Annotated in this window: 51 protein-coding genes and 1 pseudogene (2 of these 52 cut by a window edge); 19 read left to right on the top strand and 33 right to left on the bottom strand. The window is 34.8% G+C overall.

Annotated features, from left to right (window positions below; translation table 11 throughout):
• The 3 genes in view from T368_RS0100565 to T368_RS0100555 are tightly spaced (each overlapping or abutting the next) and all read left to right on the top strand, a layout consistent with a single transcriptional unit that may run on beyond the window.
• Positions 1-504: the 3' portion of an AMP-binding protein gene (locus tag T368_RS0100565; protein WP_004088067.1), read on the top strand. Its footprint begins 969 nt before the window's first position; 504 of the gene's 1,473 nt are visible here — the last part of the coding sequence; the start codon falls outside the window, past its left edge; its stop codon occupies positions 502-504.
• Positions 494-1,750, top strand: a complete 1,257-nt coding sequence (locus tag T368_RS0100560; RefSeq protein ID WP_004088065.1) for a LuxE/PaaK family acyltransferase — start codon at positions 494-496, stop codon at positions 1,748-1,750. The genes T368_RS0100565 and T368_RS0100560 overlap by 11 nt, the downstream gene beginning before the upstream one ends.
• On the top strand, positions 1,707-2,972 hold the full coding sequence (locus T368_RS0100555) for an acyl-CoA reductase (RefSeq protein WP_004088063.1): 1,266 nt from the start codon (positions 1,707-1,709) through the stop codon (positions 2,970-2,972). Before T368_RS0100560 ends, T368_RS0100555 begins: the two co-directional genes overlap by 44 nt.
• 713 nt (positions 2,973-3,685) lie before the next feature.
• Here T368_RS0100555 and T368_RS0100550 read toward each other — a convergent pair.
• The 7 genes from T368_RS0100550 to ureA all read right to left on the bottom strand — a co-directional run bounded on the left by T368_RS0100550 (position 3,686) and on the right by ureA (position 9,679).
• Entirely contained in the window at positions 3,686-4,444 is a 759-nt protein-coding gene (locus T368_RS0100550; protein ID WP_004088062.1) for an urease accessory protein UreD, read from the bottom strand.
• Positions 4,441-5,046, bottom strand: a complete 606-nt coding sequence (gene ureG, locus T368_RS0100545; RefSeq protein WP_004088061.1) for an urease accessory protein UreG — start codon at positions 5,044-5,046, stop codon at positions 4,441-4,443. The genes T368_RS0100550 and ureG overlap by 4 nt, the downstream gene beginning before the upstream one ends.
• 15 nt (positions 5,047-5,061) lie before the next feature.
• Positions 5,062-5,724: an urease accessory protein UreF gene (locus tag T368_RS0100540; RefSeq protein ID WP_004088060.1), complete on the bottom strand. Its 663-nt coding sequence runs from the start codon at positions 5,722-5,724 to the stop codon at positions 5,062-5,064.
• Between the two features lie 91 nt (positions 5,725-5,815).
• A complete protein-coding gene (locus T368_RS0100535) occupies positions 5,816-6,361 on the bottom strand; it encodes an urease accessory protein UreE (protein ID WP_230455657.1) in 546 nt (181 codons plus the stop codon).
• Entirely contained in the window at positions 6,328-6,840 is a 513-nt protein-coding gene (locus tag T368_RS0100530; RefSeq protein WP_004088058.1) for an AmiS/UreI family transporter, read from the bottom strand. Before T368_RS0100530 ends, T368_RS0100535 begins: the two co-directional genes overlap by 34 nt.
• A gap of 14 nt (positions 6,841-6,854) precedes the next feature.
• Positions 6,855-8,564: an urease subunit beta gene (gene ureB, locus T368_RS0100525; protein ID WP_004088057.1), complete on the bottom strand. Its 1,710-nt coding sequence runs from the start codon at positions 8,562-8,564 to the stop codon at positions 6,855-6,857.
• 437 nt (positions 8,565-9,001) lie between these two features.
• Complete coding sequence (gene ureA / locus T368_RS0100520; protein WP_004088055.1) at positions 9,002-9,679, bottom strand: urease subunit alpha; 678 nt, start codon at positions 9,677-9,679, stop codon at positions 9,002-9,004.
• Positions 9,680-9,944: 265 nt separating this feature from the next.
• On the opposite strand from ureA, the gene exbB reads away from it, so the two are divergent.
• The 5 genes from exbB to T368_RS0100495 all read left to right on the top strand — a co-directional run bounded on the left by exbB (position 9,945) and on the right by T368_RS0100495 (position 15,704).
• The gene (gene exbB / locus T368_RS0100515; protein WP_027338229.1) at positions 9,945-10,379 is read left to right on the top strand and encodes a TonB-system energizer ExbB; all 435 of its coding nucleotides are present in this window, start codon (positions 9,945-9,947) and stop codon (positions 10,377-10,379) included.
• Positions 10,380-10,390: 11 nt separating this feature from the next.
• Positions 10,391-10,783, top strand: coding sequence for a TonB system transport protein ExbD (exbD, locus tag T368_RS0100510; protein WP_004088051.1), 393 nt, complete (start codon positions 10,391-10,393; stop codon positions 10,781-10,783).
• Positions 10,749-11,492 (top strand): energy transducer TonB, encoded by a 744-nt coding sequence (locus T368_RS0100505; RefSeq protein WP_004088049.1) that lies wholly within the window; start codon positions 10,749-10,751, stop codon positions 11,490-11,492. Before exbD ends, T368_RS0100505 begins: the two co-directional genes overlap by 35 nt.
• Positions 11,493-11,679: 187 nt before the next feature.
• Positions 11,680-15,195: a bifunctional proline dehydrogenase/L-glutamate gamma-semialdehyde dehydrogenase gene (locus tag T368_RS0100500; protein WP_027338228.1), complete on the top strand. Its 3,516-nt coding sequence runs from the start codon at positions 11,680-11,682 to the stop codon at positions 15,193-15,195.
• Between the two features lie 35 nt (positions 15,196-15,230).
• Entirely contained in the window at positions 15,231-15,704 is a 474-nt protein-coding gene (locus tag T368_RS0100495; protein WP_027338227.1) for a peroxiredoxin, read from the top strand.
• Positions 15,705-15,962: 258 nt separating this feature from the next.
• Here T368_RS0100495 and aroQ read toward each other — a convergent pair whose 3' ends face one another.
• Positions 15,963-16,463 carry a type II 3-dehydroquinate dehydratase gene (gene aroQ / locus T368_RS0100490; RefSeq protein WP_004088046.1) on the bottom strand — a complete coding sequence of 167 codons (501 nt, stop codon included), beginning with the start codon at positions 16,461-16,463 and terminating at the stop codon, positions 15,963-15,965.
• Positions 16,464-16,607: 144 nt separating this feature from the next.
• On the opposite strand from aroQ, the gene T368_RS0100485 reads away from it, so the two are divergent.
• Positions 16,608-18,131, top strand: a complete 1,524-nt coding sequence (locus T368_RS0100485; RefSeq protein ID WP_027338226.1) for a zinc-binding metallopeptidase family protein — start codon at positions 16,608-16,610, stop codon at positions 18,129-18,131.
• Positions 18,132-18,147: 16 nt separating this feature from the next.
• Positions 18,148-19,746, top strand: a complete 1,599-nt coding sequence (locus tag T368_RS0100480; RefSeq protein WP_004088044.1) for a phospholipase D family protein — start codon at positions 18,148-18,150, stop codon at positions 19,744-19,746.
• Between the two features lie 58 nt (positions 19,747-19,804).
• Here the strand turns inward: T368_RS0100480 and T368_RS12850 are convergent, their stop codons facing one another.
• The 5 genes from T368_RS12850 to ppa all read right to left on the bottom strand — a co-directional run bounded on the left by T368_RS12850 (position 19,805) and on the right by ppa (position 25,009).
• Positions 19,805-22,342, bottom strand: coding sequence for an AAA family ATPase (locus T368_RS12850; RefSeq protein WP_004088042.1), 2,538 nt, complete (start codon positions 22,340-22,342; stop codon positions 19,805-19,807).
• Complete coding sequence (locus T368_RS0100465; protein ID WP_004088040.1) at positions 22,339-22,884, bottom strand: hypothetical protein; 546 nt, start codon at positions 22,882-22,884, stop codon at positions 22,339-22,341. Before T368_RS0100465 ends, T368_RS12850 begins: the two co-directional genes overlap by 4 nt.
• A gap of 429 nt (positions 22,885-23,313) precedes the next feature.
• The gene (locus tag T368_RS0100460; protein ID WP_268902591.1) at positions 23,314-23,919 is read right to left on the bottom strand and encodes an NAD(P)H-dependent oxidoreductase; all 606 of its coding nucleotides are present in this window, start codon (positions 23,917-23,919) and stop codon (positions 23,314-23,316) included.
• A 5-nt stretch (positions 23,920-23,924) separates the two neighbouring features.
• Positions 23,925-24,275 (bottom strand): NAD-dependent epimerase/dehydratase family protein, encoded by a 351-nt coding sequence (locus tag T368_RS15845; RefSeq protein WP_004088037.1) that lies wholly within the window; start codon positions 24,273-24,275, stop codon positions 23,925-23,927.
• Positions 24,276-24,487: 212 nt separating this feature from the next.
• Positions 24,488-25,009 (bottom strand): inorganic diphosphatase, encoded by a 522-nt coding sequence (ppa, locus tag T368_RS0100450; RefSeq protein WP_004088036.1) that lies wholly within the window; start codon positions 25,007-25,009, stop codon positions 24,488-24,490.
• Between the two features lie 151 nt (positions 25,010-25,160).
• Here ppa and T368_RS0100445 point away from each other — a divergent pair, with 151 nt between their 5' ends.
• Together T368_RS0100445 and T368_RS0100440 are read left to right on the top strand one after the other, a co-directional pair.
• The gene (locus T368_RS0100445; RefSeq protein WP_004088035.1) at positions 25,161-25,634 is read left to right on the top strand and encodes a hypothetical protein; all 474 of its coding nucleotides are present in this window, start codon (positions 25,161-25,163) and stop codon (positions 25,632-25,634) included.
• A 59-nt stretch (positions 25,635-25,693) separates the two neighbouring features.
• Positions 25,694-27,073, top strand: a complete 1,380-nt coding sequence (locus tag T368_RS0100440) for an FAD-linked oxidase C-terminal domain-containing protein (protein WP_004088034.1) — start codon at positions 25,694-25,696, stop codon at positions 27,071-27,073.
• 167 nt (positions 27,074-27,240) lie between these two features.
• Here T368_RS0100440 and kdsA read toward each other — a convergent pair whose 3' ends face one another.
• The 5 genes from kdsA to T368_RS12845 form a co-directional block, all read right to left on the bottom strand.
• Positions 27,241-28,068 (bottom strand): 3-deoxy-8-phosphooctulonate synthase, encoded by an 828-nt coding sequence (gene kdsA / locus T368_RS0100435; protein ID WP_004088033.1) that lies wholly within the window; start codon positions 28,066-28,068, stop codon positions 27,241-27,243.
• A gap of 70 nt (positions 28,069-28,138) precedes the next feature.
• Positions 28,139-29,197 carry an ATP-binding protein gene (locus T368_RS0100430; protein WP_004088031.1) on the bottom strand — a complete coding sequence of 353 codons (1,059 nt, stop codon included), beginning with the start codon at positions 29,195-29,197 and terminating at the stop codon, positions 28,139-28,141.
• Between the two features lie 19 nt (positions 29,198-29,216).
• Positions 29,217-29,978: a TSUP family transporter gene (locus tag T368_RS0100425; RefSeq protein ID WP_004088030.1), complete on the bottom strand. Its 762-nt coding sequence runs from the start codon at positions 29,976-29,978 to the stop codon at positions 29,217-29,219.
• 70 nt (positions 29,979-30,048) lie between these two features.
• Positions 30,049-30,219 carry a hypothetical protein gene (locus T368_RS15155; RefSeq protein WP_155116658.1) on the bottom strand — a complete coding sequence of 57 codons (171 nt, stop codon included), beginning with the start codon at positions 30,217-30,219 and terminating at the stop codon, positions 30,049-30,051.
• Positions 30,220-31,802: 1,583 nt separating this feature from the next.
• A complete protein-coding gene (locus T368_RS12845) occupies positions 31,803-32,000 on the bottom strand; it encodes a hypothetical protein (protein WP_004088029.1) in 198 nt (65 codons plus the stop codon).
• 168 nt (positions 32,001-32,168) lie between these two features.
• On the opposite strand from T368_RS12845, the gene T368_RS0100405 reads away from it, so the two are divergent.
• A complete protein-coding gene (locus T368_RS0100405) occupies positions 32,169-32,420 on the top strand; it encodes a S4 domain-containing protein (RefSeq protein WP_004088028.1) in 252 nt (83 codons plus the stop codon).
• 323 nt (positions 32,421-32,743) lie between these two features.
• Here T368_RS0100405 and T368_RS0100395 read toward each other — a convergent pair whose 3' ends face one another.
• From T368_RS0100395 to galE, 3 genes are all read right to left on the bottom strand, one after another.
• The gene (locus T368_RS0100395) at positions 32,744-34,186 is read right to left on the bottom strand and encodes a leucyl aminopeptidase (RefSeq protein WP_004088027.1); all 1,443 of its coding nucleotides are present in this window, start codon (positions 34,184-34,186) and stop codon (positions 32,744-32,746) included.
• Entirely contained in the window at positions 34,186-34,887 is a 702-nt protein-coding gene (locus T368_RS0100390) for a DedA family protein (protein WP_004088026.1), read from the bottom strand. The genes T368_RS0100395 and T368_RS0100390 overlap by 1 nt, the downstream gene beginning before the upstream one ends.
• Before the next feature lie 290 nt (positions 34,888-35,177).
• On the bottom strand, positions 35,178-36,215 hold the full coding sequence (gene galE / locus T368_RS0100385; protein WP_004088025.1) for a UDP-glucose 4-epimerase GalE: 1,038 nt from the start codon (positions 36,213-36,215) through the stop codon (positions 35,178-35,180).
• Between the two features lie 81 nt (positions 36,216-36,296).
• Between galE and T368_RS0100380 the strand changes: the two genes are divergently transcribed.
• A complete protein-coding gene (locus T368_RS0100380; protein WP_004088023.1) occupies positions 36,297-36,767 on the top strand; it encodes an acyl-CoA thioesterase in 471 nt (156 codons plus the stop codon).
• A gap of 310 nt (positions 36,768-37,077) precedes the next feature.
• Here the strand turns inward: T368_RS0100380 and T368_RS0100375 are convergent, their stop codons facing one another.
• Positions 37,078-38,103: an HP0729 family protein gene (locus tag T368_RS0100375; RefSeq protein WP_329528583.1), complete on the bottom strand. Its 1,026-nt coding sequence runs from the start codon at positions 38,101-38,103 to the stop codon at positions 37,078-37,080.
• Positions 38,104-39,317: 1,214 nt separating this feature from the next.
• On the opposite strand from T368_RS0100375, the gene T368_RS12840 reads away from it, so the two are divergent.
• A complete protein-coding gene (locus T368_RS12840; RefSeq protein ID WP_004083856.1) occupies positions 39,318-39,629 on the top strand; it encodes an outer membrane beta-barrel protein in 312 nt (103 codons plus the stop codon).
• A 360-nt stretch (positions 39,630-39,989) separates the two neighbouring features.
• Here T368_RS12840 and typA read toward each other — a convergent pair whose 3' ends face one another.
• From typA to T368_RS0100325, 8 genes and pseudogenes are all read right to left on the bottom strand, one after another.
• Positions 39,990-41,792 carry a translational GTPase TypA gene (typA, locus tag T368_RS0100365; RefSeq protein ID WP_004083861.1) on the bottom strand — a complete coding sequence of 601 codons (1,803 nt, stop codon included), beginning with the start codon at positions 41,790-41,792 and terminating at the stop codon, positions 39,990-39,992.
• A gap of 307 nt (positions 41,793-42,099) precedes the next feature.
• Positions 42,100-42,543: a toxin-antitoxin system YwqK family antitoxin gene (locus T368_RS0100360; RefSeq protein WP_004083863.1), complete on the bottom strand. Its 444-nt coding sequence runs from the start codon at positions 42,541-42,543 to the stop codon at positions 42,100-42,102.
• A 341-nt stretch (positions 42,544-42,884) separates the two neighbouring features.
• Positions 42,885-43,499: pseudogene (locus T368_RS0100355) on the bottom strand (trimeric intracellular cation channel family protein); the annotation flags it as partial.
• An 18-nt stretch (positions 43,500-43,517) separates the two neighbouring features.
• A complete protein-coding gene (locus tag T368_RS0100350) occupies positions 43,518-45,104 on the bottom strand; it encodes a methyl-accepting chemotaxis protein (RefSeq protein WP_004083867.1) in 1,587 nt (528 codons plus the stop codon).
• 21 nt (positions 45,105-45,125) lie between these two features.
• Positions 45,126-45,599: a lipopolysaccharide transport periplasmic protein LptA gene (gene lptA, locus T368_RS0100345; RefSeq protein WP_004083869.1), complete on the bottom strand. Its 474-nt coding sequence runs from the start codon at positions 45,597-45,599 to the stop codon at positions 45,126-45,128.
• A 9-nt stretch (positions 45,600-45,608) separates the two neighbouring features.
• Positions 45,609-46,208 (bottom strand): hypothetical protein, encoded by a 600-nt coding sequence (locus tag T368_RS0100340; RefSeq protein WP_004083871.1) that lies wholly within the window; start codon positions 46,206-46,208, stop codon positions 45,609-45,611.
• A 53-nt stretch (positions 46,209-46,261) separates the two neighbouring features.
• Positions 46,262-47,644, bottom strand: a complete 1,383-nt coding sequence (locus T368_RS16425) for an S-adenosylmethionine:tRNA ribosyltransferase-isomerase (RefSeq protein WP_004083873.1) — start codon at positions 47,642-47,644, stop codon at positions 46,262-46,264.
• A 327-nt stretch (positions 47,645-47,971) separates the two neighbouring features.
• Positions 47,972-48,310 (bottom strand): hypothetical protein, encoded by a 339-nt coding sequence (locus tag T368_RS0100325; RefSeq protein WP_004083875.1) that lies wholly within the window; start codon positions 48,308-48,310, stop codon positions 47,972-47,974.
• A gap of 57 nt (positions 48,311-48,367) precedes the next feature.
• On the opposite strand from T368_RS0100325, the gene uvrB reads away from it, so the two are divergent.
• Positions 48,368-50,350 carry an excinuclease ABC subunit UvrB gene (gene uvrB / locus T368_RS0100320; protein WP_004083876.1) on the top strand — a complete coding sequence of 661 codons (1,983 nt, stop codon included), beginning with the start codon at positions 48,368-48,370 and terminating at the stop codon, positions 50,348-50,350.
• Between the two features lie 268 nt (positions 50,351-50,618).
• Positions 50,619-51,689, top strand: a complete 1,071-nt coding sequence (locus T368_RS0100315; protein WP_004083877.1) for an LptF/LptG family permease — start codon at positions 50,619-50,621, stop codon at positions 51,687-51,689.
• Positions 51,690-51,843: 154 nt separating this feature from the next.
• Here the strand turns inward: T368_RS0100315 and mraY are convergent, their stop codons facing one another.
• Complete coding sequence (gene mraY, locus T368_RS0100310) at positions 51,844-52,902, bottom strand: phospho-N-acetylmuramoyl-pentapeptide-transferase (RefSeq protein ID WP_004083878.1); 1,059 nt, start codon at positions 52,900-52,902, stop codon at positions 51,844-51,846.
• 214 nt (positions 52,903-53,116) lie between these two features.
• On the opposite strand from mraY, the gene T368_RS0100305 reads away from it, so the two are divergent.
• On the top strand, positions 53,117-54,178 hold the full coding sequence (locus T368_RS0100305) for a glycosyltransferase family 2 protein (protein WP_004083879.1): 1,062 nt from the start codon (positions 53,117-53,119) through the stop codon (positions 54,176-54,178).
• A 260-nt stretch (positions 54,179-54,438) separates the two neighbouring features.
• Here T368_RS0100305 and T368_RS0100300 read toward each other — a convergent pair whose 3' ends face one another.
• Both T368_RS0100300 and T368_RS0100295 read right to left on the bottom strand, forming a co-directional pair.
• Positions 54,439-56,085 (bottom strand): Kae1-like domain-containing protein, encoded by a 1,647-nt coding sequence (locus T368_RS0100300; RefSeq protein WP_230455585.1) that lies wholly within the window; start codon positions 56,083-56,085, stop codon positions 54,439-54,441.
• Positions 56,051-56,878, bottom strand: coding sequence for a UvrD-helicase domain-containing protein (locus tag T368_RS0100295; RefSeq protein ID WP_004083887.1), 828 nt, complete (start codon positions 56,876-56,878; stop codon positions 56,051-56,053). The genes T368_RS0100300 and T368_RS0100295 overlap by 35 nt, the downstream gene beginning before the upstream one ends.
• A 194-nt stretch (positions 56,879-57,072) precedes the next feature.
• On the opposite strand from T368_RS0100295, the gene T368_RS0100290 reads away from it, so the two are divergent.
• A protein-coding gene (locus T368_RS0100290) for a hypothetical protein (protein ID WP_004083889.1) crosses the window boundary here: on the top strand, positions 57,073-57,671 show its beginning. The gene runs 643 nt beyond the window's last position; the window shows 599 of its 1,242 coding nt (coding positions 1-599); its start codon is at positions 57,073-57,075; its stop codon lies beyond the right edge, outside the window.

Here is a 57,671-nt window from a genome sequence, read left to right as displayed (position 1 = left end):
GAGTTTTATTTGCTAGATTCTAAAGGCAATCGTATAGAGCAAGACAACACGCAAGGAGAGCTTATCTATAAGGGGAAAAATGTAGCTTTAGGTTATAGTGAAAATCGTTTCAGTTTAGCTAAAAAAGATGAGTTTGGTGGTGTGCTACACACAGGCGATATAGCACAAAGAGATAGTGAAGGCTACTACTACATAGTGGGGAGAAAGAATCGCTTTATAAAAATGTTTGGCAGAAGGATAAACCTTGATGATATAGATTCCATTATAGAAAGTGAGTTTCAAGGGCTAGAGGCAAAATCTAGCGGAGTAGATGATATGCTGTATATTTTTATCACGCAAGACAAGCACAAAGAAGTTAAAAAGCTACTTTGTGATAGGCTAAAAATAGCCCCCACAGCACTAAAGGTTAAATACATAGAATCTTTGCCAAGAAGTAGTTCTGGCAAGATACTCTACTCTGTGCTAGATGACATTGTGAAAAAAGAGTGTGGCGATGGAAAATAGTGTTATTGATTATGAAAGCATTTTTAAGCTAGATCCTTATAGCCTTTGCAAAGAAGAGAAAGAGAGTTTATTAACACAAAATATAAGAGAGCTTTGCAAGTTTCATTATAAACATTGTAATGAGTATAAAAGAATATTAGACGCACTTGGTGTTGGGAGTCTAGAATCTAATTGTCATACTGAGCCTTTAGGCGAAGTATCTAATGTAGAATCTCAACAAGATTTTTCGCCTATGGCTCACACGAAACAAGTTCTTGCCCACACCTGCAAAAATGACAAGATTCTAGAATCTACAAACTCCCTTGAAAGTGCTAAAAAGATAACGCAGAATCTAGATTCTTATTATAATGCACCATTTTTGCCCGTGCGACTATTCAAGCATTACACATTAAAAAGCATAAAAGAAAGTGAAATCATAAAAACAATGACTTCTTCTGGCACAAGTGGGCAGAGCGTATCGCAAATATTTTTAGACAAGCAAACTTCACTTAATCAAACAAAAGCACTATCAAGGATTATGCAAAGCTTTATAGGCAATAACCGAATGCCTATGATTATTATTGATAGCTCTCACTTGTTGCAAAATAGAGCTATGTTTTCTGCTAGGGGTGCTGGAGTGCTTGGATTTTCTATGTTTGCTAGGGAAAAAATCTATGCACTTGATAAGGATATGAATCTTAATGTTGCTTTGATAAGGGATTTTATAGAGAAACATAAGGGCAAAAAGATTCTGTTATTTGGCTTTACATTTATTGTGTGGCAGCATTTTTATAATGAGTTAAAAAGGTTAAATCTCTTTTTAGATTTAAAAGATTCTATTCTTATTCACGGCGGTGGTTGGAAAAAGCTTATTTCTCAAGCAGTGTCAAAAGAGCGTTTTAAAAGTGAGCTAGAAAGTGTGTGCGGTGTGAGAAAGATACACAACTACTATGGTATGGTAGAGCAAACCGGCTCTATTTATATGGAATGTGAGTGTGGAGTTTTACACACGCCTATTTTTGCAGATATTATTGTAAGAAGAGCTAGAGATTTTAGCATAGCAGATATGGGCGAAGAGGGGATTTTAGAGCTTGTATCCCTTTTGCCGCATTCATATCCGGGGCATATTATTTTAAGCGAAGATGTAGGCACAATACTTGGTGAAGACGACTGCCCTTGCGGCAGAAAGGGTAAATATTTTTCAATCAATGGGAGAATACAAAATGCTGAAATTAGAGGATGTAGCGACACCTATGAGCAAAAATAGCCTAGATTCTAACACTTCTTTGCAATGCTTGTTTCCCATCTTAGATGAGGCGGAATTTTATAAGCAATTAGATGAGCTAAAAAAGCTTCCTGCATTAAAAATTTTTGATAAGAGAGTGTGCGAATTTTTACATAAACTTTCACTTCTTATAATGAGCGATAGTGAAGCAAAAAATTATGCTGATATAATCTCATTTGGCTTTTTTATCCGCAAAGCAAATATAGAAAAACTTAAAAAAGATTATGAGGATTCTTTGCATAATAGAATGGGTAGGGGTCTAAGCTTTCATATAGCACCATCAAATGTGCCTATAAACTTTGTGTATTCTTTAGTGGCTGGGATACTCTCTGGTAATGCAAGTGTGATACGGGTATCTAGCAAATTTTTCAAACAAACAGAGATTTTATGCAGACTTTTAGAGAATCTAAGAAGTCAATATGAGATGACACAATATATAAGAATCATACAATATTCACATTCAAAAGAGATAACAGATAAACTATCATCTTTAGCTGATGTAAGAGTGATTTGGGGTGGGGATACAACGATAAATAACATACGGCAAAGCCCCATAGCACCTCGTTGCGTAGAGTTATGTTTTGCAGATAGATATTCTATAAGTGTGATAGATTCTAAATCGCTACTTAAGCTAAATAAAAGTGAATTACAAACACTGGCAGGGCATTTTTATAATGATACATATTTGTATGACCAAAATGCTTGCTCTTCCCCTAGACTTATCTTTTGGCTTAATAAGGATTATGCTAATGAAGCAAGGAATAGATTCTGGCATTATGTGTGGCTTAATATAAAAGATAGATATGAGCTTGAGAGCATTGTAGCCATAGATAAACTTATAACGCAATGTGATGTCGCCCTAAATGTAGATAATGTAAAAATAGAGCCTACACACGACAACCTTATCAGTAGAATCTATGTGCCATTGCTAGATGAAAGAGTGGAAAACTATACTTGTGCGTGTGGGAGCTTTATAGAATCTAGTGGAGATTGTATAAAAGAAGTTTTGCGTATCGTTTCTAAGCGATTTCAAACTTTGACTTATTTTGGGCTAGATTCTCAAATGATACTTGAAGAGATTGCTACGCTTGGGATTTTGGGGATTGATAGAATTGTGCCTATTGGCAAAAGTAGTGATTTTTCACTGGTATGGGACGGATATGATATTATCAACACGATGAGTAGGGTTATTGATGTGAGATAATGGGGTCTTTGGTATTTGAAATTATTTGCAAGAAAAATATATTTTATAATGATAAAAGATTGAGGCTATTATGTATTCCCCTTCGCATAGACAAGTTGACTAGTGACAATGTGTTTAATAGAACTAACGATGTGATAGTAATTTAAAAAAACAATAATACCAACTCATAACAATTTAATGCAGGTTGGCAATGAGGTTTACTAGATGCTAGCGACAAATTAAACTTTTCAAACTTAGATTATGATTTTTGCGGTATAGTAGGAAACAATAAGTGATGAGAGATAGACGATAGTGTATTATATACTAATATTAAATATTAAGAATAAAAACATCAAACACCAATAATCTAACACTAAACAATAATAAAGCCTAAGACTGGACAAGGTATTAAGTAGTAATGCAATCATTATGAAAAACACTAACTTTTAAGAGTGAGCACCTATTTGTTAATTATTTTTTTGCATTTTAAGCGTATTTTCGAATATTTTTATTATATTTTTATGTGTTTGTTGATTATATTTATAGATAGTTGTAATATTTAATTATATGTTTTTTATATTTAGGTTTTTTAGTATTTATAAAGTGAAAATGTAATATACAAACACCATACAAAAATCACACAAAAAGCTTATGTTTTACGCTGTTACTTGAATATAATTGAAAGGGTTAAAATATTGGCAATATGTGTGCAATTTGGGAATAGGTTTAGGCATTCATTCATAAAATTTCTTTTGCAGCTCTAGCAAATCTTCACTCTCATTTGCAAGGGCTTTTATGATAATCATATCATTATGTAAGCTTAGGGCAGTGTAAGTTTTAGAATCTTCTATAATGCTTTGTAGTTTCTCTACATTTATATTCTTATCATAGATTACAAAATGAAGATAATGCGTAAAAGTATGAAAAGCACAAATGCTTCTAAGATTTATAGAATCTGGCTTTAGGTTCATATTATCATAAAATATCAATGCGTTATTTTGATAGATAAAAAGCCTTTGATGAAAGTGCTTGAAAGCAAATATTTCATCTCTTGCTATGCGTCCCGCACAAAAAATCTCGCCATAATATAGCTTAGAATCTTCTTGTAAATATATTGTCGTTGTGTTTTTAAAGCTTGAGTTTGCAAAGGGAATGCAGGGAAGTGGCGTATATATGAGCAAAGCATCATTTGCAAGGTTTAGTGTCGTATTACGCATAGCAAGGCTATCTTGCGTGTTATGGATTTTCTCATAGCTTTGTGAGGTGATTTTCACTCTTGCTTGCGTGTCAATGTCAAAATTTATAGTCTGCATGTCTCCTGCCATAAGCCCTGCGGATACATTTAAAAGCATGATATTTGCCATATCATTTTCATAGAATGGGGCGATAATCTTTAAGGGCGGTGTGAAAAACATAGATTCTATAATTGTCTTTCCACTTGCCCCCTTTTTTACATGGCAGTAAAGTTTGCTTGTCTGTGCGTAGCTACTCACGCTAAATCCTCTAAAAGTGCGTATTTTTTAATCCACTTTATCACCTCATCTAATCCAACTTTAGCTTTAATATTTGTAAAGACAAAGGGCTTATCCCCTCGCATTTTTTTAGAATCTCTATCCATTACACTAAGATCTGCTCCAACATATTCTGCTAAATCAATCTTATTTATAATGAGTAAATCAGATCTTGTAATGCCCGGACCACCCTTTCTTGGTATCTTATCCCCACCTGATACATCAATCACAAAGATAGTAAAATCAGCAAGTTCTGGGCTAAAAGTAGCCGATAGATTATCCCCACCACTCTCAATAAATAGAATCTCTAAATCCTTAAATCTAGATTCCATTTCATCTACCGCACAAAGATTCATAGATGCATCTTCTCTAATTGCAGTATGGGGACAGCCGCCTGTCTCTACGCCGATTATCCTTTCTTCTGGCAGGACAGAGTTTTTACACATAAAGTTTGCGTCTTCTTTTGTGTAAATATCATTTGTTATAACCGCAAGTGAATAATCCTTACTCATAAGCCTTGTAAGACTTTCAATCAAAGCGGTTTTACCACTGCCCACCGGACCACAGATTCCAATCTTTACCATATTTATCCTTTTAAATTATGACATATAAAGTCTTGAGTGCAAACTCTCATGTAGCATACCCTGCATATCATTATGCACGAAAGCATTGCAAAACTCATCTTCACTTAATTCTAGAATCTTTTCATAAATAGTGTTAAAATCTGCGTGAAGTCTTGCAAGTATTGCCTGTCCATCATATTGAGATAAGGGGATAAGCTTCACGCAATTTGTAAGGGTATTTGAGATTTGTGCGTAAGCGTAATGCTGTATTGACTTCTTGCAACTAATAGCCATTGCTTTACAAAATACCGCATAAGCGCTTTGATGTGTAGAATATATGGAATCTTTTATATATGCTTTAAAAAATGGGGGTAAATCTAGCTTCATAGATTCTAAAGTTTTAATGAAAATTAAGCCAATTTTTTGCATACCTTCCCTTGTTTCTCTTGCTGGGATTGAGGCATTCATTAAAGATTCTATATTGAGTATAGATTCTAAAGTTTTGCTTTCATAGATTAGCTTTATAGCGAGTAAATCTGTATAAAGCATTTGTGTGTAAAGCAGAGTGTGTAAATAATTATAGGCTTCATCTTTATTTGTGATTAAGCCCTTTTGCACATAGGTCTCTAGCCCAAAAGACTGCGTATAACTACCGATAGGAAATGCCGAGTCATTAATCTGTAAAAGTAAAAAATCCATGTTTTAATATCCTTCTACCTTATTAGATTCTGTTTAGAATCTTTTATAAAATCTTATGCTTAATTTTGCTTAAAAGATTCTAAACAATAGCCTATCTACTATTCACTATCACTTTAAAATCATTTGCAATTTTAAGACTTGGTTCTGGGGCTATGAGACTTGCTTGTAGTCTATCTTTAGAATCTAGTATGCCCTCTTCTTCTTTATAGAATATGTTGTATCTATCAAGCAATCTTTGCAGTGGTAACTCAAAAGGTGTGCGAAAATGAAACGCATTCTCTCCAAGGAATAAAGGCAAATGATAGTTACCTATCTCATAGCAAAGTCTAGCTATCTCTAGCTCTGTTTTTGCGTATATATTTAGAATATGTGTCGGCAAAATAGAAATTGCGATTATACTTTTTTCATCTCTAAAGACAATATCGCCATGATTTAGCCCGATACTTAGGGGCTTCTCAAACTTTAGGGCAATATCAATTCCGGTTTGTGAAGTGTATCTTGCGATTCTTTTTCTTGTGTTAAACCACTCAATATTTATAGAATCTACTTGTATATCAGTCTCTTTAATATCTCTTAGATTCCCTAAAATCTTTGTAACAATCACTACATGCTCCAAATACCCATGAAAAATAGCCAAGCAGGTATCCACGCTGTAACAATGCCCTCAAAAATAGCAAGATAAGGCACAAACTTTAACTCAATCTTTAAAACACACTCAATAAAGCCAGTGAGCCACAAGACTCCCCATGCAAGCCAAATGGCAGTAAATGAGATATGCACGACATCATCTTTATAACTCAAATATGCCGCTGGAATGGAGTTTATCGCGACAAATAGGCTATACCAGCCAAACGCTCTTGTATCAAGATTAAAAAGATTATTAGCAGCGACAAATAAATAAGTAAAGCCAAATAATAAGCCGGTCGCTGCTGCATAAAAATCACTTTTATCATTATTAAAATCACCATGTATAATGGCTATAACATTAATAATAACAGAGAGTAAGCCTACAAAGATATTCATAATAGAAGCACTCTTGCTATCGATATTGCTAAGCCTACAGATTCCATTATTAATAAGCACAATGGCTACATAAAGCAATACAATTTCTAGCATTTACACACCTTTTACTAAAAGAGAGTGTAAAGCTGCCCTAAGGACACTTTACTAATGGGTTTTGAAGTGATTTTTACTCCATTTACCTTTACTTCATAGGTTTCAGAATCTACTTCTATTTTTTCTACCACATCATTATATTTCATATCTTTTTTTGTGATATTTCTACAATTTTTTACGGGTAGAATATTTCTTTCTATCCCATATTTTTCTTTAATATTAGAATCAAATGCTACTTTTGATACAAAGGTAAATCCACAATCATATCTCGCACTCCCCACACTACCAAACATATCTGCATAGACTATTGGTTGTGGTGTTGGGATTGAAGCGTTGCTATCACCTATTTTTGCTGCGACAATCATGCCATTTTTAAGAATCATTTCAGGTTTCACACCAAACATACTAGGCTTCCAAATCACTAAATCAGCGATTTTACCTATCTCAACAGAGCCGACATAATCTGCAATGCCATGTGCTATCGCTGGATTTATGGTATATTTTGCGATATAGCGTTTGATTCTAAAGTTATCATTATCGCCCCTTTCTTCTTTTAATGCCCCAAACTCTCTTTTACACTTATCAGCTGTCTGCCAAGTCCTAATAATGACTTCGCCAACTCTACCCATAGCTTGTGAATCAGAGCTTGTGATAGAAAAGATTCCCATGTCATGTAGGGTATCTTCCGCAGCGATTGTCTCAGGGCGGATTCTAGAATCTGCGAAAGCCACATCTTCTTTAATATTTTTATCTAAATGATGGCACACCATAAGCATGTCTAAATGCTCATCAGCAGTATTTGTCGTAAAGGGAATCGTAGGATTTGTTGAAGCGGGTAATACATGGAGTTCCCCTGCTGCTTTGATAATATCAGGGGCATGTCCGCCACCTGCACCTTCTGTGTGAAAAGTGTGTATCGTTCTGCCATTAATTGCTTGCAAAGTGTCTTCCATGCAACCAGCCTCATTGAGTGTGTCAGTATGGATAGCGATTTGGACATCATATTTATCTGCAATATTTAGCGCATGATTAATCGCTGCGGGTGTTGAACCCCAATCTTCATGCACCTTTAAGCCCAAAGCCCCAGATTCTATCTGCTTACTCAAAGCATTTTCATTCGAGCTATTACCCTTACCAAAAAAGCCAAAATTCATAGCATAATGCTGTGTCGCCCTAATCATCTCACGCATGTGCCAACTCCCCGGCGTGCAAGTCGTCGCACTAGTCCCAGCCGCAGGACCAGTCCCACCACCAATCATAGTGGTAACGCCGCTATATAAAGCCGTTGGAATCTGTGTAGGTGAAATATAGTGGATATGCGTATCAATGCCACCAGCAGTAACGATTAGTCCCTCACCAGCTATTACTTCTGTATTTGTGCCAACAATAAGTTTATCACATACACCATCTTGTGTGTCTTTATTCCCCGCTTTTCCAATGCCAAAAATCTTTCCATTTTTTATGCCTATATCTGCTTTATAGATTCCAGTGTAATCTATAATAACTGCATTTGTGATTACAGAATCTAGCTCATTTTCACTATTGCTTACAGATTGTGCCATACCATCTCTTATAGTCTTGCCACCGCCAAACTTAATCTCTTCTCCATATATCGCATAATCTTTTTCAATCTCTGCGAATAATTCTGTATCGCTTAGTCTTATCTTATCACCTGTTGTTGGTCCATACATTGAGACATACTCTTGTCTATTTATCTTTGTCATGTTTTTCCTTTCTTATGGTTTAATTTTAAAGTCTTATTAGAATCTTTAGCTTTATTGTTGCGTTAAAGTCTCTATTAGTATTGAAACTTCCCTTTATGTGAAATACAGATTCTAACATTTACATTTCACAAAATGAAGTTTTTTACCTTAGTTTGCTATGTTGTAGCTTTTATGCCGAAACCCTCTTTATAAAACAAATATTTCGCACTTCACACTCAATATGACAAATGAGACTTTTTATTTTAACTTGTCGTATTGGTTTGTCATGTTGAAGCACTCCGATGCCGAAACATCTCTTTCTATAAAAAGACTTTTCATAAACCAATACAACATAACAAAACTTTTAACACCTGCATATTCAATAACAAAATAAAGTCTTGCCACTTCACTTAATACAACAAAACCCTATTATTGTTTAAAAGAATAATCACCCTAACTCAATCTATAAAACCCTTATTTCTCGCATTATCTAAGGCTTGTTGCTTATTGACTTCACTTATTTGCCCATTGACTAAGTCATTAAATCCATATAATCTTTCATTCCCACCAAAGCTAATGAGATTTACACTCTTAGTCTCTCCGGGCTCAAATCTCACGGAAGTCCCAGACGCAATATCAAGCCTTTTGCCATAAGCCATCTCTCTATCAAACACTAAGAGTTTATTTGTCTCAAAAAAGTGAAAATGTGAGCCTACTTGTATAGGTCTATCGCCCTTATTTGTAACCTTAATGCTGATAGAATCTTTATTTGCATTCAACACAATCTCTTCATCTTTTAGGATAAACTCACCCGGTTTTAGTTTGCCGCTATCTTCAATAGGATTATGAATCGTAACAAGCTTTGTGCCATCAGGGAAACTCACCTCAACTTGCACATCATGTATCATATTTGCCACACCTTCCATCACATCATCTGCTTTTAAAAGCGTCCTTCCTAACTGCATGAGTTCAGCGACACTTTTTTTGCCCTCTCTAGCGTGTTCCATAATCTCCATGGAAATATAGGCAATAGATTCTACATAATTTAGCTTTATGCCTTTATCTTTGCGACTCTTTGCCAAAGTCCCAGCATAATGCAACATCATCTTATCTAACTCTCTTGGGGTTAATCTCATGAATATTCCTTTATGAAATGTAAAAATAAGTATTTACACTATAAGTATAAACAAAATAGTAACATGCTTTATAGTTTGTTATTTTTGCGGTGAAATATCTCACTTGTAGATTTTTAACCACTATTTGTTTCACAATATTCTTATGAAAATAACAAAGCTTATCAAAAATTAATATTTTAATATTACTAAAAGTAAAAATTAATCTTATTATGCTATTATTGCAAATCATATAAAATTGAATATGGAGTTTATTTTGCAAGGTATTATGGAGTTTTTGAAAATCTATCTTGATCCGCTTGTATTTAGTATTTTGGGTTTTATGGCATTGCTTGTTGTGTATTTTAGTATTGAAAGATTTATGTTTTTTACTCGTTTGCAGTTTGAGAAATACACCGATGTGAAAGAGTTAGAAGAAGATGTGAGTAAAAATCTCACACTTTTATATATCGTGTATTCTAATGCGCCTTATGTTGGGCTTTTAGGCACGGTGGTAGGCATTATGATTGTGTTTTATGATATGGGTGGTAGTGGCAACATTGATGTAAAAAGCATAACACTTGGGCTATCTATGGCATTGAAAGCAACAGCACTTGGGCTTGTAGTCGCCATTCCTACTTTAATGATTTATAATGCGTTTTTGCGTGTGGCAGACACAAAGGTAAATCGCTTCAAGATTCTAAATAAGAAACATGCAGACTAAAGGGAATTATTATGAAAATTAAACGCGGAGATGGATTAAATATTGTCCCTTTTATCGACATTATGCTTGTCCTACTCGCACTTGTATTATCAATCTCTACCTTTGTTTCACAAGGAAAAATAAAAGTGGAAGTGCCAAATGCAAGCAGCACAGAACAGGAAAAAAAAGATGATAAAAAACCCATTGTAATTGTAGTTAATGCGGACAATAATATATATGTAGATGATAAGGAAATAAATATAGATGACTTTGAATCTTTTATAAGCACGATACCAAATGATTCTATGGTGCATTTTAAAGGTGACAAGAATTCTAGTCTTGAGCGATTAGTGTTTGTGATAGACCAGCTCACAAAAAAGGGGCATAATCATGATAAATTTAGAATCGATACGCAGCGTAATTAAGAATCCAAGCTTTTATGGTGTTGCATTCGCATTTATAGGTGCGGTGGGAATCTTTAGTTATAGCATATATAGCAATGTGAATGTATTTAAAGAAAAAGAAGATGGCGACCAGTTTATAACCATTCAGCTTTCAGCCTTTGCCCCTCCAAGCAAAGACCCCATAGCAGAGAGAGTAGAGCAGCCAAAAAAGGTGCATAAGCCACAAATACACAAACCAAAAAAAGAGATGATACAAGCCCCGCCAAAGCCAGAACCTACGCCATTACAAGCTATGGAAGAGCCACAAAAAGAGGTTGCAGAAAAGATTCCAGAATCCCCAAAAGAAGTAGCACAAGAGACAGAGGCGACAAAAGCCACTACGACAGCAAAGCCTAATAATGAAGCATTCGCACAAGAAAATATCAAGATTATGCGTTTCTCTGATGGCAATGAAAACGAGTTTCTGCAAGCCATACATCGTGCGGTAGAGAAGCGACACATCTATCCGCCGCTTGCATTGCAAAGGGGGTATGAAGGAGAGGTGCTTGTAAAATTCTATATCGATATAAATGGAAAGGTTTCTCACTTTGAGATTGTAAGGCGTTCACCACATGCTTTGCTTGATAAAGCCGCGATTAAGACCTTAAAAAGAGCGTGTAAGCATTTCCCAAAACCAGATGAAAATGTATATGTTGAGATTCCAATTGTTTATAATTTACAGAGAGGATAGCGGAATATGTGATATTGTGTTGCATAAGTTTCCGGATATTTCGCCTTTATGTAAATAAACTAAAAGCCCTATAAATAAAATATAAATTTTTATATTTTTTTACTCTTTATTGCATAACTTTGGGTTACAATATGCGTTTATGCTTAGTTTGAAAGGAGATATTATGCAATCCGTTGATAATAAAGAGATAATTGAGGCAAGTTTGTCCTTAGCAAAGACATTGCAGCACAAAATCAATAGTGATTTAAGTTGTAAAGAGAAAAGATTCCGTAAAAAGATGATGAAAATGCTTGAAAATCCAAGCAGTAAGGTCATGCTTATTGAGTTGCTTGATAGAAGTTTTCGCTCAAAAGATAATGAAATGGCACACGAACTCATCTCGCATACTTTGCAGAAATATGGGATTGCTGATTTTTTCTCTTCGTTTGAAAAGGTATTGTTGCAGCTATTTTTGGGTGTGGGTAAGAGTATGCCATGTGTGAGTGTGCCTTTTTTCATAAAGAATCTAAAAAAAGACACAAAAGCTATGGTGCTAGATGCCTCGCCCATTGCCCTGAAAAAACATGCAGATAAAAGGGCTAGTGAAAACATTGGCTTAAATGTGAATCTAATCGGTGAAGAGGTGCTTGGGAATCTAGAGTCAAACTATCGTTTGCAAAAGTATGAAGACGCTCTAAACTCAAACTACATTAATTATATCTCTATCAAAATTACAACTATTTTTTCTCAAATCAATATCCTAGATTTTGAATACTCAAAGCGTGAGATAGTAGCAAGGCTTGATAAGCTCTATGGCATTGCAGAAGAAAAGCAAAAGGCAGGGATTTCAAAGTTTATTAATCTTGATATGGAAGAGTTTAAGGACTTGGAACTCACGGTGGCAGCCTTTATGGAATCTCTTGCGAAGTTTGATATTAAAGCTGGGATTGTATTACAAGCGTATTTACCAGATTCTTATGAATATCTAAAAACTTTAGTAGCCTTTTCTAAAGCGAGAGTAGAGAGTGGTAAGCCCCCGATTAAGATTCGCATTGTAAAAGGTGCGAATATGGAGGCTGAAGAGACTATTGCAAGCGTGAAAGGTTGGGAACTGCCGACATTTAGACAAAAGGTTGATACAGATTCTAACTACAATAAAATGCTTGATTATATCCTGCAAGATTCCAATTTTAAATACATTGATATAGGTATCGCATCGCATAATATCTTTCAAATCGCTTATGCAATGACAAGGATAAATAGAGCAGGGGCGCAAGATAGCTTTACTTTTGAAATGCTTGAGGGTATGAACTTAAAAGCAAGTTTTGAGGTAGCTTCAAGAAATAAGCTTATTTTATACGCCCCGGTATGCGATGATGCGCATTTTAATAATGCTATTGCATATCTTGTAAGGCGACTTGATGAAAATACAGGTAAAGATAACTTTATGCGTTATGCCTTTGATTTAGAGATTGATTCTATTGCGTGGAAACAGCAGGAACAAATCTTTTTACAATCAATCGAGGGTATAAAAAGCGTGCAAGAGACAAGCTATAGGCAGCAAAATAGACTTAAAGCCCCATTTACACAAAAAGCAAATCTTGCTTCTTTCTTTAACGAGCCTGATACTAACTTTATATTGAAACCAAATAGAGAATGGGCGGAGGCGATTAAGACAAAGTGGCTAAATACAGAATCTATTGAGGTTACACCAATAATTGGCGAGAAAACTCCAAAAGACAATAAAAGAGAGATTAAGCAAAAAGGCGGCGATAAAGTCATTGCTAATGTGTATTTAGCAAATAAGGATAGCTTAAAAGCGGCTATGGCGTATGTAAAACAAGCACAAAATATACTAAGCTATGAAAAGCTTGGCGAGATTTTGTTGAAAACTGCAGAGATTGTAGCAGAAAGGCGTAATGATTTAATCGGTATAGCAGCCCTTGAAGTGGGTAAAACTTTCGCAGAGACTGATGCTGAGGTAAGTGAGGCGATAGATTTTCTTAGATTCTATCCGCATAGCATGTATAAATTGCTAGAAACACATAAAGATTTTATGCTAAAGCCAAAGGGCGTTGGCGTAGTGATTACGCCGTGGAATTTCCCCGTTGCTATTTCTGTTGGTGGCATTGCTGCTAGTCTTGCTAGTGGGAATAGAGTGATTTATAAACCATCTAATATTTCTGCTGTTACAGGCAGTATATTAACGCAGTGTTTTTATGATGCGGGACTGCCTAAAGATTATCTTGTATTCTTACCTGCAAGTGGCAAGGATGTAAATGAGATTCTATTAAAAGAAGCGGATTTTGCGATTCTAACAGGTGGGGAAGATACGGCTTATGAGATTTTAAAAGAGAATCCAACCCTATTTTTAAGCGCTGAGACAGGCGGTAAAAATGCGACTATTGTAAGCAAAATGGCAGATAGAGACCAAGCAGTAAAAAACATTATCCATTCAGCTTTTTCTAACTCTGGGCAGAAATGCAGTGCTACTTCTTTACTCATACTTGAAGAGGAAGTGTATAAAGATGAGCAGTTTAAACGCACATTGATTGATGCGGCAAATAGCCTTCATGTTGGGAATCCATTTGATTTTAAGAATAAGTTAGGGTATCTAAGCAGCACTATTGATGAGAAAGTAAAGCAGGGCTTAGAGTTAGAGCAAGGTGAAGAGTGGGTATTAGCCCCAAGTTTTGAAGATGAGAATCCCTATGCAATGCGACCATGTATTAAATATGGTGTAAAAGAGGGTAGCTACTCACATAAGAGTGAATTTTTCACGCCGATTTTATCAGTTATATGTGCGAAAGATTTAGAGCATGCCATAGATATTGCAAACTCTACTGGATATGGTTTAACAAGCGGTTTTGAATCTCTTGATGAAAGAGAATGGGACTATTATCTAAAGCACATTGAAGCAGGGAATCTTTATATTAATAAATCTACAACAGGGGCGATTGTCCTGCGGCAGCCATTTGGTGGGATTAAAAAGTCAGCAGTTGGCTTTGGCAGAAAGGCTGGAAGTTATAACTATGTGGCACAATTTGTAGATATTATCCCTAATAACACACAAGAAAACACAAATTTCAATATAGGGCATAGCTTTATTGATAGTATGCAATATCTTATTAATATTACGCAAGATGAGGGCATAAAAAATGAGTTAAAGGCGTTTTTACAAACTGCAAAAAGCTATGCGTATTTCCATGAAAATGAGTTTTTACAAAAAAGAGATTTCGTGCATATAAGGGGAGAAGACAATCTCTTTTACTATGTGCCGGTAAAATCAGTCATTTATCGTGTTAGAAAAGAAGATTCTCTAAGTGATATTTTAAGCATTATTGCTAGCACTCAGTTAATTAATGCAAGGCTTACCATTAGCCTTAAAGCCACAGAAATGAGTGAAAATTTAGGCTTTGTGCTAGAGCATATAAAAACATTGCGGCTAAAAAATATTACTATTGAGTATCAAAGCCTAGAGCAGTTTATTGAGAGTGCAGGGGAGTATGATCTTATCCGCTATCTTGCCGCACCCAATACAAAGAATCTTGTACATAAAGAGCTAATAGGGCAGGGCAGGGCGAAAGGAAAGTTAATCGCATATCATAAGCCCTATGCAAATGGATATTTTGAGCTTTTATACTATCACACAGAGCGTGCCGCAAGCATTGCATTCCATAGATATGGGAATCTTGGTAGAAGAGCATTGCAAGGTAATAAATAGATTCTATATATAAGGGAAAAAAGATGAGTGAAAAAATGCAGTTAAAAGCAGGAGATACAGCCCCATTATTTAGCTTACCAAATGAAGATAATGTGGTGATTGCTTTAGAGGATTTGCTAGATTATACAATCATTTTATATTTTTATCCAAAGGATAATACGAGTGGTTGCACCACAGAGGCACAAGAGTTTAGTGCTTTACAAGAATCTTTTCAAAAGCATAATGCCATTATTATAGGCATTAGCCCAGATAAACCCGCAACACATAAAAAGTTTATACAAAGCAAGGATTTAAATGTCGTGCTTTTAAGCGATAGTGATAAAAGTGTAGCGATGAAATATCATGCCTATGGTAAAAAGATAATGTATGGTAAAGAAGTGCAGGGGATCTATCGTAGCACCTTTATCATACAAAAAGGAAAAATTATAGAATCTTTTTATAATGTCAAAGCAAAAGGACACGCACAAACAATCCTTACATACCTTACAAATTTAGATAAAAACAAATAGATTCTGTATTTGTTCTCATATTTTTCTATCTTTTATGTGTAATGAACTTAAATTGAAAGAGAATATAAAGACATAAGATTTTAATAGCACTGAAGAGATAATATTCAAAGCCCTTTAAGCTTTTAAGTATATAGCAATTAAGGGCTTTATGCGACAAAAAAAATTCATAAGCTATATGCTATTTAAGGCGATATAAAGCTATCTTAGGTTTTGACAAAAAATAGCTTTATTTACTCTAGTGTTAGTGTTTTTAATACACTAAGATTGCTGTTGTGCTTGTTGCTGACTTTGTTTTAGCATATTGAGTTCATTTATCACATTCATAATAGCAATGAGTGCTAGATGATAGCTTAGTGGTCCAAAGCCAGAGATAATGCCCACACTCACCGCACCAGTTACGCTTACTCTTCTTTCAGGCTCTCTTGCATGGATATTACTTAAATGTGCTTCAATCACAGGCACACCAGATGCTACGATCGCATCGGCTACGCAAATAGAAGTATGCGTTAAACCACCCGGATTCATAATTACGCCATCATATTCACCACCAACGCATTCTTGCAATTTATCAATTATCTCCCCTTCAAAATTGCTTTGAAAAAACTCAAGTTCCAAAGACTCACCATTTGCACCCTTTTGTGTCGCAGCAAATGCGCTCATATTATTATGGATTTGTTCTAGCGTCATAGTCCCATATAGTCTTGGGTCTCTGTGTCCTAACATGTTTAGATTTGGTCCTTGAATGACTAATATTTTCATGTATGCTCCTTATTATAAAGTAAAGGCAAGATTCTATCAAAATTTAAAGGGCTTTTATTAAACAAAAAGATTTATCAAAAATATAATTTTCAAGGTTATAATGTAGTCTTATTATGAATGAATACTGATTTTAAGGATAGCATAATGTCTGCGATAAGCTCTTTCACACAGGCAATACTAAATATTTTTTATCAATTAACGACAATCCCGCATGGTAGCTTTAATACAAACGAGATGGCAGCATTTTTAGAATCTTTTGCCAAATCAAATGACTATGCAATAAAAAAAGATTCTGTTGGCAATATACTTGCATATAAAGAAAATACAGAATCTAAAGTATGTTTTCAATGTCATTATGATATGGTGTGCGTTGGACTTGCAGCGCAAAATCTAGCGTTAAATCTTTTGCAAACAAAGAGAAAAAGCAATAATATTGAACAAACTTGGCTAAAAGCACAAGATTCTAGTCTTGGGGCGGATAATGGCATGGGTATGGCGATTATGATGTATTTCATGCAGCAGGGCATTCACGCAGAGTTTCTTTTCACAAATGATGAAGAGGTGGGTATGATAGGGGCAAAAGGGCTAGAGATTCCTATTCAATCTAAGATATTACTTAATCTTGATTCTGAAGTCTTAGGTGAGATTACTATAAGCTGTGCGGGCGGCTTTGACTTAAATTATCAAAGTGAATTTATCACACAAGAAATTCCGCTAAATTATCATTATTATGTCCTTTCTTCAAGGAATTTTGCCGGTGGGCATAGTGGATTAGATATTAATAATCCTTTGCCAAACTATCAAAATGCAATACTTCAAAGCATATATTTCTTAGATAAAGCTTTAAATGAGAGTGAAAAGGATTCCTTATATGTGATTAACTGGAAAGGTGGAGAGAAACGCAACTCAATCCCCATGCACTCAAAGCTAATCATCGCAAGTAAGCAAAAACTAAGTATAGAATCAAATGAATTTTTTGTATTTGAAGAGCTAAAAGAAGAGCATAATGAATTGCTTGATAAAACAAATGAAGTCTTTTTACAAACACCAAATGGCATAGAGTTTAAGATTCTATACAATCTACTTTTAAGTTTAAATATAGGTGTGCTTGATAGTATAGAAAATGCGGTGCAAAACTCTCGTAGTCTCTCACACATCTCATTTGCAAATGGGAATCTATCTCTTGCATTCATGGGGCGTACTAATACAAATGATTTATTGCAGGATAACTTAACTCAACTAAAAAAGATTCTAGAAAAAGAGCAGTCAAAGCAAAAAAAAGAGAGTCTGCAAATAAAAATAAGTGAATATTATGCCCCATGGGAAAAGCAGGATAAAAGCATAGCATCTAGTAGCATAAATAAAGCTTTATGTGAAACAGAAGAGATAAAAGATTCATGCGGTCTAAAAGAGATTCTAAAAGCAATGTGTATGAGTATGCAAAAACACACAAAGCCATTCAATATAACGCCAAAAATAGTAGAGTTACACGCAGGGCTTGAGTGTGGAATCTTACTTAAAAGATTTAAAGATTTGGGGCTATCTGATATCATTGCCTTAAGCATTGGTCCATCAATCAACGCACCGCATTCTATCAATGAAGAAGTATGGATTGAGAGTGCTGGGGTTATAGTAGCGATCTTGCAAGACTTTATGGAAACGATATAAGTATATGGGAAAAACAATGCCAGACTTTATTACAATGCTAAGCGTGAGTTTATCACTGCTTGGTGCGCTTTTATTGTGTATCTTAGTGTTACTTATTTTTAGTGCGTGTTCGCCGCTAACTTCTATGAATCATAGTATCAAAACACATTATACCCCACAATACAATAGCTTTAAAAGCCCTATTGCAGAGCCTTATAAGGAAGAGTTAGAGCAAAAAAAAGATGGCGCATTAATCATTGCTGATGGCTCAAGTGCGCTTTTACACAGATTAGGTTTCGTGCAGATGGCTACAAAAACCATTGACATTCAAACCTATATCTATAAAAATGAACTCACTTCAAGGCTACTTGCAAGAGAGCTTTATGAGGCGGCAAATCGCGGTGTAAAGATTAGAATCTTAATTGATGATAATGGAATCTCATCAGACTTTTATGACTTAATGATGCTTGATAATCATGAAAATATTGAAGTGAGAATCTTTAATCCATACTTTTTTCGCTTTGGTCCTATGCATGCATTTGAGGCGATATTTAACTTCAGTCGCATTAATAAACGCATGCATAATAAGCTTTTTATCTTTGATGATACCGCATTAATCATGGGTGGTAGAAATATAGCTGATGAATATTTTGAAAATGCAAGTGTGAATTTTACTGATACGGATTTATTGTTTATTGGCAATATCGCAAAAGATGCGAAACTAAACTTTGAAGAATTTTGGAATTACAAAAGAAGTATCCCTGTAAATCTCTTCCCAAGTAAGAGAAAATTAGAAAAATATCGCAAAAAAGCAAAAAGCCCAGAAGAACAAGCCAAACAATATAATGTAGGTAAAGCTGATTGGGAAGAATACCTAAGCGATATGGAAGTGTTTAAAGCAAAATATAAAAATAAAGAATTTAACATGACTTGGGGTGAGGGCACATTCCTAGCGGATTCACCAGAAAAGATTGATAAAGGCAATGGTCCATTCACAACGCCTATCCTTGAAGCCCTATCTTATAATCTTAGCCATGCAAAAGAATCTATTGTCATCTCTTCATCATATCTTGTTCCGGGCGTTGCAGCTATGGATATATGGCGTGATTTCATACAAAATAGGGGGATTACCATTAAGATTCTTACAAACTCACTTGCCTCTGTTGATGTCATACCTGTGTATTCACATTGGGAAAATTATAGAGATAAACTTGCTTTGATGGGCGTGCAAGTCTATGAGTATCCAAACTTAGAATCTAAAAAGGCAAGGCTAAAGGATAAGGTAAAATTCTATCATTCATCAAAAGGTAAAGTAAGTCTTCACTCAAAATACATGATTATAGATTCTCACACCATTGCTGTGGGTAGCTTTAATCTTGATTATAGATCAGCTATGCTAAATACTGAAAGCATTGTATTTTTTAAAAATAAAGAGTTAGCCGAGCAATTACACAAGATTACAGAATCTCAAATGCAAGATTCCTATAAAATCGTATGTGATACAAATACGCAAAAATGTCATTGGGAGCTAGAAGATGAAAATGGTGTGCAAAAATTCTCCGTCTCACCAAATACAAGCGTATGGCTTAGATTCTATAAAACCTTGGCAAAGATTATGCCAGAAAAGCTTTTGTAATGGAATTTTAGGATCTAGAGTCAGACTTATTTTTTTTATTACAATGCTTTGCTGTATGTTACTCATCTGCCTCTTTAAGTCCAACAAGGTAAGCAAATAGTTCATTAAGGTTTTTCTTGCTTTCTTGTGAGAGTTTTTCTTTTAGATTCTCTGTGTTTTTAAACACACTTGAGACAATATTTGATTGCTTGTTTTCTTTGCAAGTATCAAAGCCAAATTTTTCTCTATCTGCCTTGCTAAATAAAGATTCTATGGCATAGACATTATTTTTTATTGCTCCACTTGCATTTTCAAAAATATCTTTAAGCGTAATGACTGAAAGATCGTTTTTAAGTTTTTCTTCATCTTCAACGCCTTGTTTCATAGCCTTTCCTGCTCTGTCATTATCCACTAGCAAAATGGGATGGATACGCAATCTTTTTGCAAAAGTGATAAGATTTTGTGCTTTTTGCTTTTGCTCAAGGCTAAAGCTTAACTCATTATTATCACTAGCTTCTAAATCTCCCTTGCCACCAAGTCCGCTAATTGGCAAAAATATAAGTTTATTAGAATCTTTGTCGTCATAAATCTGGCTATATGCGTTTAAAATATTAGAATCCATAATGCCCTCTACAAATATAAGCTTCGTTTCATCAAACCTAATGTTCTCACCCAATGCTTTGTATATATCATTTAACGTATCACTTTCCCCATAGCCTAGCATTGAGAAGTCATTAATAATAAGTGAGCCTTTTGGATTTTCTATCTCGCTAGATTCTAAAGAGTTTAATGCCTTTACAATCCGCACTTCATCAAGGTGGGTAATATCTAGCATAGAGGGCGAATGTGTGGCTATGATAAATAAAATCCCACTTTTCCTGCCATAGTCTTTGAGAAACTTACGCAAATCCCTTTGGGCGGGTATGCTTAGGCTATTTTCTGGCTCATCAATTAGGACAATATCGCCCCTGCCAATCTCGCCTTTGTAGAGAAAGTTAAAAAAGAGATTGAAAAATTTTCTAAAGCCTGTGCTTTGTTGTTTGAGATATATCGCTTCATTATTTTTTTCCATACAAAAAGCAATCTTGTTGTCTTCAAGACGCATACTAAAATTATATACATCATCACTTAAGCAATAGAGGGCATTAAATCTTTCATTAATTTTTTCACATCTTTTATCAAGCTCTCTTTCTCGTGCCTTGCGTTTATTTGCCGCACTTTTTAGATCATTTTGTATATCTGTTATATTGACTTCTAGAATCTTAAAAAGCATTGTAAAAAATGCAGAATTTGCAAGGTTATCCCCGCTAGATTCTAAATCCTTATCGCTTAGGGCTTGTTCTTTATAAAGTATAATCTTTGGCATAAAGGTAATGCCAAAAGCTTTAGCAATCACATCAATGTCTTGTGTGCTTGTTTGCAAAGATTCTAAATCAATAAATTCTGTTATATTAACAAACTTTGAATACTCGCTTTCTAAATGTTTAAACAGCTTTTTTAGCTCATTATAAAGTGCTACAAACTGCGGAATATGAAGTGTATTTTCTATAAGTTTGTATTTTTTTACGATAAGATTATACTGCTCTATACAAGACTTTTTTTCATAATTTTTTCCATTTGCGTAGTCTTTGATACTCTCCCAGTCCATAAACTTTTGTTTAAACTCATCTTGGATCTTTTTTAGAATCTCACTATCAGCATATTTATGCTGTGTTTCTTTTTTAGGCAATGTCGTCCTATATATTGTCTTATCATTTTCAAAACTTAAGATTGCTTTGTAGCAAAGTGACTCGCTTTTTTGTGTTGTGGGCTGTGTAGGCTGTATATCTTTGGAGCTGTATGTCCTTGTCTCAAAATCTTCTTTTAAAAATTGTCGCAATAAACTTGCATCATCGCAATTTTTGGGTGTTTTGGAATCAAAATGTATGAAAAATTTGCAATTAATTTTTATTGCGTGTTCGGAATGTTTGATTTCATTAATATTCTTTCTAATCGCCATAAAGCAAAACATTGACTTTGGAAACTCATTGTCAGTTTGTGTGCTACAAAAAAATACGAAATTATATTTTTTAGATATGATTCGAATTTCTGGACGGCGTTTGCTTTTATCATTTTGCTCATCATAATCATAAATAGCATATAGGTCTGAATCTAAAATGTTTTGCCAATATTCCTTGCATTCTTCATCACTATTAAAGCTTTTATATCTTTTGCAATTGTCAATGGAATCTGGTGTAAAAAACATTCCAAATGTTTTGTTTGTAAAGTTGGATTCAATATCTTTTGAATCCCTATCAACTTCATTTTCCACATTTTTTATAGCTAAAATTTTATCTTGTGTGGTTATCTCATATTGAAGTATGAGTTTTGGAATCTTATTCTCATAACCTATGAAGTTTGGAATATCATCTTTACATAGATTTTTCTCTCCAAGACTAACCAAGCCATCTAGCCCATTGCTTTTCCCATCATTATTGCCACCAAGCAGGTCTAATAATCCACCGATATGCTCTCTATCAATAGATCCTAGTTGCAATTTATTGCTAAGGTTTTCTTGCTTAGAATCTGATATGCCTAGATTCCTAAAATTTTCAAATATTATGCTTCGCGTATTCATTTTTGCTCCTTGATCTTAATGTCAAGTCGTAAGCCAAGCTTGTTGTAAAGCTCATTTAATGGCATAATTTTTGCCACTTCTTCTTCGTTTAATGCCCTTTTGCTTTTTGCTAGAATCTTTTGACACTCTAGCAAATATTCTAAAATGGGATCTAGCACCTGCGTTTGTGCTACCATATCAATAAATTCTATTTTCACGCTGTTTTCCTTTTTTAAAAGATTTGCAATGATTTGAGCCCTATCCTGCGTGCTTTTTGCCTTTGGTTGCACGAGATTTTCCACGATATAGCTCATTGCCTTGCTTTTAGTAAGCCCTTTTTCACTCATCACAAAATCAAAGAATTTTAGCAATTTTGCTTCTATGCTGTCCTTATAACCCGTCTCATACATTTGTATGAATTTGTATGCTGTGGGGCGAGAGATATTTAAAAAGTCCGCTAAATCTACAAGCCGAATCTCAATCTCTTTTAGTCGCTCTCGTAGTAGTTTTGGAGGGGCTTGACTTGTTTGGTCTGTGTTTGTTTTATTTTTTTGTTGAGTCATAATAATCCTTTTAGATTCTAGTTAATGTGTTAAGCATTTACAACTTGCGAAATTATAGCCTTTATAAAATATTTTGTCAATATTTATTTTACAAAAAATGTAAAATAAATACAATAATGGAAACGATAACAAAGGCATAAATGTATGTTTGCGACACTAAAAATATGTGGTAATGTGTATATTTTTGATTAAAAAATGTTGCTAGTATAATTGGATAAATATCACTAGAATCTGCAAGATTATCCAATATATTCTTATCACGCAAGGACTTGTTTATGCTTCAATATAAATGTCTCTAACAAAAATAACTTGTCTTTACTTTGAGTTAAAATGCTTATTTAGATATATTTTAATTTTTTAAGTCTATATCATCAAAAGATCGACCTACAAGCCTTTAAATCTTTATGTTTTTATAAGTCGGATTTAACTTTATTTATATTCCACCAAGTCATCAAGTGAGATTCTATATCTTGGCTGTTGTTCCTTGCCACGATAGCCAAAGCACACAATAAGGCTCACCTGCTCTTTAAATGGATCAAGCCCGTAGAGTTTTTCCACCTCCCTTTTCTCATAGCCCTCAATATAGCAAGTATCAATCCCTAAGAAACTCGCATAGGCTACCATATAAGTCGCCATAATATAAGCCTGTTTGCTACTCCAATGATAAAGCGACTCACCAGAATCTAACCCCCGCTCTTTCAAGTATCCACCCAAGCGATCACAAAATGCCTGATACGCACCCAAATCCATTTTGCGTCTAAAGGTATTTTGCTTTGTATATTCACTTGGCGGGACTAAGTCATTTTGCAAACTTTTAAAGATGACAACTTCACTTGCCGTTGTGATTTGAGGCTGATTCCAGCATAATGGACGCAAAGCCGCTTTTGCCTCATCGCTACGCAACACAAGTAGCCTTGTAGGCTCTAGCCCAAAGGAACTTGGCGATAATCTGCCCACTTCTAAAATCTCATCAAACACTTCTTTTGGAATCTTTTTATTCTCATCAAAAAGTTTGCACGAATGGCGGAAATATATAGATTCTAGAATCTGCGTTGTCTCTTGCGTGCTTTTGTGGGAGTTTGCTTTTTTGCTTCGGCACTACCGCTTAGGTAGCTTCTCGCAAAAAAAGCTTCACAACCCGCAAAATCATCACAAGATACTTCCGCAGTTGGCGTTTTTTGGGTTTTAGATTCTATGTTTTTAGAATATGGGGGTGCGATAAATGGATTATTATAAGAAAAAGGAAGTGGTGCGTAATGTAAAGATTCCTTATGCCCATAGACTAAATTATCTAGCACAATGGTTTGAAATCCTAGAGTATTCAGCAGGGCATTTGCGTGAGAGCCGATATATCCCGCCCCTCCGGTTACTAGAATCTTTTTGTTTGGCATAGCTTTCCTTTTTAAAATTTATAACTAGCAAATTTATTGAGTTAATATACAGAATTATGTTATAACAGCAAATAATTATAACATAATCCTATGCATTATAGTAATACAAAAGCATGTGTAGTAGCACATAAGCTTGTTGCAAGGGTTAAACCTTGCAAATAATATAACATTCAAAAAACAACTAAGAAATGCTTGCAAAGGTAAGATTGGAATTAACCTTTATAATTCTTGATAGCTTGTTCTAAGAGTTCAGCAGCTTTATCTGCTTCTTGGAAGTCTTTTACTTTTACCCATTTATCAGGCTCAAGCATTTTATATGTCTCAAAGAAATTCTTGATTCTATCAAGTGTAAGTTTTGGCAAATCCTTATAGCTTTTTACATCGCTATATGTAGGATCGATTTTATCAAGGGCAACAGCAAGTAGCTTTTCATCCATGCCGCCTTCATCTTCCATGATTAAAACACCTATTAATCGGCATTTAATGACAGAGCCAGCCTGCAGGGGATACTCATTTAACACCAAAATATCCATAGGATCATCATCATCTGCTAATGTATTTGGCACAAATCCATAGTTTGCAGGATAATACACCGCTGAACGCATGATTCTATCCACTACAACCGCACCAGAATCTTTATCTATCTCATACTTAATGTCCGAACCAAAAGGTATTTCAATAACCGCATTAATCTCATTTGGGACTTTACCATAACTGATTTTTGTAAGATCCATAATCTCTCCTTAAAATTAAATTGGCTTGTATTATAACACTGCATTATTAACTAATCCATTATTTAATTTTATTCTAAAATATATATTTCTTTATGTGTATTAAACTCGCATTTTATGGTAGAATCTAGCCTTTTATTCAAGAAAGGATACTATGCGTTTTTATCTTTATATTTTTTGTATATTCTCTTTCATTACTGCTTTTATCGCATGTAATGATACCAAAATAGATTCAAAAACTACCACTTTAGATGAAGAAATATGGCTATTTAACACGCAATATATTAAGACTATAAATGAAACAAGTTGGGAGAAGCTATCTGTGAGTGCGTTGAATGACTTCACAGACTTTAAACTTGAATTTACCTATATATCCACAGGCAAACCGCAAACTTGTGGATTATATGCAAAAGGAATAGTTGCAAATGAAGCGGTTGGGAATAAAGAAAAAATACAGACAAAGATTCTCATGCGACCAAATCTTATACCAGATGCAGCTATTTGGATTATCCGCACAAATAATACAAAAGGGAGCATACAGGTTGAAATCAGCGATATTGCCGCTTTTATAGAATCTTGTGGCGATGCACATCAGTATGCAGTTGGCATGTATGATTCTATTCAGTAAGAAAGCTTAAAATATAAATTTTTAGACTACAATATGATAAAACTTTAAAAAGGAAAATTATGGCATTAGAAACTACACATATAGAGTATTTTAAACAACTATTAGGTGAAGAAAACGCAAAAATAGATTCCTTGCATAAACTTGCATATAGCTATGATGCTACGCGTGAATCTAGAGAACCAGATATGGTGCTTTTCCCAAGAGATGAAAAGGATATTAGCGATATTTTAAAGTATTGCAATACTCATCTCATTCCCATTGTGCCAAGGGGGGCTGGTAGCGGTTTTACCGGTGGGAGCATTGCAGCACAAGGGGGTATTGTATTAGCCCTAGAAAAGCATATGAATAAGATTCTAGAACTTGATACAAAAAATCTTATAGTGAGAGTGCAGCCCGGAGTGATTAATAAAGATTTACAAAACTTTGTAGAATCTCATGGGCTTTTCTATCCACCAGACCCCGCAAGTGAAAATCAAAGCACAATAGGTGGCAATGTCAGTGAAAATGCAGGTGGTATGCGTGCCGCAAAGTATGGAATCACAAAAGACTATGTTATGGCTATCCGTGCGGTGCTGCCAAATGGTAATATTATCCGTGCGGGTAAAAAGACGATTAAAGATGTGGCAGGATACAATGTCGCAGGGATACTTATCGCAAGTGAGGGGACACTCGCAGTCATTAGTGAAATCACGCTAAAACTCATCGCAAAGCCAAAGATTACGCGTTCAGCAATGGGCATTTTTGACACAATAGAAAATGCGATGAATGCAGTGTATAAGACAATGGCAAGTGGAGTTACACCGGTGGCAATGGAGTTTTTAGATAATCTTACAATCCGTGCTGTTGAGAGTAAGTTTAACAAAGGCTTACCGATTGAAGCGGGGGCTATCCTTATCACAGAAGTAGATGGTAACTTAGAAGAAGAGATACAATATCAATTAAAACTTATAGAATCTAGATTTAAAGAAAATGGTTGCGTTGAGTTTAAGGTAGCAAAAGATTCTAAAGAAGGGCAGGATCTATGGTTTGCAAGGAAGAATGCAAGTCAAAGTATTAGCATTTATGGTAAGAAAAAACTAAATGAAGACATCACCGTCCCTCGTGCAAAACTGCCAGAATTACTAGAAAAAATAGGTGAAGTAAGTAAGCGTTATGGCTTTAAGATTCCATGTTTTGGACATACAGGCGATGGTAATGTGCATACAAATGTCATGGTTGAAGACTTAAAAGATTTAGATAAAGGGTATGAAGCTATCACAGAGATTTTTAAAATCGCAGTTATGCTAGAGGGGACTTTAAGCGGAGAGCATGGCATTGGACTTGCTAAAGCACCATTTATGAATCTTGCTTTTAATGAAGATGAAATGAATTTGTTTAGAAGTATTAAAAGTGCATTTGACCCAAATAATATACTAAATCCAAACAAGATGGGATTGTGAGATTCTAGAATATCACATAAAATAAAGAATCCATGCAGACAACTGCCACTTTCTTAAAAAAGGTTTAAATCTCCCACTAAAACAAGTCGCATAAACCGAAGAAAGCAAACGCTTACAACATAATTATCATAAGTTATGATTAACACATAACTTAGATTCTATGCATTTTACAACTTCTTCTTTGCTATCAAGTCAAGTTCTTTTAATATCGGTATAAGTGCTTTTAGCCTACTAAGTTCAATCATATTTGGACCATCGCTTAAGGCTTCTTGTGGATTAAAATGTGTTTCCATAAAATAGCCATCAACGCCAACGCTACTTGCAGCACGAGCAAGATAAGGCACATAGCTACTATCACCACCGCTTTTACCACCAAGTCCGCCGGGCATTTGCACACTATGTGTCGCATCAAAGATAACTGGGGCAAATTGACGCATAATCACAAGCGATCTCATATCTACCACGAGATTACCATAGCCAAAGGTGCTGCCCCTTTCTGTAAGCCATATTTTATGCTTACTGCTTAAGTTATAAGAATCTTGCATAAAGCTAGAATCACTGATGTTAGAATCTCTAGTCTTTAACGCCTTAAGCACGCTATAACGCATATCGCTAGGATTCATAAACTGCCCTTTTTTGATATTGATAATCGCCTTAGTCTTTGCCACTGCGACAATCAAATCTGTCTGCCTACATAAAAACGCTGGAATCTGGATAATATCTGCCACTTCAGCGATAGGCTCTGCCTGCATGCTTTCATGTATATCTGTGATGATTTTATAGCCAAAATCCTTTTTTACCTTCTCTAGCAATAATAAGCCCTTTTCAAGCCCCGGACCTCTAAAACCATCAAGGCTAGTGCGATTTGCCTTATCAAAACTTGCTTTAAAGTAAAAGTCAATCTCTGTGTCATTGTGTGCAAACTCAAGCTCTTTTGCGATGCGATAAATATTTGCTTCATTTTCTATAACGCATGGACCACTCAGTAATATCATAATATGCTCCCTATAATATAAATTTTCAAGGCTATTATACAAAAAGTTAAACCCAATCTTATTTACAATGCTAAACAAGACGCAAAAGTGGTGAGAGACTCGCAAAATCAAGTGCGATTGCTTTACTATCAAAGCTATGATTGCTACTCATTGTAATAATATATATCAAATACTCACCATATTCTTTCTCTCTCTTTCGTATAAGCTGTATTTTTTTTGCCATAGATTCTATACTTGCAAATGGCATACATAAAAAGATCATATTTTGCGTTGTATCTATAAAATCACAATGATGACTATATTGCAGCTTAAAGCCCATTGACACCAACTCTAAAAATACCATATTTTCATACACTCGCACAAAATGTTTAGAATCTGCAAATTCACTTAGCGTAAAATCATAGAAATAAAGTTTATATTTCTTATTCGTATGTTGCGTATCAATATGCTTGCAAATACGCACGATATGATTTGTTTGCAAACTTTGCATTAAAGGATAGATTCTGTCTTTTGAGATTTTTATATGCTGCTTTAAATGAGTATAGATTCCATAGGTGCTTGTCTTTAAGGATTGCAAGGCTAACATATAGCTTAACGCTTTGGCTTCATCTTTTAAGCCAAACTGCATTGAACGCCATTTATATTCTCTCTTTTTATAATCTGGGAGTGAAAGCATTTCTATACTATTGCCATCTTTAATGAAGTTTGATAGTAAAACATCAATATTTAGATTCTTAGAATCCATACTTAGATATTCTTCAAAGCTTAATGGCAATAAAGGCAATGGGCTAAAATCGCTAGGACATGCCTGTATATCACCTATGTAGATACAAGGACAAGATACAGCTATATCATCACAATATTTTATTGAATCTAGAGTGATATTATCAACAATGAGTAATTCTAACTTTTGACTTACATTGTATAGGGCTTTTTTTGCATTTTCTATAAGAGTTTGTGAAAATAATGTAGCTAAATCCATGTAGAAAACATGCTGAAACTTTTGTGCATACCACAAAGCAAATGTAGTTTTACCGCTTTGTGGTGGTCCATATATAAAGGTTTTATCGCTGTTTATATTCACACTGCGTGGAAAAAAATGCTTTAGCTTTGGAATCTCAATAGACATATTTCACTCACACAAGATTCTAAAAATACTCATCATAAAGCAACTTTACACAAACAATAAGTGATACACCAACAACAAGGGGTTTGACTATCTTTATACCATAACGAAGTGCAAGTCTAGACCCAAGATTTGCGCCGATAAACTGCCCAGCACCCATAAGAAAGCCAAGCACCCATAGAATCTGTCCGCCTATGGCAAATACAAGCATAGAGGCAAGGTTTGAAGTGAAATTAAAAAGCTTTGCATGAGCTAATGCGTTTTTCAGTCCATATCCACCCAGCATGATTAAAGCAAGCATTAAAAATGAGCCAGTCCCCGGACCAAAAAAGCCATCATAAAAGCCAATCGCCCCAAGCACAAAATAAAGCAAAGCATGAGTGTAGCGGACATGACTTTGTTCTTCTGTAATCTTTGGAGAAAACAGAAAATAGAGTGCAAAGACAATCAGCAAAAAGGGGATACATTTCGCTAAAAATTGTGCTTCTAAAAACTGCACGAGCAGCGTCCCACCAGCCGCACATAAAAATACGCAAATAACAGGGGTAATATTATCTTTAAGAACGATATGTCCTTTTTTATAAAAGTGCATAGTCGCTGAAAAGCTACCAAAACAGCTTTGCAGTTTATTCACCCCTAGTGCTTGATGAGGTGGAATCCCTGCAAGAAATAATGCAGGGATAGTAATCATACCCCCACCCCCCGCAATAGAATCTATAAATCCAGCACAAAAAGCCGCACAAAATAAAATCACATAAATATCTAAGCCTAAATCTCCTAACATGTTATTCCTTATCGTTCTTCTATAAATTAATTGTATCACAACACATAGGATAAAACAAGTCATGTAGATTTTAAGTTGTAACTATCTTGCAAGTGCCTAATAGTCTTATGCTTCCCGGTATATGCCCTTTATCAAAAACAAAAGCTTTGCATTCCTTATCATCTTTTGGAATCTCTGCTTTTACTATCAAGTATTTTATAATCAAAATGATTATTTTGAAATATTTTATCTCTAGATTCATTTTTATCTTGATTTTGATTTTTTGTCAACCGTTTGGTTTATACTGGAAACTGGAAATATGAGGTCAAGTTTCAAAAAATCTTCAGCGTATAATAAAAATTCTCAATGGGTTTCGTGTAATATTTTCTACAATGTTGCACTTCATTGTAGGTTTTTACTCATATTTCATTACTATTTTTTTATATTTTATCATGTCGCCGTTAAGTAGTTTTGTGAGTACTTCTTGAGGTGTTAGCTCTATAACATTTTCTGTTTCTTTAATAAAACCCTCATAGCCATCATGCAATATGTTTTTTTTAAAAACTGATTTGCTCTCCCAATAATTTTATTTATTCTACTTTTAATCTAATAAATACATGAGAAGATATTCCATTTTCTCCATTTCATCTCTCTACAATAAGATAAGATAATCAGTTCCGATATCCTTACTAGCACTGTTATATTATGAGAACATTGGAATTTTATCGTCTCCTAAGCTTGTTGAGTGAGACATTGGTGCTAGATTGCAAATAATTGAAAGCTTTTATTTTAGAGTCTGCGTTTTCTTGCTTTTGCCTTTCTTTTTGTGTTTCTCTCCATCATATTTTAGATTCTTTATTTTTACATTCTAATGTGACATTAAGACTAGATTCTAAAAGAGAATGATTTAGTATTATAGGGGTAGAGTTTGCTAAGAAGATTTTCATGGTTTGCGTACCAGTGGGTTCCATGTTTAGAACTAAATAAGAGATGGACTTGGATTCTATAAACTCATCTTTAGAATCTAGTTCGCCAAAGGATAAAGGATTATTGCGAGGATGTGGTTGAGCCTAATAGAAGTTGAGAGTCTAAAAATATAGCAATATTATAATCTTGCAAACTTTGTTTATCCTGATCGGTAAGTGCGCATCCTCTAACAATAGTAGCACAATTAAGCACATTGTTATTGTCAGTGAAAATATTTTACATTTTAAAGAGCTATAAAGTCTTACAAAGATTTTTTTAGCACAATAATTAAAGGATTGGGTGAAAAAGCAACTCTTTGCTTAATTCCAGATGGGCTTTTGTAATCATTTGTGATATCAAATCCTTATGCAGTGCGATGGCTTGTAGTATTTGTGAAACAAGATTATTGTGGCTTTATAATGAAAGAGTTCCATTCTATTGCATTCGTCAAGCAATTCTTGATTACTTTCTAATTTATCAAAGAATGCTTTATCTAGATTTTTACATAGAGCTTTGCATCTTGTAATTGCACATTGAGTCTATCAATACATATAATTCTTGTATGTTTTTACTATATTTAATCCTTACTATATATCTTATCTCACTTAAGAGATACACAAGTAAAAAAAACTTTGTTGGTTTGTATTTTATCTTAATATATCACCATCAAATTGGGTTAAGTTAATAGGTATTACAATATTATCCCTACATACAATGTTTAAGACTTCATGGGCATTTAGAGCATAGCTAAATCCTACCCTTTCCCATATTTTTTCAAGTAACTGGGCTTAAGCTTCCATTTTTTTGTAAATCTGTTTTTGACAATTTGTCATAAAGTTCTTCCATGTCTGTATTTTTCATACAATCCTCATAAAACTTTTAGCTTTGCGGTGCTAAATTCTGCCCCCCACAAGGCTTATTAGTGTCACCCATGTCGCAACCTTCAATCCCAAAAGATATATCTGCATTAGATTGCTTATTTTTAAAAAATGCTGCATATATTTTTGCTTGATTAATGGGATAATCATTAAAAAGACAGCAAATATAATCCCCATCACTCTTACAATAACAAATCATAATGTTCCTAAAAATATGTAAAACAAGCATGTATTCTAGCAAAAAAATCATCATTTTTTTGCTAGAATACAGAAAAATATCATTAATTGTCTATAATGTTCAGCTTTTAGATGAAAACATTAGGCATTTGAGATTGTAGATTCTTTAATAGATAAACATAGGAAAAATATGCGATTAGATAAATTCTTAAATGCAGTCAATCTCACAAAACGAAGAGCAATAGCCCAAGATATGTGTGCTAATGGTGTTGTGCTTGTAAATGGTGTGGTATCAAAAAGCTCAAAAGAAGTTAAAGTAAATGACATTATTACCTTAAAGTTTTTGGAATCAACACATCAATATAAAATCTTACAAATCCCCACATTAAAAACTATACCAAAAAGCATGAAACATGAGTATGTTTTGGAGTTAGATTCTTAGAGAGATTGTTTTAAAGATTAAGTGAGATTTAAGATGAAACAGCAATTCTATTTTAAGTATTAATGCAGCAATTCTCTACTTGCGAATGTATGAAGTTAGTTCTTACAAGCTTGTTTATTTCGGCATCGTTCTGTTTTATATAAATAAAATCATTTTCTGCATACAAATACTTAGATTCCAATATTCTCAAGCTTTTTTTCATGCCACAACATACAACCTGATAACATACCTATATTAACTTCTATGAAAATATTCGTTGCAGCCTTAATTCTTATGGATTTATGCTTATCTTGCATAAAACTTTGGAATCCTACACAACACAACTAACCAAGTGTTCGTAAAAACTCAACGCAAGATCGCACACCAATGCCACTTGCACCACAAGGATTTATACCCCATTCTTTCTCTACATACGCAGGACCTGCGATATCGATATGTAGCCATTTATCCTTATATTCTTCTCTAATAAATTCAGCTAAGAATAATCCCGCAGTAATAGCCCCGCCATAGCGAGAGCTTGAAGTATTGCTTACATCAGCTATTTTAGATTCTATAAGCTTTTTTAAATGCGCGTTAAAGGGCAATGTATGAGCCAATTCGCCAGATTTCAAGGCAGATTCTACAAATTGTTGCTTTAACTTCTCATTAAAGCCCATAACGCCACTTGTATATTCCCCAAGTGCCACCACACACGCACCTGTAAGTGTCGCAAAGTCAATGATAATATCCGCATCTAAATCTTGTGCATAGCTCAAACAATCAGCCAATACTAACCTACCTTCTGCATCAGTGTTTTTCACCTCAATGCTTTTTTTCTCTCTTGAGATTAGCACATCATCGGGTCGATAGGCATTTTTACCGATAGCATTATCTGTTATCCCCATAATTGCGTGTAATTCGACATCAAGTCCTAGCTGCACCGCCGCTAAAAACGCACCAAGCACCGCACATGCACCGCCTTTATCAGCTTTCATTGTCGTCATATAATCAGCAGGTTTTAGGCTTAATCCACCTGTATCATACACTAGCCCTTTACCTACGATAACCACCTTTTTCTTTGGCTTTTTAGGTTTGTAGCTTAGGTGAGCTAGATATGCAGGATAGTTTGAGGCTTGATTTACCGCTAGAAATGCCCCCATTTTTTGTTCTTCCATGTATGAATTACTACGCAAAGTTGCATTTATTTCAGCATTTTTATATTTTTTTGCTAGTTTTATAGTCTCATTTTGAGCGAGTTCAGATAGAAATATTGAGTTTGCGATATTTGGCGGCGTATTTACCACATTACGCACAAAATTCACATTAGCACATATAATACTTACTTGCTCTAAAAGACTCTCTTTTAAGCCGATACAATGGATTGTAATCTTAGAATTTTCTTCATCGTCTCTTTTATGCTTATAGCCACTAAATTCATAACTACCAAGTAAAAAGCCTTGCAAAATGGCAATTTGCACACTCTCATCTAAGCCCTTAAAAGACAGACTTACTTCATCTAACTTAAGATTTTTCATAGATTTATATGCTGTGCTTATCGCATTTGCATAGCTTTCTGTCTCTTTATTTTCTAAACCTATATATAGAATCTTGCTACTTTGAGCAAAAAATACACCACTACCCTTATAACCACGCTCTTTTAATAGCGTGAAATCAGGGATTTTTTTGCTATTTTTAGAATCTTCTAACATTGCCTTATCAACAAATAGAATCTTAGCGCCTTTTTCCTCTTTGCTTATGACTAGATTGACTTTAGAATTGTATTGCATTAGCGTTTTTCCTTAGTGTGTTTTTTTCTCCACCATATAAATGTGGCAATAAAGCCTACAATTATAGCTAATAAAATAGCAAATAATAATAGATTCTCTTTGATTTTTGCAAAAACGCTTGTGATAATATCAAGTATTTCCGCACCAAAATACCACGCTGGAACGATTGTGATAGCTGCCCAAGCCCACGCTGATATAAGATTTATTAAAGCAAACTTTAGGGCAGAATATCGTGTCAAACCAATGCTTATAGGAATGATTGTCCTTAAACCATACATGTATCTTTGCACGAAAATAATGGGCCAGCCATATTTTTGCATAAGCCTACTTGCAAGGGCAAATTTACGCCTTTGACTGCGAAATTTCTTATGCACATACTCTTTTCTTAGCCTACCTATGTAAAAATAGATTTGATCTCCAGTAAAGCCTCCAAGCCCCGCGATAAAGATACACCAATACACATCTAAATGCCCTTGATGAGCTGCAATCCCTGCGAGTAAAAGCCCCCATTCTCCCTCCAAAATACTCCAACAAAATAAAATCACATAGCCCCAATCTTGCACATGATTTTCCCACAAAGATTTAATGCTTTCTTCAAATGAAAAATTTGAATTCTTCACATACAAAAAAAGCGAAATTGCTATGATGATAACAATGCTACCTACAATAATGCTTTTTAGATTCTGTTTTATTTTCTCCATATAAACCTGCCTTTTTTTAGATATGTGATTCTATAAAAAGATTTTAAACTCCGATTCAATTTAACAATCCCCCTCTGTTACCCCTATGCTTCCATTTTAATATGTCGTATATATTCATTGCTAATTAAACTATATTTCAATAAAATGTTAAAGCTCATGGCTATTCCATATAAAGTTGCCACATACTTGCCCATTTCCCAATATATTATCCTTTATTTAGAATCTAGTATTTGTGTTCCAAATCCTCTTTGCACTCAACACTCACTCAAACTTAAACCAGCTTCCAAACATTACTTCTCCTGCTCTTGCATTTTAAGAAAAAGCTCCCACTTGTATGCACTCTCAACAATCTTTGCGAGATTATTGTATTGTGGATTCCATTCTGTATTTTTTAGAATCTTTGCATTATCTGCGATAAGTATTGCTGGATCGCCTGCACGCCTACCTGTGGTATAGACTTTAAAATTATTTTTACTGACTTCTTTTACACACTCAATCACTTCCTTGACACTAAAGCCCATTCCATAACCTACATTAAATATCTCTCCAAGCGGTCCTACTGCATTTTGTAACAATTTATAAGCTTCAATGTGTGCCATAGACAAATCATCAACATGGATATAATCCCTTATGCAAGTGCCATCTTGCGTATGATAATTTGTCCCATAAATACTCATACCCTCTCTCTTACCTACCGCACATTCACATGCCACCTTGATAAGATGAGTAGCGTTCTTAACACGCTGTCCTAATGCCCTATCTGCTGTATAGTCATTTAGCATATTTGCCCCTGCTACATTAAAATATCGCAAAATCACATAATTGATCTTTGCAGATTCTGCTATGTCTTGCAACATAGTCTCCACCATAAGCTTACTCCAACCATAAGGGTTAATGGGCTTTAAGGGGCAAGATTCTGTAACGGGGATATGCTCTTCATTTGGCTCACCATACACGGCTGCTGTGCTTGAAAAGATAAAGTTTTTCACCTTATATTTCGCACAATATGAGAGTAATTGTAGTGTTTTAGAAGTATTATTTGTATAGTAAAGAATAGGATCTTCCACAGATTGTGCTACGCTGATAAATGCACCAAAATGCAGCACTGTATCAATTTTATATTGTTTAAAAACCTCTTCACAATTTGCCAAATCTTCACGCACCAGCCGCACTCTATCGCCAAATTGATGTTTCAAATATTCATAGTTTTTCAAAAAACCTGTTGAGAGATTATCTACAATAATGATTTCAGCTTCCGTATGCTGTAAAAAATGAAGCGCACAATGTGAGCCGATGTAGCCACAACCACCTGTAAAAAGTATCTTCATAATTTTCCTTCATATCTCAAATTAAAAACCTACATTATAACATTATAATGCTACTTTCAGTTTAACTCAATGGAGAGAAATATGGAATCTGTTTTTGATAATAAAACTTTAAGAATGTCAATCCTAGCGACACCTGAACATGTGAATTTTAATGGCGTAATGTATGGGGGCGATTTATTAAAAATGCTAGATGGCGTTGCGTATGCGTGTGCGACACGATATTGTGGTATCGGTGTGGTAACGCTTAGTGTTGATAGAGTGCTGTTTAAAAGCCCGATAAAAATTGGGAATCTTATTCATTTTCTTGCATCGATTAATTACACTGGCACAACAAGTGTTGAAGTCGGAATCCGCGTAGTAGCAGAGGATATTGCAAAGCGGACACTAACACATTGCAATAGCTCTTACTTTACAATGGTAGCCCTAGATTCTAATGGCAAACCAACAAAAGTCCCACCACTCACACCAGAAACCGAGGAAGAAAAAAGACGATTTGAGGCAGGGAGACTAAGGCGAGAAGTAAGCAAGGCAAAGCTAAAAAGTAAGAAGTAGGTTGAAAATATTATCTTTTTTTGTGAAATTCATTTTTATTCAAGCATGAAAGATCACTATAATGAGATCCCTTATCTAGCTTTTATTCAGCTGATTAATGCAAGTAAGTCAATAAGACTGATTTACCATGCTATTCCTTAAAAGCAAGGGATTATTTTATGAATAAATCATTGCTAGGAAATATCTTAGATAGTGTTTGATTGCAAAGTCCCTATGTTTTTTTAGTGAGTTTTGTTGTTTGATAGTTTTTTATCACATTAAACAAATAAAGGAGTATCTCTATACTTCTTTGGACTGATTTCAGCTTTAACTATAATAATGCCAAATATATAACCATCATTTTAACCAAAATGCTATCGCTTCCTATGCCTAAAATCTGTTTGCGTAAAGTTAGGACATTTTTTAAGTTTGCTTTTGTAGCGTGTGCTGTGGTATTTCTAATGGGCTGCAAGATTCTAATAAATTGTTGCAACTCAGCTATAAAATACATCAAGCCAATATTTTTAGAATCTTTTATACCATGCTTTGCAAAGTTATAGATATTTTGCCTAAAGGTATTTAAAAGGTGATTTAATGTGCCTAAATTTGGCATTATTAAAGCTTTAGAATCTAGCCATTCTTTTATACTAGATTCTATCCCTTGCACTTTGTATGTGTAATCGCCTATGCTATTTTGATTTTGACTTGTTTCAAATATATCTAGGTTTTTAAATAATCTCTTGCAAAATCGCCCTATCTCTTGCTCCATAGTCTTGCTATATAGCATCACAATGCCAGTGCAGTCATAGAGTGGATTGCCTTTATTTGCATGGTATTCTAGCTCGGCGTTAATAAGATTTTCAACAGAATCTGTTAGTAAATCATAAATCAAATTTTCACCAAAGATGAAGTCAATCAAATTTTTACGCATTTGAATTTGCTCTTGTGTTTTAAACATATTGTGATAATGCAGAATAGGCTGTTTATTTGCATGAAATGTAGCAAAATAATCCCTATGCTTTTTCATCGTGATTGCAAGTGGATAAGTATAGTCGTTGCCATAGAGTGCGAAAGTGCGATTATTGTGCGAGGTTTTAAAATTTGCCAAAAACATATCTCTCACATTTGCAAAATTATTTCTTACAAGTTCTTGCATATCACTTATCTCAAACCAAAACTCTACACAAAGCCCCTTTTCATCATAATATGCAGGGGCAGGGACATTTTTATCCTTAGATATAGAGACAACCTTACAAACATAAAGGCTTGCATAATCAGTAAGAAAAAGTTGCAGTGGATTCTGTGTGCTTGTTTGATTTATCAGTGTTTGCATGGAATCTGTTTGTGTAGATTCTATTGTGTTTATTGCCGTATGTTGCGTGTGTTTTATGGAATCTTTGCTGTGGGTTGTAGTATCGTTGTGGCTAGATTCTGTGTTTTTTTATTATTTAATACCGCTCCTACTCTTAATTTATTATTTCCTCTCCACTCACTAAACACATTGCCAAATGTTCTGTTTGCATTATTAGCCTCACCTCATGTTGTTTATAGATCCAACCTATCCTTGCCCCCCCTTACTTTATATTTTTATTTTCAGTTTCTATACTATCTTTTGTTTTCTATCTCGGTCTTATCTTGATTTTGTAAGTGTTGCAAGCAATCTTTTAATATGCAGAGCAATATTGTTTTACAAATGTATGAATGCTTTGCATGATGGATATATGCATTTGCATTTTGAAATTTTTCTCTAGCATTATCAACTTACATGTGAATACTTATCTATTACAGTGCATAAACCTTGTTATTTACTTATGTCTAAAAAAGCTTTGGATATACCTTGTTTGCAAGTATAGACTCTTGCATAAACTATCATTAGCAAATGTAGTGGCCGTTAATGCGTATTATCTGTCTCGTTGACTCTACAACTTTTTATTTCCCATGCATTGCTTACATTAGCATTAATATTATTATTTACATGCATAAACCTATCAAATAAGCCAGTATTATTTCTACATTGTTAAGTTACTTTTTACTCTACTTACTATTGGGCTGATTACTCTCGCTTTATACTAGTTTCAAAGGCCTATTATCATTCTTCTTAATTATGTAATATTGCATATTGCTTATCAATCATTCTCTATGAGATATCTTTTGTTATTTACCTCATAAGACATGTTTATCAGTATTTTGCATGTAGGGATATTAAGCTTTACTTAGCAATTAATGTAGTCTTTGTAAATATTGTATTTGTTTGGTTGCTTTAGTCTTTTATTTTGTTTAAACCTTAAGCTTTAGAGCATTTTATTATTCAAGCAACAGGCACTAGTCATATGTCAATTAAGAGTTAATCACGAAAAACAATATGCTCTTAACCAAGACTTTGCAAGTGTTACCTTATTTTATTTGGTTTTGTGATGAGTTTATTTAGTCTTGGTTATGGCTTGTTGGGCTCAAAAAAGGATACACAAAAAGTAAAAAGGCTTTTTTACTTAGTGTTTAGAGCATCGGTATTTTGGGCGTTTTAAGCTTGAAAAGTGTTATATCTGTAATTAAACATTAAGTGCCGATGCAATGGTGAATTTCTTAAATACAGATAGCTTTACACTTGGTGCGTATGTAGGCTTTGGGCTTGGCTATGGTATCACTGGTATTACAGGTCAAAAAGCAGCGATTGATATGGTTCTTGGCAATATGAACTACAATGGATTCAATATTCCTATCAATGTAGGTATTGCAGCGACTTTTGCAGGATCTCATAAAGTAGAAATCGGTGCAAAAATCCAAGCCCTATCAGCTGGATATAGCTCAAAGACTAAGAATGATAAAAGCGAAATGCTAATGAATACACATGTGATTAATGTAGGTTATTCTTACATTTTCTAATGTTTTATAGGGCTTAACCTTTATTTGTTCTGCCTTATTTTGTTTCAACCTATTTGTTCAGTCTTACAACCTTACATTATTAACATTCCATTCCCACTTTTAAAGTGGGAATCTTTTGTATTCTAAACTTGCTTTTTTATATTAATTTAGAATCTCAACCATTTGGGTGGGTGCAGGGCGTAGGGGTGCAAGATAATGAGAATTTAGAATCTTGCTTAGTTTGTGCTTATTCATTGAAATAACCTTATTGTAATATGGATTAAGCAAGTATATCATAATCCTTTGACAGCGTTATGATATAGATTCTAAAAACTTATTCATCACTCACTCCTTATGTAAATTTAAACAACACGCAAAACCCTACTTCGCCTTTGCTCTCTTACGCATATTTGGCTCTAGAATCTTCTTGCGGATTCTAATATTTTGCGGTGTTACCTCTAAAATCTCATCATCTTCTATCCACTCTAATGCTCTCTCTAGTGTCAGTTCTCGCGGTGGCACAAGCTTAATGGCATCATCACTCCCACTTGCACGCATATTTGTCAAATGCTTTGCCTTAATAGGATTCACATCTAAATCATTATCCCTACTATGTTCGCCTATCACCATTCCCACATATACCTTTGTTTGTGGTGCGATAAACAACACGCCACGTTCTTGGATATTAAAGAGTGAAAATCCTGTCGCCTCGCCATTTTCCATAGAGATAAGTGCCCCATTTTTGCGCGATTCTACATTGCCGCTAAATGGGCGAAACTCCAAAAAGCTATGATTCATCACACCCTCGCCCTTTGTGTCAGTCAAAAACTCGCTACGATACCCAATAAGCCCACGAGCTGGAATCTCAAATTCTAATCTCGTGTAGCCATCGCTCATAGGATTCATCGCTTTCATTTCTGCCTTGCGTTTGCCTAGCTTCTCAATAATGCTTCCGCTAAAATCCTGCGGTGTATCAATGACTAAATGTTCAAATGGCTCACATTTCACGCCATCAATCTCTTTTACAATCACTTCGGGGCGAGAAATACTAAACTCAAAGCCCTCACGCCTTAGATTCTCTGCCAAAATAGTGATTTGCAGCTCCCCGCGTCCGCTTACTTTAAACTTACCCTCACCCATTTCCTCACAGCGCATTGCGATGTTGGTTTGCATTTCTTTTAAAAGCCTATCTTTAATTTTATTTGCCGTTACGTGTTTGCCCTCTAACCCCGCCAATGGGCTATCATTCACCGCAAAATACACGCTCATTGTCGGCTCTTCTAAGTGCATAGGATCAAGGGGCATAGGATTATTAGGACATACGATAGAATCCCCAACATCTACGGCATTAAAACCTGCAATCGCCACAATATCCCCCGCTTCAGCAGATTCTATCTCTGTGCGTGCTAGTCCCATAAAACCGATGAGTTTGCTAATGCGCCCTGTTTCCTTTTCGCCATCGCTTTTAGCAAGCATTACATTTTCGCCCTTTTTCACGCGTCCATTAAACACACGTGCGATACCAATTTTTCCCACATAATTATCATAATCGAGTGTGAAAACCTGCATTTGCAGCGGATTCTCACTTGAGCCACTTGGCAATGGCACATATTCTAAAATCGCCTCAAAAAGCGGTTCAAGGCTCTTTTTCTCATCATTTAAATCTTTTATCGCATAGCCATCACGAGCTGCTGCATAAATCACAGGAAAATCAAGCTGTTCATCACTCGCTTCCATTGATACAAACAAATCAAACACTTCATCTACCACCCTATCAGGCTCGGCAGCGGGTTTATCGATTTTATTCACCACCACAATGGGGCGGATTCCAAAGCCTAGAGCTTTTTTGACAACAAATTTTGTCTGCGGCATAACGCCCTCTTGCGCATCAACAAGCAATAACACGCCATCAACCATTTTAAGCACCCGCTCAACTTCCCCGCCAAAATCAGCGTGTCCGGGCGTGTCAATAATATTAATTTTCGTGCCTTTGTAGGTAATGGCAGTATTTTTTGAAAGGATTGTGATGCCTCTTTCTCGCTCCAAATCGTTAGAATCCATTACCCTTTCATCAACCTGCTCTCTCTCGCCAAATGTCCCAGACTGACTTAAAAGCCCATCTACTAGTGTAGTTTTGCCGTGATCCACGTGTGCTATCACAGCGATATTTCGTATATTTTGCATTGTGTTTCCTTATGTGTAGTTTAAATTAAAGCTAAAATAAAATAAATCACTGATTATGACATAGTTATATTAAGATTTGTTAAAGTGAAGTGAGAATGTGCTTTGAGTATGGAAACTTATTTTATTGTATGTACATCTTTAAAAAAGATTTTCATGTTAATGCTGTGTTTAATGCTAGAAAAACTTGGGGTTTTGCGCTATTGTATGAAAGAGTATGCATTAACTCCCATATTTAGAATCTGTGTGATATCTAGAATCTAAATTATAGCGAATGAGGGGGTTAGAATGAGTGATTAGCGTATGGAACTTACTCTACTGGGCACACATAACCACCAGAACATGCATTGGGGCTGCTTATAGCGGACGCATCATTCCTTGATAAAGCCTTGCCGTTTGTGCATTTACCTGAAACAAACTTGTCATTAGTGTATTTTATCGTAGCAACTAGTTTTGTATTTACAAAAAGTTGTGCTTCACCCTCTTTTTTACCATTGACATAAGGCACCTTTGACACTCCCACCCATGCACCCTCACAATATAGCATGAAATCTTCAACAACGCCATGTATCTTTCCGTTTTTATAGGGAGTGTCTGTATAGGATTCTTCACCCTCAATCATCTCTATACACCCACTCATTTTATCCTGTTTGGTCTCACATACTTTTAGCTCTTCACCATACGCAATACTTGCTATACATAATGTAGCTATACTGCCAACTAAAGCCTTTTTAATCAGTCCAAGAGATTTCATCTGCTGCCTTTCAATTTGAAATATGATTCTTACATAGAATCTGTGGTGATTCTACAAAAAAAATCAAGTTTTTTTAGGACATTTATCGTAAAAGTAGAATAAATATAATTGATTCATTATAGATTCTGTATTTTAGTGTTATTTTAAAATAGTTTTATAGAATCTAGACTTTAGCTTTTTTGCCTAGTTAAATGAAATTCTATCTACTCTTTTTTAGAATCTTTTGTATTCTTAGATTCTGTAAAATCTTTAGAATCTAGAGAATCTTTTAAGTCTGTATTGCCTAGTATAGAATCTTTTTTATAAGATTGTCTTGTGTCTTTTTGCTTATCATGCGGTAATTTTGTCTCATCAAATGAAAAGACTGGCAAACTAAGCTCATAATGCAAAGCAATCACACGAAATGAAAAGCCGAAGATTAGCGTAATAATAACGGCAATATCGTTAGGAATAGGTGTGTAAAAATAAAGGCAATAATACAGCATACAAGCGACAATAGACACGCTTGCATAGAGTTCTTTTTGAAAGACAAGTGGTATTTTATTACACAAAATATCGCGTAAGATTCCACCAGAAATGCCCGTTACAACCCCAGCGATAACGCAAATCACAAAGCCAAAGCCATGCTCTGCTGCCTTATCTACGCCGATAATGCTAAAGGCGATTAAGCCTACTGCATCAAGCAACAAGAAAAGCCGACTAAGGTTAGCAAAAAAGTATGGAATGCGAGTTGTAAGCATACTAAAAAAGCATAGCATGATGACATATTCGGGGTGTTTTACCCAAGTCATAGGGTGCATATTGAGTAAAATATCGCGTATCGTCCCACCGCCAATAGCCGTTACTAAGGATATAAGCAAAACGCCAAAAAGATCCATTTTATATCTACCAGCTGCTAATGCCCCTGTGATAGATTCTGAAACGATTGCTATAATATAGAGTATTTGCAATATCATGTGTTATTCTCTTAACTTTTAAGTCTTAAACTTTGAGATAGAATCTTCTAGTAATTGTGCCTTTTGTGTCATTTCATTTACGACATCATGGATATTATGCCCTACTGCTTGCGTGCTTTCACTATGCGACATCATATCATTCATCATGGTGTTTAGATCGCTTGTGCTTTGCACGATAGCATTATTTATCTCTTTTAGCTTTAGTGAATTGTCTTTTGTGATTTTTAGCTTATCTTTTGTATCGTTTGCATGTATGATTAAAGGCTCTGTGGTATCTGTGATAGTTCGCATAGAATCTGCTACTGCAATGATTGTATGCTGCATGTCGTTTATACTTTGTGTTACAAGATTGACATTACTGCTGATTTCGCTGAGTGATTTTCTCGTGCATTCTGCGAGTTGCTTTACCTCATCTGCTACGACTGCAAAACTTCTGCCATGCTCTCCAGCCCTTGCGGCTTCTATTGCGGCATTTAGTGCTAATACATTTGTTTGGTCTGAAATATCATTAATGATAGATATAACTTCTCTAATGTGATTTGCATGTGTGGTTAAGTCATCGACATGGGCTACTACGCTTTCTTGATTTCTAGCTAGTTCTGTAATGAGATTGATAGAATCTTGAAGTTTTGTAGTAAATTCTACTAAAGTCGCTTCTGTATCATCAATATCATGGATTGTATGACTTGTAGTTTGTTCTACAATGTCTAGCTGTTTGCCTACTTCATGTGTGAGAATATTGACTTTATCTACAAGCACAAATTGCTTATCTGCATTTTTTGACAAAGTTTCAGCGATTTCTGATAGCATAAGGCATGTTGTAGTATTCTCTTCACTCACACCTTTGCTGAGTGATATAGTATTTTGTATCGTTTCTATAAAGCGATTTACATAGGTTGAGGTGATTCCCACTTCATCTTGACTTTTAATGGCGATTCGTTTTGTCAAATCACCACTCCCACCTTCTGTTAGATCCTTTGCCATATCTCTTAGATTATTCAGCGGTTTTACCAACTCTCTCTCAAAAAAGACATATAATCCAACAAGAGCAAAAACTCCAGCCCCAATCATTGTGAGAAGCAGATAGGTTTGTGTTTCATCGATTTGGTCATACATACTGCCTAAAGATATATTAAGATCTAACACGCCAAGCACATCGCCTTGCTTTACATTTGCATGACACTCAAGGCAGCTTTCATTGGCAATAAGGGGCTTTTTAAGAGTAAAACTACCCTTATGTGTGCCACTATCAAGATATTGCTCCTTTGTGCTAAATATCTTTTCTATATCAGCAGGAATGCTTTTAGAATCTCTTTCTCCCCATATTTCATCAATGCTTTTTGCCCGATATATTGAGATAGATTCTATACCTTCAATCTTACTTGCTTCTTCAATACCTGCGTCCATGACTTCTCGCACACCGATATTCATACCCATGCGTATAGTTTGAAATACAGAATCTCCAATCATCTGTGCGATTTCTTTTCCTTCTTTTGCTGCCATTTTATTAAAACCATTTGCAATGGTTAAATAAAGCCCACCAAACCCACATACAATAAAGATAAAAAGTGTAAAAAGCACTTTAGAGCGAAAAGTCTTTAGCATAATATCTCCCACTTACTAATTTTATTCATCATCTTTATCAAGCGTAAAGGTAACTCTTGCTGGGGCTTTCTTTTTGCCTACAATATTGGCATAATCCCCACTACCAGATAGCACTATCTCATCGCCTTTTAATACATTTGGTTTGCCTATCTCTTCTACAAAGGCATTATCATACAGCCTGTATTCATTTTGCTTTACTTGATATACAAGTCTATTTGATTTACCTTTTAACTCTCTTTTATCTGTTGTGATAATGCTAAATCTTACATTACCTATGGCTTCATATTTTAAAGGCTTTCTTGCCTTATCCGTATAGACTATGACTTTATCAGCAAAGAGTCTATCACTCCCTTTTTTAATATCTACATCACCTGTAATAGTCGTTACATTCCCAACGCTTTGAAAGTTCTGTGCCACAATGTCAATCACATCGGGTTTTGCTGCATACATAAGATTTAATGCAAAAATACATAGAATCATATAGTATCTTTTCATTTCTATCCTTTATCTTATAAGTGTTGTTTTAATATTTTTTGCTTTGATAATATCTGTTTCTTTATCATAGAATATGTTTTCCCCATTTGTTGTCATATCTGTATCTTCTATGAAAAATTTCCCTTTTCCTATGAATACTTCTGTTAGCGTATTATATACACCTTTTTCTGAAAAAAACTTTCTGTCTGGACTTTTTGTATAATTGATTCCATTTACAAAGTCGTATTCATCACCTTTATGCCATACTTCCTGTCCCTCTAGTGTCTCTGTGCTTAAATCCTCATTAAAGCGACTGCCAAAAAAGTCAATATATACTTCCTTATCCTTATATTGCATGCCCTTACTTGCTTTTACAATCATATCGACATGCTCTGCATTAAAGCGATGCAAGGTAAAATCAAACATTTCAAGCTTTGGAATCTCTTCTGCATAATCATATAGAACGCCTTTTTGCTTAAAAAGTAGTAATGAAGCAAAGCTAAACAATAAAAGGGCAATAAAAAATACAAGAATATAATCTATATTATGTAAAAATATCTTAAACTTTATATATTTTTTGAGTATGAAAATACGCCATTTTGTAAGCTCTTTGCCCCGCATAAAAGCCATATTCTAACCTTTGTAAATATCTTAAAATTCTAATAAGCAAAAATTATACACAATTAAATAATAAGCATACCATCGCCATAGGAATAGAATCTATATTTATTTGCTATTGCTTCTTCATAGATTCTAAGTGTTTCTTCTCTACCGATAATGCTACTTACAAGCATTAATAGACTTGACTTTGGTAAATGAAAATTTGTAAGCAAAGCTTTTACTTTTTTAGGTGGATTAAATGGATTTAAAAAGATCGCATTCTCGCCTATAATATCACTTTCTATTTGTGCCACATTCTCTCTTATAAGCCATTCTACACTACGCATAGCAGTCGTGCCAACACATAGAATCTTTTTAGATTCTAGAATCTTTTGTGCTTCTTGTTTTGCGATTATGCAAGATTCTGTGTGTATTTTATGTTTTAATATATTCTCACAAGTTATAGGTTTAAAAGTGCCTGCACCAACATGCAGGGTTACAAACGCATGATTATAGTTTTCTTTTAAATATTTAAACATAGATTCTGAAAAATGCAGGCTTGCAGTGGGTGCTGCTACTGAACCTTCACTTTTAGCAAAAATGCTTTGATAATCTTTAGAATCTTTTTCTGTGCTTTCTCGTTTCATATAAGGTGGTAAGGGGATATTGCCACATGTTTGCAACAAGGATAAAACCTTTTCTTGTGATAGAATGTTTTGTTTTAATTGTTTTAATGCTAGGAGTTTTTGTAGATTTAAAGTGTTGTTTAAAACTTTACTACTATTTTGAGTGGAATCTTTATTGTTATTGTGGTTTTTGTTGTTTTGTGTTGAGTGATTTTTTAGATTTTCATTGTTATTTTGAGTTAAAGTCTTGTTTAGAGTGAAATCATTATGTAAAGTAGAATTATTTAGGGCTAAATTATTTTGCATATTTAAATCATTATGTAATGCTAGATTATTTGTTGTAGTGAAATTGTTTTGTAAATTACTCTTTAAACTAAACTCATCATTTAGTGTAAAAAAGGAAACGACTTTATATCCATCATCTTTTATATCTACTACTTGTATAAATACATTTGTATTGTTATATTGCAATGTAAATATATCATGCAATTTTGCCTTACCTTTTATTTGGACTAAATGAAGATTATTAGAAAGGTGTTTATGATAGAATATCTCTCTTTTTGTTGGGAGTATTAAGTCGTTTAGAATCTGTGTTTTATGAAGAGATTCTAAAGAGAGTTTATTTGCAAAAAGTCTTGCATTTATTACCCTTGTATCATTTAACACGATGAGATAATCTTTTGGGATATAGTTAAATAACTCATAAAATGTCGTATGTGTTATTTTACCATTATGATAGATTAAGAGCTTAGCATTTTCTTTTGGTTTGATAGGCTCTGTTGCAATCAAATCATTTGGTAATGTAAAATCATAACTTGATAAATCTAAATCTTTTGACATGGGGTTTAATTCCATATAGTTTTCTTAATGTGTTTTGGATTCTATATTGTTAGCTTGGCTATTACCTAAATTTAGTGATATCACCTTAAAAACCTGCTTGAAAATACTTTAACCTACTTGTCTATATTTTCATACAAGATTCCAATTTAGCAATTATACCTTAAAATCCATAACCCATTCAAACAGCTGAAATCTAAACCTTTTCTATTTGATTAGCAACAGGAGTTTTGGCTACATTCTGTGAAGATTCTATATTCGTGTCATCCTGCGTATTTGAATCCATTTTTACGCCATTACTATTATTCATAGATATTTGATATTCCGCTATTATTCTTGCGTTCTGCTTAGTGTTGTTACAAATTGCTCTAAAAGCCTTTTGCTTTCATTAATCTCTTCTCGCATTCTATAAATCTCTATATCTTTTTCTTCGCCTTGAGCTTTCAAGGTGCTAATCTCTAAGCCCATTTGTGAGATTTTCTCTTCTTTTTCTAATAGCTTAAATTCTAAATCTTCGATTTTTTTATTATGCTTTGTTTCAAGTAGCTGCTTTACTTCATGGACTAATGGTAGTAAGCCTACGCCTTCTTTTTGCTGCGTGGTGTTAGATGCTGTGCTAGATTCTGTATTCTGCGTATTTTCGCTGTAATTATTGTGATGATTTTGCATGACTTCTCCTTAAGGCAATAAAATTTCTGTATAATTGTAGCTAAAAAAGGTGTAATGATGAAAACAAATCTATTTAATTTAACCTCAAACTACAAACCAGCAGGCGACCAGCCACAAGCTATAAATTTCCTATGCAAACAGATTAATAATAATGAAAAATATAATACTTTAATAGGCGTTACAGGCAGCGGTAAGACCTTTAGCATGGCAAATATTATACAAAAGCTCAACATGCCAACACTTATAATGAGTCATAATAAGACACTATGCGCCCAGCTTTATAGCGAGTTTAAAAGCTTTTTTCCGCATAATCATGTTGAATATTTTATCAGCCATTTTGACTACTATCAGCCAGAAGCCTACATTCCGCGTAGAGATCTATTTATAGAAAAAGATAGTTCTATTAATGATGAGTTAGAGAGGCTGCGTTTATCGGCTACGACTTCACTTCTTGCCTATGATGATGTGATAGTTATTGCTAGTGTATCAGCAAACTATGGTTTAGGAAATCCCAGTGAATACCTCACAATGATAGAAAAGCTAGAAGTCTCTAAAACCTATCAGCAAAAAAGGCTTTTAACAAAGCTTGTAGAAATGGGCTATACGCGTAATGAAACAAGCTTTGAGCGTGGCTGTTTTCGCGTTAAAGGTGAAGTGGTGGATATTTTCCCTGCGTATAATGAAGTGGAGTTTATACGCATTGAGTTTTTTGGTGATGAGATTGAGAGAATTGCGGTATTAGAATCACTTGATAATACTTTGGTAAAAGAGCTAGATTCCTATGTGCTGTATGCGGCAAATCAGTTTATCGTTGGGGAGAATCGCTTGAAAAATGCGATTGTAGAGATAGAGCAGGAATTGCAAGAGCGATTGAAATTCTATGAAAGTGAAAATCGAATGTTAGAATATGAAAGGCTAAAATCTCGCACAGAATTTGACCTTGAAATGATAAAGGAAAATGGCATTTGCAAAGGTATTGAAAACTATGCGAGACATTTAACGGGTAAAAAGCCCGGCGAGACGCCTTTCTCACTGCTTGATTATTTTGAATATAAAAAAAAGCCCTATCTATTAATCGTTGATGAGAGTCATGTGAGTTTGCCACAATTTGGCGGTATGTATGCGGGGGATAGAAGCCGCAAGGAAGTGTTAGTAGAATATGGCTTTAGACTGCCTAGTGCGCTTGATAATCGCCCATTGCAATTTGATGAGTTTATTAATAAAAAGGCTAACTTTTTATTTGTATCTGCCACACCAGCAGAGCTAGAGCTATCACTAAGCAAAGATAATGTATGTGAGCAGCTTATCCGCCCGACAGGACTGCTTGACCCAGAGTTTGAAGTAAGAGATTCTAGAATCCAAGTCAAAGATTTATTAGAAGAAATAAAAGTTTGTGTTGAGCGAAAAGAGAGAGTATTAATCACGACTTTAACCAAAAAAACGAGTGAAGAACTCGCAAAATACTACGCAAAAGAGGGCATAAAAATCGAATATCTACATAGTGAAATAGATGCGATAGAGAGAAATCACTTGATACGAAATCTGCGTTTAGGTGTATTTGATGTATTAGTAGGGATAAATTTATTGCGGGAGGGGCTTGACTTACCAGAGGTTAGCCTAGTAGCGATTATGGATGCGGATAAAGAGGGCTTTTTACGCAGTGAAACAAGCCTTATACAAACGATGGGCAGGGCTGCTAGAAATGTAAATGGTAAGGTGATTCTATACGCAGAAAAAATCACAAAATCCATGCGTAAAGCTATGGATACAACGACTTATAGACGCAAAAAACAAGAAGAATTTAATAAAAAACATGGAATCATTCCAACTTCAGTAAGCCGCAATGTAGAAGAGGAATTAAGACTAGAAGATAGCACAAAAGTCTATGATAAAATGAGTAAGAAAAACAAAATCCCAGCAAAAGAAAAAGAAAATCTTATCAAAGACTTAAAAATAAAAATGCTTGAAGCAAGTAAACGACTTGACTTTGAAGCGGCAATACAACTAAGAGATGAAATCGCTAGATTACGAAGTTTGTGATGATTTGTTTTATGTGTTTGTCCTAGTGAATGTTTTTATTTGGAAAGGAAACATATTTTATAATGAATGATCATAAGGGTGATTTTAGAATCCTAATCCACATAGGTAAATACAAGGCTTGGTGTGCAAAATAGATTTAATCTCATTCAAACACAACCCTCAAAACAGACCCTAAAGCATTTAACATACAACAAAATACCAAAAACTATAAATTACAAGCTACAATATTTGCTTACAAATAATCTATAATAAAATAGCAAGGAAATATATGTTTTTTTGGTTTGTTGCCCTAAGGTATCTAAAGCCCACGCTTGTGATTTTATGCGGACTAGAGTTTTTCTTTATCTGTGTGGATAGTCTGCAATATTTTGATGCCCTAGCCCAATCTGCTAATAATGCGATATGGTTTCTTGCATTTGATGCGATGTATGCGTTTAATTATGTTTTGCCCCTAGCCCTTTTGCTTGGACTTATTGTATTCTACATTAGCCTTATTAAAAGCAATCAGTATGTAGCTTTGCTATCACTTGGATACTCACGCAGGAAGATTTTTTATCCCCCTTTTCTTATCATTAATCTTGTCGTGTGTGGTTATATTGGCTTAAATGCGACTGATTTTGTATATGCGCAAGAAAGGGCAGATAATATTGTGAGTAGCAGTAATAATGCTGATGTTTCTAAAGATTTATTTATCCGCTATAACACTGATTATGTGTTTTTTGAGAAAGTATATCCACTCTTACAAAAGGCTGAAAATATACAAATCTATCACACAGAATACAAAGATTCTAGGAAGCTTGTAAGTATAACTCGTGCAAAAGAGGGCTATTTTCATAATGATGAATGGGAGCTTTTAAACCCGCAGGTTTCAATATTACCCACTAGCTATGACTTAGGCGATAAGGGCATGATAACCACAGGGCATGATTCCACAACTACACTAAAGGGCTTTAAACCAAAAGTGCTTGATACATTTTACAAAAACAAACCTGCCATATCCATTACTGACGCATTTTATTCATTACAGATTCTCATGCAAGAAGGAGCAGATACAGCACGCACAAGAGGTGTGCTTTATACCCTTGCTGTTACGCCATTTTTTATCAGTATGCTTTGTGTTATCATTGCATATTATGCCCCGCCACTTGCACGATATGGGAATCTTGCCATGCTTGGAGTGAGCCTTAGTGTGCTATCTTTGATGGTATGGGGTGTGTTTTTCTCACTTGGTAAATTAAACGCTAATGCTGTTTTTATACCAGAATTCAGTATGCTTGTGCCACTTGGAATATTATTAGTTGTTAGTATTGTTTATTACCGCAAGTTAGATGAGATATAATCTTGTAATTTACAAAAAAATATTTTTTGGCAAAAATACCAAAGATTGTATGCTAGTGGGGGGCTCCATGATTTAATGCACTTGGTTTTCATTATTCTTAAGTAGCCCTAACTCTATATTGTTTGGAATCTAATAAAGCTAAAAAGTTTCCAATTTACCTAATCTTCAAAGTAATGAGTGCAATCAAGTTTGACAAAATAGCAATAATCCAAAATCGCACGATGATTTTATTCTCCGCCCAGCCTTTTGCTTCAAAATGATGATGGATTGGTGCCATTAAAAAGATTCTTTTTTGTCGCAATTTATAGCTACCAATTTGCAAAATCACAGAAATAGTCTCAATCACAAAGATAGACCCCATAAGGATTAATAGAATCTCATTCTTTGATACGATGGCACAATATGCGATAAAGCCACCCAAAGCTAAACTCCCACTATCACCCATAAAAACTTGTGCGGGATGGCAGTTATACCACAAAAAGCCAAAGAGCGCACCTATCATTGCAAGACTTAATACCATGACTTCACCAGAATCTATGATATGGGGCCAAAGCAGATATTTTGCCATCTCGACATTGCCGCCGACATACACAAATACACTCAACGACGCAAGCGCACAAATGCTAGGAATAGTCGCTAATCCATCGAGTCCATCGGTTACATTCACCGCATTTGTAGTCGCTAGAAATACAATCACCCAAAAAGCAATCATAAAATAAGATTCTAAAGTAATTAAGGGCTTTTTAAGCATGGGAATGTAAAAATCCGTGCTTAAGCCAGACATATACAGCCATACACTTAAAATGAGAGCCACACAAGCTAAAAGCAAAAATTTTGCTCTTGAACTCATTCCAGCATTACTCTTTGCTGAAATCTTCATATAATCATCTCTTGCACCAATAAGCATGAAAGTAATAAGGCAGATTAGCCCGATTTGCACATAAGAATTGCTAAGATTTGCACAAAATAGACTTGATATAACCGCAGAAAATACAAATACCAAGCCACCCATAGTCGGCGTGTCTTTCTTATTTGCATGTGCTTTTATAGATGATGAAATGGGCTGACTAGCCTTTTTAGCCTTAGCCCATGCGATAAAAAGCGGCATACAATACACACTCAACAAAAAGGCAATAAAAAAGGCTAAACCAGAACGAAAAGTAATGTATTTTAATAGTGTAATATTTAAGATTCCATGCAATTCATAAAACATAAACTTCCTTAATGTGTCGATAAAAGTTAAAATGGAATTCTACTATATTACTGCGTGTTTATGGTGTTTTCTCTTTATAAAAGATTAAATTATTGTTCTAAAATTTTTTACATTGTAAATGGGTCGCCAATCTTATTAACAATAAATATACGAAGTTGTTACTGACAATAATTTGATATAATACGCCCTATTTCATTCACATTGAGGATTTATTATGAAACTCTCGCTTGTTGTCCCCTGCTATAACGAACAAAAAAGTTTAGAATCTTTTAGCAAAGAGATTTTTAGCATTTTAGATTCTATCTCTAAAGATCACAGCAATACTACTCTCACATTTGAGTGTATTTTTGTAAATGATGGTAGCAAGGATAATACAATAGAATTGCTACTTGCCTTAAAGGCTATGCAGTCTTATTCCCCAAATGACAAAGATTTGGCAGTCCATAATGAAAACATTATAGAATCTAAGCAGTCTATAACACAAGATTCTAATCCCTATAATCTCACTATGCCACCAAACAATTGTGAAATAAAAGTGATTGATTTTACACGCAATTTTGGCAAAGAAGCGGCTATGTATGCAGGGCTTAAAGAAAGCAGCGGTGATTGCGTTGTGATTATGGACGCTGATTTACAAGACCCACCGCTTTTATTGCCACAAATGTTTAAAAAATGGTTGCAAGATGAAGCAGATATAATCTATGCTAGACGCATTAATCGTGCAGGTGAAGGATTTATAAGATCAAGGCTTTCAGAAGGTTTCTACACATTGCATAATCTTATCTCATCAGTGCATTTAGAATCTGGTGTGAGAGATTTTAGACTGCTTGATAGGCAAGTTGTAAATGCCCTGCTTTCCATGGGTGAATATCATAGATTCTCAAAGGCTATGTTTGAATGGGTGGGATTTAGAAAAATTGGCTTAGAATATGAGAATATTCCGCGTCATCAAGGCAGTAGTGGTTGGAGCTTATGGAAGCTTTTTAAATATAGTGTTGAAGGCTTTATTAGCTTTAGCACCATGCCTTTGCGTATTGCTTTTATACTTGGTTTTGTGATGAGTTTATTTAGTCTTGGTTATGGCCTGTATGCTATTATTGGTGCTTTGTGTTTTGGGAATGTTGTGCGTGGTTGGACTTCGCTTGTTGCTTTAATCGTATTTATTGGTGGTATGCAGCTTATCATTCTTGGAATCATTGGTGAATATATCGCTAGGATTTATGAGCAAGTAAAAAGGCGTCCAATTTATATCAAACGGCATGATAGAAAAGCATAATCAAAAGATTCTCAATTGAGATATAAAAAGATTTGAAATTAATGGAGACAATTCAATGCAAAAATCAGTCGTGAATAAGTCATGGTTACTCATTTATTTTCTTCTATTTCGATTTAATCTAAAAGTGCTATGCCAAAAAGTTATATAGAGTTAAAGAGGTGTTTATATATAGCGTTGGGTAGTTTAAAATACAAAGGCTATATAAGTAGCTACAACCACTAAAAGTATCTCTCACCCAAGCAAGATTTCGCAACACACCCCTACACAAAATGTTGCAAATACATAAGCTGTCCTATGCTAATGCTATAATCGCTACATGGAAGTTTTGGGAAAAAGGCTTTTATACTATGCGTATGCAAAAGCTTTTTTACCCGTATGCAAAGGGCGTAATTTGCAAATACACCGCCACCAAAAAAGGCATAATCTGTACCAATACACTTTAAAGATTCTAAAATACAATACGCAAGTGTATCTATGAATCTAGCAGCTATTACATCGCTATTTTTACCTGTTTGCTTATCTTTAAGCATTTCTTCTATACACTCACTCATATCGATCATATTTTGTGTGATATGAAAGGGATATGGATTATAGGGCATGTTAGAGAAAGTTTGCATAAGGGTATCATAGTTGATTGTCTCGTTTTTATGTCTGAGTATATCATAGGCGAGTTTGAGTGTATTTGATGCGATGAGTTCGCCACTTTGTGCCTCATAAGATAGCCTTTCTAAGCCCAAAATAAATCCCGCTATATCAAACAATCTTCCAGCAGAGCTACACAAAGGGCTATTAAAACCTGTGTTGTGCAGTGCTTGTAGCGCTTTGCGTTCATTCTCATCATAGCTAGATTCTATAAAATCTTTAAGGGGGGCTATATCATTACAGATAGCATAGCTATAAGCAAGTCTTTTGCAGTCTTTGATATGCTTTTCACCACCAAGTATTCTAAAGGGTTTGAAATGCAAGATTCTCTCTACCTGTTTAGAATCTCCACATAGAAACTCACCGCCCCAAAGTGTGCCATCATCACCCATTCCACTCCCATCAAAGATAACGCCAACCCCCTCTTTCATGCTAGATTCAAGTAAAAGGGCATTAAAATGTGCGTGATGATGTGCGACTTGAAAGAGCGGGATTTTAGAATCTTTTGCTATCTCTTTTGCGATCTGTGTGCTTATGTATTGATTGTGAATATCTGCGATTAAGGCTTGTGGTGTGCCATAGATTGTGCTGAAGTAATCATAAGTTTTTCTAAAATTTGCTATATTGTGGGGGGTAAATAAATCACCCATATAGGGACTTACTATAATATGATTGTGAAATCCAAAGGCAATCGAGCTTTTTTGCATTGCACCAAATGCAGCGGATAATGTGTTTAAATGGAAAATCTTTGGGTTGAGATTTGTTATTTTAGGATTGTTTGTGTGAGATTTACTTTGACAAGGGGTATTTGCATGGTTTGCATTTGAACTAAAGTTGCTTGAATGAATCGCATCGCTTGTAATATGCAATGGTGCAAATCCACGAGATATACGCATAGCCCTTATGCTTAGAGAATGTGAGTTGATTTGTGTGTTATGTGCTAGATTTATAGAATCTAGATTCTGCGTTGCTTTTTTAGCACTTTCATAAGAGCTTGCTTTTTGTGCTTTGCCATTTATGTCTAATAAACTCATTACACAAGAATCTACACAACCCTTGACATTATCTAAAGATGCTTCCGCAGTAGGCGTTTTGGATTTTTTAGAATCTAGATTCTCTGCCGAATCTGGGTGGGTGCAGGGTTTAGGGTGCATTTTTATAGATTCTAGATTCCCATTATTATGCACCCCAATATCCTGTATCCAGCCAGATTTTGTAGAATCTAATTTCTCATTGTTCATTATTTTGCGTCCCAAACTCCACACCCTGCCCATTTTGCAAAGATGTTTTGCTTTTCTCAACACAACAAAAAAGAGATTCTAAAACCTCATCACTCATAAAAGTCTTAGCAAACTCTATTATTTTTTGCTGTGTAAATAATGGGTGCATAGCATATATAAGCTCTTGTTTTGTCTTAAACTCAATGGATTTATCATAAAGAGTTGCTAAAAGCTGCTTTAGTGTGAGTGTTGTGCCATAATTTGTATTCATATCAATATGGATATTTAAATCATTTGTTAAAGAAATTAGGGCTTCATGTAAATGTGAATCTGTATATATTTTTTCTAAAAAGCATTCAAAAATCTCATCATCTAGCCCACTCTCTTGCATGTCAAAATCTCTTCTTATACCGATAAAAAAGGCAAATTTACGCAGCATTTGTGTATAAAAAGAATCGATTGTGCTTATCTTTTTATCAGCTTGTAAGAAATGCTTGTAAATCTTTGTAATTTGTGCTTCTATATGCTCTTTTGTAAGATTATAGCTAAGCAAAGATTCTATAATATCATCTCTTTGTTTTAGAATCTTTTCATAATTTTCTTTATAAATCTCTTTTGCTTCTTTAAGTTTAGAATCTTGAGTGATATAAAGCAAAAAAAGATTCTGTGTGATACGCTCTTTCATCTCATTTGCAGCCTTTTTGGTAAATGTGAGTGTGAGAATCTCATTTGCTGGCACACCTTGAAAAAGCAAGGCGATATAACGCACACATAGGGCAAAAGTCTTGCCACTACCAGCAGAAGCATTTAAGAAAATATGATGTAGAGTTGTTTGCATGGGATACCTTTTTATTATGATTCTATCAAAAATGCGAGTAAAATTCAAATTTGTAATGACTTTGGATTGATTTTTGCTAGAATCCTTTTATCGCTTTACATGAGATTCTAAACCTTATCTTAACATAGAATCTTTTATCTTTTAACTAAGCTAGATCTTTAATTAAGCTAGATTTTAATTAGGTAGGTATGCTAATGAAAAAAAGTAGTCTTATAAGCTGTGCCTTATTCCCATTTATCCTTAATGCCGCAGCACCCAAACCTTACGAGCCAAGCACACAAAGCTTAATCGATGCGTTGTGGAATAGGGCATCACATGAAGTCTCTGCATCTATCTTTTATCAACAAGCATTTGGCGATGAGATTACCTTCCTTGATGCAACTTTTTTGGGCTACTATTCTACGGCTAGATATAATGGATTAAAGGCTGCGGCAGGTATGCTACTTGCCGCACCCATTCTTGATTTTAGTCATGGACATGGTGAAACCTATAATGATGTAAAGCAAATATTCCTTTTTAATACCGCTTACCTAGATTATTTAGATAATAAATTAGGCTTACATGCAATAGCAGGGAGATATAAGGCAAATTCTGAATGGAATACATATTATTCTCAAGGATTCCAAGTAGGATATAGTGCGCTTCCTTACACGACACTAGAGTTTTTAGCCTCTTATGGTAGTGCTATGGTAACAAATGAGTATGTAACGCCATTTCGCACAGATTTAAGCAGCTTTGGGACATATCTATTGAGTGCTGACTTTGAGTTACCAAAGCATATACATTTACAGCC

It is taken from the genome of Helicobacter bilis ATCC 51630 (genome assembly GCF_000686565.1).
In the GTDB taxonomy this organism is placed as follows: Bacteria; Campylobacterota; Campylobacteria; order Campylobacterales; family Helicobacteraceae; genus Helicobacter_A; species Helicobacter_A bilis.
The sequence above is the reverse complement of the archived record's forward strand: the minus strand, read 5'-3'. Positions and strand labels throughout refer to the sequence as shown.

Coding starts and splice junctions, on each gene's coding strand:
- T368_RS0100380 (WP_004088023.1), top strand. CDS start 36,297: ATGGAATCTGTTTTTGATAATAAAACTTTAAGAATGTCAATCCTAGCG.
- uvrB (WP_004083876.1), top strand. CDS start 48,368: ATGAAAACAAATCTATTTAATTTAACCTCAAACTACAAACCAGCAGGC.
- T368_RS0100495 (WP_027338227.1), top strand. CDS start 15,231: ATGCAGTTAAAAGCAGGAGATACAGCCCCATTATTTAGCTTACCAAAT.
- ureB (WP_004088057.1), bottom strand. CDS start 8,564: ATGACAAAGATAAATAGACAAGAGTATGTCTCAATGTATGGACCAACA.
- T368_RS0100485 (WP_027338226.1), top strand. CDS start 16,608: ATGTCTGCGATAAGCTCTTTCACACAGGCAATACTAAATATTTTTTAT.
- mraY (WP_004083878.1), bottom strand. CDS start 52,902: ATGTTTTATGAATTGCATGGAATCTTAAATATTACACTATTAAAATAC.
- T368_RS0100555 (WP_004088063.1), top strand. CDS start 1,707: ATGCTGAAATTAGAGGATGTAGCGACACCTATGAGCAAAAATAGCCTA.
- T368_RS12840 (WP_004083856.1), top strand. CDS start 39,318: ATGGTGAATTTCTTAAATACAGATAGCTTTACACTTGGTGCGTATGTA.
- aroQ (WP_004088046.1), bottom strand. CDS start 16,463: ATGAAAATATTAGTCATTCAAGGACCAAATCTAAACATGTTAGGACAC.
- T368_RS0100530 (WP_004088058.1), bottom strand. CDS start 6,840: ATGCTAGAAATTGTATTGCTTTATGTAGCCATTGTGCTTATTAATAAT.
- T368_RS0100405 (WP_004088028.1), top strand. CDS start 32,169: ATGCGATTAGATAAATTCTTAAATGCAGTCAATCTCACAAAACGAAGA.
- T368_RS0100360 (WP_004083863.1), bottom strand. CDS start 42,543: ATGAAATCTCTTGGACTGATTAAAAAGGCTTTAGTTGGCAGTATAGCT.
- lptA (WP_004083869.1), bottom strand. CDS start 45,599: ATGAAAAGATACTATATGATTCTATGTATTTTTGCATTAAATCTTATG.
- T368_RS0100395 (WP_004088027.1), bottom strand. CDS start 34,186: ATGCAATACAATTCTAAAGTCAATCTAGTCATAAGCAAAGAGGAAAAA.
- T368_RS0100295 (WP_004083887.1), bottom strand. CDS start 56,878: ATGCAAACAACTCTACATCATATTTTCTTAAATGCTTCTGCTGGTAGT.
- ureA (WP_004088055.1), bottom strand. CDS start 9,679: ATGAGATTAACCCCAAGAGAGTTAGATAAGATGATGTTGCATTATGCT.
- exbD (WP_004088051.1), top strand. CDS start 10,391: ATGAAAATTAAACGCGGAGATGGATTAAATATTGTCCCTTTTATCGAC.
- T368_RS0100505 (WP_004088049.1), top strand. CDS start 10,749: ATGATAAATTTAGAATCGATACGCAGCGTAATTAAGAATCCAAGCTTT.
- kdsA (WP_004088033.1), bottom strand. CDS start 28,068: ATGATATTACTGAGTGGTCCATGCGTTATAGAAAATGAAGCAAATATT.
- T368_RS0100445 (WP_004088035.1), top strand. CDS start 25,161: ATGCGTTTTTATCTTTATATTTTTTGTATATTCTCTTTCATTACTGCT.
- T368_RS15155 (WP_155116658.1), bottom strand. CDS start 30,219: ATGAATCTAGAGATAAAATATTTCAAAATAATCATTTTGATTATAAAA.
- T368_RS0100560 (WP_004088065.1), top strand. CDS start 494: ATGGAAAATAGTGTTATTGATTATGAAAGCATTTTTAAGCTAGATCCT.
- T368_RS0100340 (WP_004083871.1), bottom strand. CDS start 46,208: ATGGCTTTTATGCGGGGCAAAGAGCTTACAAAATGGCGTATTTTCATA.
- T368_RS15845 (WP_004088037.1), bottom strand. CDS start 24,275: ATGCCAAACAAAAAGATTCTAGTAACCGGAGGGGCGGGATATATCGGC.
- galE (WP_004088025.1), bottom strand. CDS start 36,215: ATGAAGATACTTTTTACAGGTGGTTGTGGCTACATCGGCTCACATTGT.
- typA (WP_004083861.1), bottom strand. CDS start 41,792: ATGCAAAATATACGAAATATCGCTGTGATAGCACACGTGGATCACGGC.
- exbB (WP_027338229.1), top strand. CDS start 9,945: ATGGAGTTTTTGAAAATCTATCTTGATCCGCTTGTATTTAGTATTTTG.
- T368_RS0100350 (WP_004083867.1), bottom strand. CDS start 45,104: ATGCTAAAGACTTTTCGCTCTAAAGTGCTTTTTACACTTTTTATCTTT.
- T368_RS16425 (WP_004083873.1), bottom strand. CDS start 47,644: ATGTCAAAAGATTTAGATTTATCAAGTTATGATTTTACATTACCAAAT.
- T368_RS12850 (WP_004088042.1), bottom strand. CDS start 22,342: ATGAATACGCGAAGCATAATATTTGAAAATTTTAGGAATCTAGGCATA.
- T368_RS0100325 (WP_004083875.1), bottom strand. CDS start 48,310: ATGCAAAATCATCACAATAATTACAGCGAAAATACGCAGAATACAGAA.
- T368_RS0100315 (WP_004083877.1), top strand. CDS start 50,619: ATGTTTTTTTGGTTTGTTGCCCTAAGGTATCTAAAGCCCACGCTTGTG.
- T368_RS0100440 (WP_004088034.1), top strand. CDS start 25,694: ATGGCATTAGAAACTACACATATAGAGTATTTTAAACAACTATTAGGT.
- T368_RS0100430 (WP_004088031.1), bottom strand. CDS start 29,197: ATGTCTATTGAGATTCCAAAGCTAAAGCATTTTTTTCCACGCAGTGTG.
- T368_RS0100540 (WP_004088060.1), bottom strand. CDS start 5,724: ATGGATTTTTTACTTTTACAGATTAATGACTCGGCATTTCCTATCGGT.
- T368_RS12845 (WP_004088029.1), bottom strand. CDS start 32,000: ATGATTTGTTATTGTAAGAGTGATGGGGATTATATTTGCTGTCTTTTT.
- ureG (WP_004088061.1), bottom strand. CDS start 5,046: ATGGTAAAGATTGGAATCTGTGGTCCGGTGGGCAGTGGTAAAACCGCT.
- ppa (WP_004088036.1), bottom strand. CDS start 25,009: ATGGATCTTACAAAAATCAGTTATGGTAAAGTCCCAAATGAGATTAAT.
- T368_RS0100425 (WP_004088030.1), bottom strand. CDS start 29,978: ATGTTAGGAGATTTAGGCTTAGATATTTATGTGATTTTATTTTGTGCG.
- T368_RS0100480 (WP_004088044.1), top strand. CDS start 18,148: ATGCCAGACTTTATTACAATGCTAAGCGTGAGTTTATCACTGCTTGGT.
- T368_RS0100465 (WP_004088040.1), bottom strand. CDS start 22,884: ATGACTCAACAAAAAAATAAAACAAACACAGACCAAACAAGTCAAGCC.
- T368_RS0100390 (WP_004088026.1), bottom strand. CDS start 34,887: ATGGAGAAAATAAAACAGAATCTAAAAAGCATTATTGTAGGTAGCATT.
- T368_RS0100305 (WP_004083879.1), top strand. CDS start 53,117: ATGAAACTCTCGCTTGTTGTCCCCTGCTATAACGAACAAAAAAGTTTA.